Here is a 57,671-nt window from a genome sequence, read left to right as displayed (position 1 = left end):
CAATATCATAGTAATAGATACAAAAAATGGGATTTTAGTTGTAAAAGATAATAGAATAAATGAGATACGCGAAATAGTAAGCAGGTTAAAAGAAAAAGGTGAGTTTTAAAACTCACCTTTTTTATATATTCAAAAAATATTTAAGTTTCTTAACTTTTCTTTTTAGCATATTTAAAAAATAAGTGCTATATGATAAAATAAAGAAGATATATAAAAGTGGGAGGTGTTAAAATGAGTATAAAATGGAAAATATGGAGTTTGGTTTTATTATTGTTACTATTACAATTTGTTTTATTTATTATATCTAACAATGCTTTTTTAAACATTTACAACAATGAAAAGTTATTAGATGAAAAGTATATATTTAATATGAAAAATATAGGGTTTTATTCAACAAAATTTATGGAAGCCAGAAAAAATGTAGCAGAATATTTGGCCTTTAATGATGAAAGTTTAAAAATATCAGCTGAAAATAAAATGCAGGAAGTAATAGATAATATTTTAAAATTAAATTTAGATGAAGATTTAAGGTCTTTGAAATTAAAAGCTATTGATGATATTTCAAATTACTTAAATTTATTAAAAAATTATAAATCTATAGATGCTATAAAAAATGATGCAGATAATTTTAGAACTATAGGTTCAAAAGCTATACAGTCATTTAATGAACTTCAAAAGGCTATTGAAGATAGTGAAGAAAAAATAATGAAAGAAAACCTTGATTTAATAAATAAATCGCGAAATTTTGGTGTTATAATAATAATAGCTTCTCTTATATTCAGCATTATTATATCTATAATAATTATAAAAGTTATTTTAAAAACATTAAATATCTTAATGAATTATGCTAAACATTTATCTGAAAAAGATTATTCCGTAAATATTCCAGAAATAAAAACTAAAGATGAATTTGGGAGATTGATACAAGTATTTAAAAACATGCATTTACAACTGATAAATGATATGGCGAAAATAAAGGAAGAAAGTTTGACATTAACAACATCTATGGAAGAAATCACACAGGCTATGAATGAATCTGCCGTATCCCTTGAAAAAGTTTCGGATTCTGTTAATTCCATATCTTCCGAAGTAGAAAATATAACAGCAGCCGTCCAGCAAACAACAGCCTCTGTTCAAGAAATTTCATCTGCAACAAAGTTAATTGCAGATAACGCAACAGAAGCTGCTGAATTCGGACATCTTTCAACAGAGGATGCTGAGAAAGCTGGACATACAGTAAAAAAATCTATTGATAAAATGAAAGAAATTAAAGAAATAACCATTGATATAGAAAAAGTTGTAAAAAGCTTTAATGAAAGTTCTATTAAAATAAGTGATTTTGTTGATACAGTTGCAAATATAGCAGAACAAACCAATTTACTGGCTTTAAATGCTGCAATAGAAGCAGCAAGAGCAGGAGAGGCGGGAAAAGGTTTTGCTGTTGTTGCTGATGAAATTAGGGTTTTAGCTGAAGAAAGCAGAAAAGCTGCAGATGAAATCAGAGAAGTAGTTGAGGGTATACAAACAGTTTCAAATGAAGCTATAAATGTTTCTAATATAATTAACGAAAAAGTAAAAGAGGGCTCTATGCTTTCATCTGAAGCTGGGGAAAACCTCGAGAAAATATTAAAAGCAATAAAAGATATTACAGCAAGATTGGAAAGTATTGCTGCAAGTGTTGAAGAACAAACAGCTGCTGTTGATGAAATAGCTACTGCTATGACCGAATTATCTCAGAATACTATGAGTATAAATGAATTTATTCAGGAAATAAACGCATCAACTGAAGAACAAACTGCAAATGTAGAGAACGTTACTGCTGAAGTCAACAGTATGTTAGATCTTGCTAAGAGATTAAAAAATATTGTAAATCAATTTAAATTAAAGGATTGAATTGTATAACATTTATAAATTAAATTTTCTTATACGGTGTCCAAAAAGTCAAATTCACTCAGGCAGCTTGATTGCTTATCCTTAAAATTATTCATTCTCAGCCGTCGCTCAGATTTTTCATCCATGAAAAAGCTTCACTCAAAAAAACGTCCTGTTTTTTTGACGGCTTACATTTACGCTTAGATTTTTTAGGTATAAAAAATCTAAGGGAAAAGGATTTATAATTATATAATAAAAATTATTTTTTCCAATTACCCACTGTAAGAGAGCGATAGCTCAAAAGTTTTTTTATTAAAATCCAATTTTTTAATCCAATAACCCACCGTAGGTGTGTTAAGGGCAATCTTCGAGCCTTCGTTTCATTTGAGACTTTTTAGACAGCCTATTTTCTTAGACAAAATGATTGGTGGTGGAATTTTGAAAAGAATTACAACAATTATTGTTATATTATTTGCAGTAATCGTTTTTCCAATAAAAATAGGTTTATATTATAATCCACCTAAAATAATAGACGAAAAAAACGGAATTTTTCCTGAACTTTTAAATTATATTTTCGAAAAAGAAAATATTAAACCAGATTATATTTTTGATACATTTCCAGATTTGATAAAAAAATTGGAAAGTGGAGAAATAGATGCTCTTGCATGTTTGGGATATTCAAAAGAGCGGGCGGAAAATTTTGATTTTAATAAAGAGTTTATTTTATCAGACTGGGCTGTTGTGTATATAAATCATAAATCAAATATAGTTAATATCTTTGACCTTGAAAATAAAAGAATAGGTGTTTTAAAAGACGATATATATTATACAGATGAATATAAAGGGATAAAAAAAATATTGGAAAATTTCGATATTAAAGTGCGTTTTTATGAATTTGATTCATATGAAGATATATTTAAAGCTTTATCAAAAAATAAAATTGATGCAGCTGTTGTTAACAGGACATTTGGTTTGGCTAATTCAGATGAATATAATTTAATACCAACAGATATAGTTTTTTCTCCATTAAAAATATACATTGCTTTTAATAAAAATTATCCAGAAAAAAATAAGATAATAAAAATATTAGACGAAAATATACGTTTATTGAAATATGATTATAATTCAATATATTATGAAATATTAAATAAATACCTTTATGTTCAAAAAGAAAAAATTATACCTAAATGGGTTAAGTTATTTGTTTTCATTTCTTTTTTTCTTATTATAACCTTAATTATTAACCATTATGTTTTGGTAAAATTAGTTGAAAAAAGAACAAAACAGTTAAGAAAACTGAATATGGAATTAAGGAAAAAGAATGAAGAATTAGAATCATTTAATGAAGAAATAACCTCGCAAAATGAAGAATTAGAAACATTATATATTCATAATGAAAAATTACAAAATTCATTGAAAATACTTATTAAAACAATATCAAACATAGAAAAAGAAAAATATCTATCAGAAGATCTTTATTTAATTGAATTGTTTGATGCGGTTACTTTTATTTTAGAAGGAATTGAATATGCTGAATTAATCAAATATGAAAACTCAAAGAAGATATTTTTAAAAAGATTTGGAAAGAAAGCTTTAAGAGAAAATTTAAAAGACAGACATATTATTTTATCAATGGATAATACAATAAAATATTCTGCGTTTTTCAAATTTGCTGAATCACTAAACAATCTCGAAATAACCAATGAAACATTAGAATCTTTTAAAACCCTGGCATATGCATTCTTAAAAATAAAAGAAGAAGCAAAGTTAGAAGAAAAATTTAGAGAAGATATTATCAAATCATTAATATCTTTTCTTGAACAACATGACGAATATACAAAAAACCATTCTAAAATGGTAGCAGAATGTTCCAGGAAAATAGCTCAAAAGTTGAATTTGAGCGAGGAATTACAAAGGAAAATATTTTGGTCTGCATTACTGCATGATATTGGAAAAATACTTATACCCAATAATATTCTGAATAAAAATGGTGGGTTAACAGAAGAGGAATACAATCAAATAAAAATGCATCCAGTTTATGCATATAATGCTTTGATTAATTCAGAAGGATTAAAAGAAATTGCAATTGGAGTCAGACATCATCACGAAAGATGGGATGGTAAAGGCTATCCTGATGGGTTAAAAGGAAAAGAAATTCCTTTGATTTCACAAATAATAGGAGTAGCTGATGCATGGGATGCTATGACATCAAGCAGAGCATATAGAAAAGCAATGGATAAAGAAAAATCTATCGAAGAAATAGAAAAAAATTCTGGAAAACAATTTTCTCCAGAAATTGTAGAAGTTTTTTTGGCAATTATTAGAGATGAAAATAATTGAAGTTTATTATATTAGATTGTCTAATTTATTATATAATAGCTTTTTTCCAATTTCCAAAATGAACAAAAAGCCAGGCTATAATCATAGCAAGGATATTGCTTATAATCATTGCATAAAAAATACCTAAAAATCCCCATGTATTAGCCATAATAGCGATTAAAGGTATTCTTATACCCCATAATCTTGTAACATTTATAATCATAGACTGTCCAGTTCTTCCAGCACCTACCAGAGTATTTACAAATACACTCATAGATGAGAAAAATGGCAATGAAAAAGACACATACTTAAAGAAAATTTTTCCTATTTCTATTACTTCTGGTTCATTAATAAAAAAACGTGTTAGATGCGCACCGAAGAAAAAAGTCAATGTGCTTAAAAAGGCTATGATTGTAAAATTAGTTATAAAAGCAATTTTAACAGTTTTTATGGCGTTTTTTATATCATTTGCACCTAAAAACTGTCCAATCATTGTTGTTACCGCAGCACCAATACCAAAAGATATCATTGTAATAAGATTAATTATTCTATTTCCGATTCCGTATGCACTAACAACAGCAGGGCCAAAACTTGATACAAATTTCATTATCACAACAAACCCAAAAGATGTAAAAGTATAACTCATAGATCCCGGAAACCCAATTGAAAGAATCTTTTTTACTATATATGAATCGAATTTCAAATCTGATAAATTAACCTTAAATCCTCTTTCGCCCTTAAAAACAAGATATGAAGATATTAATCCTGTAAATATTCTTGCAGTTGTAGTTGCCCATGCAGCGCCAGCTACCCCTAATGCTGGAAAAGGTCCAAAGCCAAAAATTAACAGAGGATCAAGAAGTATATTTATGACAGTGGAATAAAACATCATATGCATGGAAAATTTCGAATCTCCCCATCCTCTTAAAATAGCTCCAGAAATATTAAATAAAAAAGCAAATGGCATACCAATCATTATAATATTAAAATATTTAATTGCATAAGGAGCTACCTCCTTGCTGTTTTCTCCCGTGATAAGGTTAATTACCGGATTAGATACTAAAACACCTATAAACGCCAGGGTTATTCCTAAAATTATAGCAATAATATAAGCCTGTCCAGCAGTTTTTTGTGACATTTTTTTATTATTCGCACCAGTATATTGAGATACAAGAGAAACTGTAGCATTTGAAAAACCTATTGTAAATGAAATAAAAACAAAAATAACCGGCCACGTTACTGTAGTGGCTGAAAATTCAATCTTACCCAATTTCCCTAAAAAATATGCATCCACTATATTATACATAGTTTGCATCAAATTCGAAATTATTATAGGCCAGCTTAGCAAAAATAGCGACATGATAATGGAATTATTAAAAATATCTACTTTAGTATTTTTTAAAACTTTCTGTGACATAATCTCCTCCTAAAATTCGCTTTGCTAACTATTATAACATATAATAGATTAATTGTCAATAATTGCCATGATTGCAGCCATTCTTCCTGTATTTTTTTCTTTTCTATATGAAAACAACAAATCTGTATTTTTATATGTATCAATATTTGAATTTAAGATATGTTCTTTCCTTATACCGGTATTAATAAGCGTATATTCTATTGTCTTCCATATATCTATTAAATATTTTTCATTTTTACCTGGTTTTATAATCTCATTTGAAAAACTAAAATTTTTTTCATTAAAAATTTTTTCAAAAAAATTTTTCACATCTTCTTTGACCTCAAAACTTTCCGGTCCTATAGATGGTCCCAGTGCAACTAAAATATCCTTTGGGTTACAACCAAATTCTTTAATCATTTTTAATACAGTTTTTTCACCAATTTTTTTAACCGTTCCTTTCCAGCCTGAATGTGCCAGAGCAATAACCTCCTTTACTGGATCAAAGAAATAAATAGGTGTACAATCTGCATATAATGTCACTAAAAATAGATTCTTCTTGTTTGTAATTAAACCATCCGCATTTTTAACCTTCCTTTTAAAAAGAAAATTATTTGATTTGAATGATTCATCTATAATTAAAATATTATCTTTATGTACCTGATCAGAAAGTATTATACTATCTTGTTTTATATTAAAAGTTTCGCATAATTTTAAATAATTCATATAAACATCATTTAAAGCTGTTTGTGTATTAACTCCCAGGTCTAATTCTTTATCATTATATCCTGTTTTTCTTGTAGTAAATATATGAAATAAATTCCCATAATTCTCAAATATGGGAATAGTAAAATAATAAATATCATCTTTTTTCTTTAAAGTGAAATTACCAATTTTCATATTTTCCTCCTTTAGATTTTCAAGACTGTCTAAAAAGTCAAATTCACTCAGACAGCTCGATTGCTTATCCTTAAAATTATTCATTCTCAGCCGTCGCTCAAACAATACATCGTGTATTGTTTCGCTCAAAATTACATCCATGTAATTTTGACGGCTTTCATTCATAATTTTAAGGGCAATCTTCGAGTCTTCGTTTCATTTGAGACTTTTTAGACATTGTAGATTTTCTAATAATCAATATATTATATCATTTAAATATAATATTTTTAACTTTTATTAACATAACGAACCTTTTTTTGATGTATAATATAGTTTGTAAAACTAACAATTGGAGTGATTAGATGAGAAAATTATTATATTACACATTTTTAAGCAGTCTTGCACAATCTATATATAGAATAGTCTTTAACTTGTTTTTAAGGGATTTAGGTTTTAATAATACGTTTATAAGTCATATAACATCACTTGAAATGATAGGTTCCGCTTTTTTAGGATTATTAATTGGAATAATGGGGGATAAATTTGAAAAAAAAATAATGTTAATATTTTCATCGGTAACATTTGCTGCCATTACATTTTTAAGAATTTCAATACCCTCAGAAACAATGTTAATATATACAGCTTTAATTAATGGTGGAGTGTTAACTTCAAGGATGATTTTGCTTAATTCATTAATTGTGGATATTACAACACATGAAAATAGAGGGAAATATTTTGGATACAATTTTGGATTATTCATGGGAAGTGGTTTAATAGGTAACTTAATAGGTGGGTCAATTGGAGAAGTCTTTGGCTTTAGTGCGGCGCTATTGATTACAGGAATTACACATTTATTTTCCAATTTTTTCTTACTACTGGTACATGAAGACAAAAAACACCATTCGGAAGTTTCTATAAAAGAAATCTTCAGTCTAAAAGATTTTGATGAATTGCAGAGTCATATTGTAAAAATACATTTAATAAGAACATTTTTAATAGGTTTTGGTGCAGGATTATTTGTTAATTTTGGAAATGTCATATTCAAAGATTTGTTTAATATGCAACCAACTATTATAGGCGTGGCCCTTGCTTTTGCGCAACTTGGAGCTTCGTTGGGTTCTATATTTTCATCCAAACTTTCAAAAAAGTTTGGAGCATATCAATTTACACTTTTCTTAAATATACTTGTTATACCTTTAATAATATCCTTTGCCTATATACGAGACCCATATTTATTTACTGTATTGTATGCTTTGAGATTTTCGTTTATGAATATGACTAATCCCGTATCTACAACAATTATTATGAGTTATATACCTCAAAATAAGATAACAACAATAAGCAGTTTCAGAAATTTTTTAAATTTTATATCTCGTTCTCTTGCAGCTTTAATATTTGGATATATAACATCTTTTACAAATGGATATACATATCTATTTTTAATTAGTGCATTATTTTATTTTATTTCTTTAATATTATTAAAATTTCTGTTTAAACCCATTCTGAACGATAAAATATTTATGAGCTTATATAAAAAGAATATATAATACTATTTTTTCTCGTTTTTAAGAATTTCAATAAATGAAATAACAACCTTTTCATCAAATTGACTACCAGCTAATCTTTTTAATTCATCTATTGCCTGTTCTTTTGTTAAAGGTTTTTTATATGGTCTTTCACTAATCATTGCATCAAAACTATCAACAACTGTTAAAATTCTTGATTCCAGCGGAATATTTTCTCCTGAAAGATTATCTGGATATCCTTTTCCATCCCATCTTTCATGATGATGTCTTATTATTTTAGATATATCTTTCATATCTTCGACTTTGCGTATTAATTCTTCACCTTTTATAGGGTGAAGTTTTATTTTTTCATATTCTTCTGATGTTAATTTATTGGCTTTATTTAATATAGACTGAGGAACAAAAATTTTACCAATATCGTGTAGAATACCAGCCCAATATATTCTCTCTATTCTTTGTTTGTCAATATTCATTTTTTCAGCAATTAATGAAGCCCATGTTGCTACCCTTTCTGAATGACCTCTGGTGTAATCATCATAATATTCCAGGGCTTTTACAAGCGTTAAAGCTATATCTTTATGGAATTTTCCTTCTTGTTTTATAAAGTTTAGCATCTTTAAAAAACCGGCAAATGTCTTACCAAAATAATTCATTATTTTTGTATGATAATTTTCAAATGTATTTATATGATCATTTTTTAAAATGTCAAGTGTAATAAGGCCAAAAATCTCATTATTAAACATTATTGGTGTAATAAGCGTTTCTTTTAAATCTCCTCCCAATTTTTTAAACTCTTTGTATTTTCGTTTTGACATCTGTTTTTTATTGCTTTCATGAATGTCTTTTATTATTGTTGCATTTTCTGGAATTATTAAATCATCTTTTTTTAATTTAAGAGCATTAATTTTTTCATAATTATAACCCTTTGCAAATACCATTTTCGCATTATTATCATCAAATAAAAAAATTGAGCCATATTTTGCCGGTTCAATTATTTCAAGAGCCAGCTCTAAAACCTTTTTTTCAAAATCCTTTTCCATTAATTTTGGAGCTGCAAAAAAAGAAGATAATTCTAATGTTTTTATTACAGAATTATTTAATTTTTCTATTTTTTTATATGATGCCTCTAACTCTTTGTTAGTTTCTTCTAGTTCCATATTCAGTTTTTTTAATTCTTTAGTTTTATTATCATATTTTTTCTGCAATATCTTTCTGTCTATAATAAGAATGATAATTGATGTTATAATAATAAATGCTATAATAACAAAAAACACAGCACTATGAAATACAATGCCGTTATTAGAAATATTATTTCCAAATATCATTACGCTTGAAAATATTAGTAAAACCCAGAGCATGAACTTTTTCATTAATTCACCAACCTTTATAAAACTTTATAAAAAAGGGGAGAAAATCCCCTTATTGATTGATAGTACTATTTAGTGTAAAAGATGTTGAACTTTGTGTAATGTTTAAAGGATCTGTTCCGTCTAAAGGATCAGCAAATGTAATAGAAGAGAATAATATAACAAATAAGAAAGTTAAAATAATGATTATTTTTGTAATTTTTTTCATAGTTTCACACTCCTTATTTTTTATTTTCAACTATATTATACACTATATCATATGACTGTCAAATTATGCTATATTCAGAAGTTTGATTACTACCCGATTTACATATAAAAAATATATGCTATATTGTAACATTAATATTTTTGACATTATAACTTCCCATATGTTATTAAATATTATATAATAGTAAAAAAGTGAGGTTAAACGGTGAGAAGAAAAAATCAGGAGATTTTTAATATTTTATCAAATTATGGTTCGTTTGCAAAACCATTTCTAAACTTTATGATAATAAAAACAAAACACGATGGATGGAAACATTTATTTAAAAGTTTAGAATACGATTGGTTAGGAAGTAGATATAAAGCGTTAGAAGAAATTGAAAAGGGGTTAAAGCATAAAAATTCGAAAACATTGTACTATATATTACTGGCAAAAAAATTATCTTATCTTTTTTTAATACGCGATTATACAGAGTCCAGAAAATTATATATATTTTTAAGGGAAAATTATTCAAAAATCCCCAAAAAAGCAAGAAAAATCGTTTCATCTATCTTGATAAATATAGAAAATATTATGAACTGGAATAAAAATACTCGTTTATGGGGTAAATTATATGAAATGGATCCTTCAACAGAAGCTTTTATTAATCTGGGAAAAGCGAGAAGAAATATAAAAGAAAAAAAATTTAAAACTGCCTGGAAATTTTTAAAAAAAACATTTGAATTATCAAAATTAATTCCTCATAGGGTTGGTATAATTAATTCATTAAATGACTGGTCATGGTATTTAAAAGATTTTGATTTAAAAAAATCAATATCACTTTCAAAAGAATTGATGTATTATGCAGGATATTATTTTGAAGATAATGAAAAGCATTTCGGAATCTTCGACACATTTTTTGAAATAAATAAAGAAAATATAGATACATTGTATTTATATTCAAACATAATTAGTTTCTATTGGAATAGATTACCAGAAAAGGGAAAAAGAAATTCGAAAGAGAATTATGCAAATATGTTTAATTATTTAAATAAATTCGTTATAGAGGATAGGTCCATTTATAAAAATACCAAAAATTTAAGGATATATTTAAAAAAATATGTGTCAAATATTTCTGAAGTCTCTAAAAAAACAGGAATTTCAAGAAAAAGTTTATCATCGATATTAAATGGGAAGGTTAAAGAAATAAAAGGAGATACTATTAAAAAACTAATTTCAGGATTAAACATTATTCCTGATATATATTCGCCCAAAGCTATTATAAACGAATACGGCAAATTATATATAGAAGGATTATATAGAGAAAGTTTCAGCAAATTAAAATCAATGCCACCTGAACAACAAAAAAGACTATTTTTTATTACATATATTTCATGTGTAAAAAAAATTGATTTTAATAATAAAGAAAATATATTTTTTGAAAACGATTTTCATAAAAAATGGTTTATAATAGAAATGTTATACGGTAATGAATATATAAATTCAAGGAAAATTTTGGCAAAGCATTTTTTTGAAAGGATGAAAAAATCACGTTTTGAAGAATTTGTGTTCAAATACTTTAAATTAAGTAAAAAGGAAAAAGAAATTCTTGATGTGTTTATTAGAAATTATTCAAGATACGATATTAAATGGAATGTCAGAATAGAATTGCCGGAATTTTTGAATAAATTTGCAGACAAATATTCTTTAAAAAAAATGCCATTATCATTAGCTTATTGGTATTATGAAAATGGTGCAGATAGGAGAAAATTAGTAAATATCTTAGATTTTTTTGACTAATACTATTTAGATTTCAATTGATATTTAACAGACATTATGAATCTACTGGAAAATAGAAAAATGAAAAATCATTATAGAAAAATATATTCTCAATTTATAATAAAAGTGAGGTGTGAAAATGAATGAAGTTTTGATATCAAAACCCATATTTGTAGAAAAAATATGGGGAAACAGAAGATTAAATGACCTTTTCAACAAAAAAAATATGGGTAAAATAGGGGAAGTGTGGTTATTTTCAGGTGTTGAAAATTATGAAACATCGCTTATAGGTATTGATAGCGGTAAAAATTATGGAACGCCATCAAAATTGATAAAAGAATTGATAGGACTTGATTTTGAAAGATTTCCTTTACTTTTAAAATTAATATCTGCAACACAATGGCTTTCTATTCAGGTTCATCCTGATGACAAATTTGCAAAAGAAATAGAGAATGAACCATGGGGAAAAACAGAAGCATGGTATTTCTTAAACGAAAAAAATGAAGTTTTCATTTCTAATGATATTGAAGAAAATAAAAAAGCTATATTAGAACAAAATTGGGATGGAATATTCAAACCAAAGATTTTAAATAAAAAAGATTTGTTATTTATACCAGCCGGAGTTGTTCACACCCTTGGACCTAATTCTATGATGTTGGAAATACAACAAACATCGAGTTTAACATATAGATTATATGATTGGGGACGCCCCAGGGAGATTCATGTTGAAAAAGGATTGCGCGTATTAAAAGATAGTCCTTATATTATTGCAAACAATTTTAACGAATTTAAAACACAGTATTTTAATATAAAAAGAATAAAAAATAAAAATGCCAAAATAAAAGGATTTGGTGTATATGTATCTTTAAATGGCTTTAAAACTGTGGTTATTCCATATAATGTTGAATATAAAACTGATGAAGAAGGATTATTATTTTTTCTTTAAATTTAAAAAATATTGACTACCTGCGATTAGATATAAAGTAAGGCGGTAAAGCCTTGCTTTTTTTACTTTACTTTAATATAATTAGTTAAAATGTTGCTTGAATTATTTTTAAGAAAGTTTTATAATTACTGTGAAATAACTTGCAAGGAGGATAAAATATGGATTTTTCAAATTTTTTGGCTTTTTTTACAAATAGCGGATTTGCATACTTTACATGGCAACATATTCTTATGCTTTTTATAGGTTCTATCTTGATTTATATAGCAATAGTAAAACACGCTGAACCTTTACTTTTAATTCCAATAGGATTTGGAATAATACTTGCAAATATACCACCGGAAGTTACGGGTTTATTAAACCCTCCAACCTCGAATCAGGTAGGCGGATTATTGTGGTATATTCAACGTGGAATGTTTTTGGGTATATATCCTCCGTTAATATTTTTAGGAATAGGAGCATTGACTGATTTTTCATATTTAATAGCCGATCCGAGATTAATCTTTTTAGGTGCAGCAGCCCAGGTAGGTATTTTTGGCACATTTGTTGTGGCAAATTTAATGGGTTTTGGCATAAAAAGCGCAGCATCGATAGCTATTATTGGTGGTGCAGATGGTCCGACATCAATTTATCTGGCATCAAGATTTTCTCCTGAATTACTGGCAGTTATAGCCATAGCTGCTTATTCGTATATAGCGTTAATTCCTATTTTACAACCTCCAGTTTCTAAATTACTAACCTCAAAAGATGAAAGAAAGATAAGAATGAAAAAAATGAGACATGTTAGCAGAAAAGAAAAAATAATATTTCCTATAGCAACAACCATAGTTGTAGCATTGCTTGTTCCAAAAGCTTTATCATTAGTGGGGTTATTAATGCTTGGGAATTTATTAAAAGAATCAGGTGTAACAAAAAGATTGGCAGAAGCAGCATCGAGATTTATTCTTGATTCAGTAACCATTTTATTAATGCTGTCAGTTGGTAGCACTGCAAGGGCAGATTTGTTCTTAAAACCTACAAGTTTAAAGATTTTCTTATTAGGAGCTGTTGCGTTTATTATTGCAATGACATCAGGGATTTTATTTGCAAAATTAATGAATGTATTTTCAAAAAATAAAATAAATCCTTTAATTGGTGCAGCTGGTGTATCTGCCGTGCCGGATTCAGCAAGGGTTGCACAAACAGTTGCTCAAAGTGAAGATCCAAGCAACTTTATATTAATGCATGCTATGGGGCCAAATGTAGCGGGAGTTATTGGTTCTGCTGTTGCAGCTGGTGTATTCCTGTCAATACTTTCATAATGAGGTGGCGAATATATGGCTAAAAAAAGTTACAAAATAGAGATTAATTACTATTTCTGTAAAAACTGTGGTATATGTTACTCTGTATGTCCAACAAAAGCTTTAGGCTCTGCCGAATTAGGTAAACCGATAGTTTCTGATGCAGAAAAGTGTATAGGATGTTTAATGTGTGAAAGATTATGTCCTGATATTGCAATAAACGTGGTTGAGAATGTAAAGGTGGTTGAGAACAATGGGTAAAATTGTTTTTATGCAAGGAAATGAAGCTGTTGCAAAAGCTGCGATTAAAGCTGGATGTAGGTTTTTTGCCGGATATCCAATTACCCCATCAACTGAAGTAGCAGAAACTATGGCAAGAGAGTTGCCAAAGGTTGGCGGAAAATTTATTCAGATGGAAGATGAAATTGCAAGTGCTGCGGCAATAATAGGCGCATCATTAGCAGGTATAAAATCTATGACTGCTACCAGTGGCCCAGGATTTAGTTTAATGCAGGAAGCGCTTGGATATGCAACAATGACAGAAACTCCATGCGTATTTGTTGATGTAATGAGAGGAGGACCAAGTACTGGATTACCCACAAAACCTTCACAAAGTGATATTATGCAAATAAGATGGGGGCGTCATGGAGATCAGCAAATAATAGCATTATACCCTTCAACAGTAGAAGAGGCATATAAGTGTACAATAAAAGCATTTAATTATGCAGAAACATATAGAACTCCAGTTGTTCTAGTTATGGATGAAACATTAGGTCATATGAGAGAAAGTTTTTATTTAAGCGATGAAGATGAAAATCCAGAGATTATCCAGAGACTTTCAGAATCTGAGATTGAAGAAGAAGATTTATTCCATCCATTTGGTTTTCAGGATGAAAATTATCCTGTAAATCCTTTAATTGAGATGGGTAAAGCAAGATTTCATGTATCGGGTTTGGTACATGATGAGACAGGATTCCCTGTTGGTTCAAGCCATATTGCGGATAAAGTTATTAAACATCTTGATTCAAAAATAAGGTTATATGCAGAAGAAATTGCTATATATGATGAATATATGACGGATGATGCTGAAATAATAGTAGTAGCTTACGGTACTGTAGCAAGAAGTGCTATGAAAGCTGTAAAAATGGCAAGAGAAGATAGAATTCCAGTTGGTTTATTTAAACCAATTTCCATATGGCCATTTCCTGTTTCAAAAATGAAAAATATTTTGAAAAAGTCGCAGGCTATAATTATTGCTGAAATGAATTTAGGTCAAATGGCTTTAGAGATTTCAAGAATCAATAAGTTTGGGAAACATCTGGAATTAGTTAATAAAGTTGATGGAGATTTAATAAGCCCAAGAGAAATATTAAATTCAATAACAAATGTTTGGCGAAGAATAATAGAGTTTTAAAAAATCCTGCGTCCGCAGGATTTTTTTTAATAAGAACAATCATTTTCAAGCGAATATTTTCAAGCGAAGCTTGAAAAGAGAAATTTGGAGTAAAAGAAAAAAATAAAAATAATATTGTCAATCATTTTCAAGCGAAGCTTGAAAATGATTGTGTTTTATGGTAAAATTAAACTTAGAAAACAAATAAAGGGGGCTGAACTATCCATGGAAGTTTTAAAAGTTGGTCATTCTTCGTCACCAAACAAAGTAGCTGGAGCTATAGCAGGGGTTTTAAGTAAAACAGATGAAGTTGAAATTCAGGCAATTGGGGCGGGAGCTGTTAATCAAGCGGTTAAAGCTATTGCCATTGCAAGAAGATTTGTTGAAACAAGAGGGAAAAAGATTTTTGTGGTTCCTGGTTTTGTTGAGGTAACTGTTGGGGAAGAAAAAAGAACAGGAATTAAATTTAGGGTATTTGCAGAAATTACCGAAGAAGAAACAGAAGCTTAATTTAAGGAGTATCATAAGTGATAGATAACAAAATTATTAATGAAATAGTTACCGCGTGCAAAAAAGACGCGCGGCTTTTTTCTATAGTAAAGGAAATTTCTCAATTGAATAAAGAAGAAAGATTAAAGATAAGACGAAAAGCTTCTATTGTTTTAAAAAAAGAAAAAAGCGTGGACAAAGAGGCTCTGACTTTTTATTTTGTTATAACAGAAGGAGATATTGTAGAGGAAATACTGAGGAGGATAAATAATGGAGAAAAAGAAAATGCCTAAGTATGTTGGTGGTCAGGCTGTTATAGAAGGTGTAATGATGAAGGGAATAAACACCGTTGTTGCTGTAAGGAGACCCGATGGTAGAATACAGGTGAAAAAATTAAAAGAGGGTTCTTTTGGTGTATGGGAAAAAATACCCTTTATCAGAGGTTTTTTTGTTCTTTTAAAAGCCATGATTATTGGAATGGAAGCGCTATCTTATTCTGCAAATGTATCTGGCGAAGAAGAGATAACGAAAAAAGATATGATTATTTCAATTATACTTGCTTTTTTATTTGCTATTGGTGGTTTTGGTGTTGGACCGATGTTTGTAACCAAGTTGTTTAATATACAAAATGAATTCTGGTTTTCTTTTATAGAAGGGTTTGTTAGAGCTGTATTTGTAATATTATATATATGGGTAATATCGTTATTTAAAGATGTCAAAAGAGTGTTTGAATACCATGGTGCAGAACATAAAACAGTGTATAATTATGAAGATGGTAAAGATTTAAATGTTAATAATGCAAAAAATTATACAACATTGCATCCAAGATGTGGAACCAGTTTTTTGATTATAACAGTTTTTGCTTCAATTATAGTTTTTTCTATAACTGGCGCATTAGGATATACGACATTATGGGAAAAAGTTATAACAAGAATTATACTACTTCCGTTAGTAGCGGGATTTGCATATGAATTTCAGAGATTTACAGCTAAAATTATAGATACGTGGATAGGAAAGATTCTGGCCTGGCCAGGATTAGCATTACAAAAAATCACAACATCTGAGCCAGATGAAAATCAGCTTGAAGTTGCTATTATTTCATTAAAATATGCATTAAAAGATGATTTTGATGGTGAAGAAATTGTTGAAGTTTAAAATAATATCAATTGATTTTTAACATAATATGTAATATAATATTATTACCTTAGCTCAGATAACGGCAAAGACCTTATCTTGGCTAATGGAATATGAATACGGAGGTAGAGAAATATGTCAAGAGGATTAGATCCAGAAATTAAAAACAAGGTAATTGAAGAATTCAAAATCAATGAAAAAGACACAGGTTCAGTGGAAGTTCAAATTGCGTTATTAACAGCAAGAATCAGACATTTAACAGAACACTTAAAGATTCACTCAAAAGATTTTCATTCCAGAAGAGGATTAATGAAAATGGTTGGTAAAAGAAGAAAGATGCTAAAATATTTAAAGAAAGAAAGGCCAGAAGTTTATAAAGAATTAATTTCAAAGTTAGGAATTAGAGGATAAACAGCTTCCGCATGGAAGCTGTTTTTTTTTTAACGAAACGAAATTGTAATTATTATAAAATTGTGCTATAATTAATTTAAATATAATTTTTAATTTTTTACATTGTCGATTGGGGGTGGTGTGGTGAAAAAACCGTTTTTTCTTAAGCAGGTAATGATGAGACGTGTTCTGTATTCTTTAATTCCCATATATTTATTTGCTCTTTACTTCTACGGGATAAGACTTATTTTTTTAAGTATAGTAGTTTTTGCGGGTGGGATTTTAACAGAATACATTATGGAAAAAAGAGTTAAAAAAAACGTTTCTGAAGCAGTTTTGGTAACTTCGCTATTGTTTGTCCTGTCTTTACCTCCGTTAACACCATGGTGGGTTGCTTTAATAGGAATAATCTTTGGTGTTTTATTTGGTAAGGAAGTATTTGGAGGGTTTGGGAGAAATCCATTCAATCCTGCTATTGTAGGAAGGTTATTTATATATATAACCTTTCCTAATATTATGACTTTAAGCTGGATGGTTCCGGGGAAATTTGGTATTGATGTTATAACAACAGCAACACCTTTAAAATTAATGCGAGAATCAAATGAAGCCTTTGATATTGTAAAAATGTTTTTTGGATTTAGAGCAGGGTCAATGGGAGAAAGTTTCATATTCTTAATTTTATTGGGTGCAATTTATCTTATCTACACCAAAACTGCTAGTTGGAGAATAATGCTTTCTACCTTTTTAACTTCATTTATACTAATATATGCATTCTATTTTTCAGGAATAGTTAATTATCCACTTCAGTATTTGATGTCTGGAAGCCTTATTTTTGTTATAGTATTTATGGCTACCGATCCAATTAGTGCGCCAAAAAAGCAAATATCCCATTGGTATTATGGGATAATAATTGGAGTAGTGGCGGTACTTATAAGGACTTTTTCTCTCTTTCCAGAAGGTACAAGTTTTGCTGTATTATTTGCCAATACTTTTGCGCCTTTAATTGATGAACTTGTATCTTTAAAAAAGAAGGTGAAAATATGAAAGACAACAAATTATATGTTGTTATTTTCACATTTTTAATTTCATTTATCCTTGTTTTCATACTTGCTCTTGCAAATGAAATGACAAAAGAAAAAGTAAAAATCAATGAAGAGCTTTATTTGAGGAAAGCTGTGTTATCAGCGATGGGAATAGAATATAAAAATGATATCGAAGCGTATAAGTTGTTTGACGAAAAAATAAAAATAGAAAAAATTAAAGATATAGATGTATATAAAAGTAATGTAAATGGTGAAGATGTATATGCTGTAATTTTTGTTGGAAATGGATTATGGAGTACAATAAGGGGGGTATTGGCAGTTGACAAAAACATTTCTAAAATTGTCGGTATTGATTTTATTACTCAGAGTGAAACTCCTGGACTCGGAGGAAGAATAGAAGAGAGTTGGTTTAAAGAACAGTTTAAATTCGAAAAAATTATAGATGGAAAAATAGAAATGATTGTTGGCGGTTCAGGTAAAGGAGATTTTAATCATGATAATGGCGAAGTTGAAGCTATCACAGGTGCAACAAGAACTTCTGAATCTGTACTTAATATGATAAATTCATATTTAAACATATTAAAAAACCTCTTAGGAGGTGAGTTGGGATGAGTGAATACAAAAAAATAATGAAGGATAATATCTGGTATAATAATCCTGTTTTTATTCAGATTTTAGGCATCTGTTCTGCTCTGGCGGTTACAAATAATTTAATAAATACATTAATTATGACGATAGCAGTAAGTCTGGTTACAGCATTTTCAAGTTTTACCGTTTCAACAATTAAAAGTTTAATCCCAAGAAAGGTTAGAATGATAATTCAAACACTTATAATTTCTTTCTATGTTATTATAGTGGATATCATATTAAGAGCATATATGCCAGGTATTAGTAAAGCGCTTGGGCCCTATGTGGGATTGATTATTACAAATTGTATAATTATGGGTCGTGCAGAGGGATTTGCTCAATCAAATAAACCAATTATTTCATTCTGGGATGGTTTTACATCAGGAATAGGATATCTTGTTGTATTGATAGCAGTGGCTTTTTTCAGAGAATTACTGGGATTTGGAACATTATTTGGTTACAGAGTTTTACCTGAAGGCTTTGTTTCATGGACAATAATGTTAATGGCACCAAGTGCATTCTTTATGCTTGCGATATTTATATGGATAGCAAAAGGTTATATGTTGAGAAAGGAGGCTAAATAATGGCTCCACAAATCAGCCCGTTCATATTATTTTTCGCTTCAATATTTACCAGTAATATTCTTCTTGCAAATTTTTTAGGAATGTGCTCATTTATATCTGTTTCAAAAGATATAACTTCATCAAATGGATTAGGCATGGCTGTAACTCTTGTTATGACCATAACCACAGCATTAAATTGGATAGTATATAATAAAATAATAATACCTTTTGGACTGGAATATTTAAGATATATTGTCTTTATAATAGTTATTGCTGCAGTTGTTCAAATTCTAGAAATGTTGATAGATAGAATTTCTCCAAATTTATATATGAGTCTTGGCATATTTTTGCCTTTAATAACGGTGAATTGTGCAATATTAGGAGTTTCATTATTTATGCAATTAAGATATTACACATTAATCCAATCTGTATTTTATGGTCTTGGTTCCGGGCTTGGATGGTGGCTTGCTATTATGGCGTTAGCAGCTATTAGAAAAAAAGTTGATAAAAGTCCAAATATACCGCCAGCATTAAAAGGGCCTGGAATAACTTTAATTATTATAGGTATTATGGCAATGGCATTTATAGGTTTTTCAGGAATGCTCAATGTACAGTGAGGTGATACAATGAATATATTATTAGCACCTTTAATAGTTTCTATTATCAGTGGAGTGTTGGCGGCTGTTATAACTATTGTAGATGGAATTGTAAACAATTATGGCGATATAAAAATAAATATTAATGGGAAGAAAGATGTTATAGTAAAAGGCGGTGCGTCATTATTAACAACTCTATCAGAAACAGGTATTTTTGTTCCTTCAGCCTGTGGTGGAAGAGGAAGTTGTGGAGCATGTAAGGTAAAAGTGTTATCTGATATTGGACCTCATTTGCCTACTGAAACACCATTGCTTACACCCGAAGAAATAAAGGAAAACATAAGATTATCCTGTCAGGTAAAATTAAAAAAAGATATAGAAATATGGCTTCCAGAAGAACTGTTCAATGTAAAAAAATATAAAACAACTGTAGAAAAAATAAAAGATGTCACACACGATATCAAGGAAGTGAAATTCAAATTGTTAGAACCTGCAGAAATAAACTTTAAAGCAGGACAATATATGCAAATAGTAATTCCACCTTATGAAAAAATAAAAGAGGATACACAGAGAGCATATTCTATATCATCTGTTCCTTCAGAAAAAGATAGTGTTGAATTTCTAATCAGACTTGTTCCTGGAGGAATTGCAACAACATATGTACATAACTATTTAAAAGAAGGAGACAAACTCGAGCTAATTGGTCCTTTTGGGGAATTTTATTTACGGGATACTAATGCCGATGTAATAGGGGTGGCTGGCGGATCTGGTATGGCGCCATTAAAATCCATAATACTTGACATGTTTGAAAAAAATATAACAGACAGAAATGTATGGTTCTTCTTTGGGGCTCGTTCTTTAAGAGATTTATACTATGTTGAAATATTTAAAGAACTTGAAAAAAAATGGCCAAAATTTCACTTTGTTCCGGCATTATCAGAGCCATTACCTGAAGATAATTGGAAAGGAGAAACTGGTTTTATTACTGATGTTTTAGATAAATACATAAAAGAAAAAATGGATCCATCAACTCCAAAAGAAGGATATTTGTGTGGTAGCCCGGGGATGATAAACGCATGTGTTAATATATTGACAAAAAATGGAATTTCTGAAGAAAAAATTTATTATGACAAATTTGCATAATTTGTAAGGTATCCAAGTTTCATTCGAACTTTTTTATAATTAGTACGATGTCTGAAAAGTCAAAACGCTCAAACCTTGATTGTTAATCTTCAAAAATAGCTCATCTCGCTTGCTTGACTTTTTGGACATGTTAATAATTAAAAGAGTGTCCAAAAAGTCAAATTCACTCAGACAGCTTGATTGCTAATCCTTAAAATTATTCATTCTCAGCCGTCGCTCAAACAATACATCGTGTATTGTTTCGCTCAAAATTACGTCCATGTAATTTTGACGGCTTTCATTCATAATTTTAAGTGCAATCTTCGAGTCTTCGTTTCATTTGAGACTTTTTAGACAATAATCTAATAATTAAAAGTAAGGGGGGAAAATTATGAAAATGACACCTGAGTTTCAAAAAGCTCAGGAAAATATGAAACCAGGAATAATAACAGCTGAAGGTTTTCTTGGAAACGATGATAGAAATATATTGGATATAATTATAGATGATGAAGAAATGATTTCTAATCTAAATTGTTCAATTGAAAAAATTGTAGAAAGGTTAAAATATTTAAAAAAACAGGGTGAAAAAGGTATGGGAGAGCCTATAACTGTAGATAAAAAATGGGAAGTTCAGGTAGGTGAAGCAAGAGGACATTTGCCCTGCCCATTTGAGGATGGTTTTTTTAGAAAAGTCGTAACTAAAGTTATAAACTTAAATACAAAAGAAAGTATAATATTCAGTGATCTTTCAATACATTTAATCGAGAAACACCATTTTTTTCAGGGGAAAGGATCACCATTTAGGTTGGAACCTGCCAAATTGATAAAAATATTGGAAATTTGTCCATTTGAGGGGATATAATGTATGATGTCACAATTATTGGTGCTGGTGTTGTTGGTGCAGCAATAGCCAGAGAATTATCAAGATATAATCTTAAAATTTTAATTCTTGAAAAATCTGATGATGTAAGTAATGGAGCATCAAAGGCTAACAGTGGTATTGTTCACGGAGGATATGCTTCTAAATATGGAACGCTAAAAGCAAGATTATGTTTTGAAGGCAATAGAATGTATAAACAATTAAATGACGAATTAAATTTTGGTTATAAAAAAACTGGAGCATTGGTGCTTGGTTTCAATAAAGAAGACGAGTTTAACATAAATAACTTATATGAAAACGCACTAAAAAACGGTGTAAAAGAAGAAGAGATTGAGATAATATATAAAGAAAAAATTTTAGAATTAGAACCAAATGTAAGTACAAACGTAAAAGTTGCGTTATATGCGAAAGATGTAGGAATAACTTCACCATATGAAATGACTATAGCATTGGTAGAAAGTGCTATAAAAAATGGTGTAGAATTAAAACTTGAAAATGAAGTTATAAGTATAGGAGAATTCGGTGATTACTATAATATAATAACAAACAACTCATCATATAAAACAAAATATATAATTAACGCTGCAGGCGTATATAGCGATAAAATTTCATATATGATGGGAATACTAAATTTTTATATAAAACCAAGGAAAGGACAATATATTATATTTCATAAAGGTTATGGTAATATAATTAATAGAGTAATATTTCAAACTCCAACAAAAAAAGGTAAAGGTATTTTAGTTACGCCTACTTTTCATGGTAATTTAATGATAGGACCAAATGCAGATGAAAATAGCGATAAAGATGACACATCTACAGATATAGAAACATTAAAATATATAATAAAAACTGCAAAAAAATCTGTTCCTGATATTGATTTAAGAAAGGTATTAACTTCTTTCTCTGGAATACGACCAACACCATCAACAGGAGATTTTATAATTGAAGAATCAAAAGAACGATTTATTAATGTTGCTGGTATAGAGTCGCCGGGATTAACCTCATCACCGGCAATTGCAAAAATGGTTGTAAATATACTAAAAAAATCCGGCTTAAAATTGATTAAAAAAAGCGATTTCGACCCTTACAGACCGCCAATAATCATTAAAAAAAATTTGACCTATAAAGAAGTAAATAAAATGCTAAACTTAAATAATAATGATCAAATAATATGCAGATGTGAAATGGTTAGTAAAAAAGAAATTATAGACGCTCTAACAAGAGAAATTCCTATAAAGTCTATAGATGCTGTAAAAAAACGAACAAGAGCAACTATGGGATTTTGCCAGGGTGAATTTTGCATACCAAGAATAAAAAAGGTTATTTCAGAAGTACTGAATATTCCGGAAAATAAAATACCAGAAAAAAGCAAAGGTTCTGGAATCATACCAAAAAAAGTAAATTTAAATTACTTCAAGAATCTTGGAATTAAAGAAAATTAAAAAACAACAACTCCCTGGTGGGAGTTGTTGTTAGTCTATATTGATTTGTTTGAATTTTTTAACCTTTTCTGCAAGTTTGGGTATCTCTATCTTTAAAACGCCATCTTTAAATTTAGCTTTAATCTTTTCAAAGTCTATATAATCCGGTAATCTAATAGACCTTTCGAATTTCCCAAAATATCTTTCTCGCTTTATATAATTCCTACCTTTTTCTTCTTTATTATCTTTTTTCTCGGCTGATATAGTCAATATGTCATCATCTAATCTAATATTTATATCTTTTTTATCATAACCTGGAACATCTGCTTCAATTACTATCTCTTTTTCTGTTTCATAAATATCAAGAGATGGCATTGCAAAAGCTTTTGAATTTTCAAACATATCTAAAGTACCAAAATCATCGAATAATCTTTCTATTTCCCTTTTCAATGTTTCAAATGGTTCGAAAAAGTTTCCTCTTTCATATCTTTTGATTTCGCTCATATTTTATCCCCTCCTTTTTCAAAATTTTTCTTTTTTATCGACTTCCATTTTTTATGACGAAAAAAAATTTTTCAGGTTCAAAAATTTTTTCTTTCTTAAAAAATCTTTATATATCTTATAATAAAAATATTATAATTTATTTAAATTTAATATTTACTAAATTGTATAGCACTTTTTACTTTTAATTGATAATACTTAATCAAAAAAATAACTGCGATTTAAATCGCAGTTATTCAAATAATTTTAGATTTAATAATTTAATATGATTTTTATCTATTTCTTCAATTACGCCTTCATTTATCAGTTCTTTTATTTTTTTTGAAACTACTTCTCTAACGCTCCCAATATCACTTGCTATTTTCTGCTTTGATTTAAAGTAAATAATTTCCGTTTTTTGTTGTTTATATAATAATGAAAAATATTTTATAATTCTTTCTTTAATAGATTTTATTATGAGGATATCTATTATGTTGGATAAATTCATTAATTTTCTTGAAATCTCATTTAAATATAAAACAAGGAAATCTTCGTTTTTTTTAAATAGGTTTAAAACACCTTTGCTTGAGATTTCGAAAACCTTAGAATCCTGTTCAGCAATAATAAATGATGGATAATTTTCTTCTGAAAATATTAAGCCTTCACCAAAGCTTTCGCTTTTTTTTATATATTTCAGAACCTGTTCATTTCCTTCTGAGGTGAATTTTACCACTTTTAAGAGCCCTTCCAATACTATACTCATCTGTTGTAGTTTTTCATGTGGTGAATGCAGGATTTCATTTTTTTTAATATTTAATATTTTGCTATATTTATTTATATCTTCATCGAATGATGCGATCTTTTCTATTATAAATTTATTCACAGTTTCCCTCCGTTAAACTTTAGAGTCTAATATTTTCCCCCATGTTACTCCGCCAGTATACACAAGCCTTCCTTCTGAATCATATGATGTAAAATATCTTACATAAACTTGTGACATTTTACCTTTAAACATAGCTTCTTTTATTATTTCTCTCGCATGTTCTCCTTCATGGGAATTTATGAAAAGAAAAGACGCACTTTCTGGTATAGCAGTTGGATATTGAAAAGAAACTGCAGAATCAGGAGAATTATCTTGTAGATAAATGTTATTTTCTTTAGAGTCATATATTTTTTCTTTCTTTTTATCATTTGTAGTTTTTTGAACTATATTAATAACATTTTTATTAATAACGCTTTTTTTGTTTATATCTTTAAAAGATATGGTTTTTTCTGCATTTTTTATTTCTCTTTCCGCTGCATCCAGATTGCCAGATTTTATTAAATTATTTATATTACCGAGTTTTAAAAGCAAGTTGTTATTCTTGCTTTTAATAGCTTCTAATAATAATTTTCTTAATTTTGATTCTAAGTATATACTTTTACTATCAAGTTGAGGTAATGAATTGTCAATTCTCATAATAACACCCTCTACTACTATTCTACTACTATATATTTCTTTTTCAAAATGAAATATCCTTTTTAGCAATGTTATTTTTTTGACAGAGGGTTATAAATATGATAAAATAATTAGTAATACGAAATATTGGGGGGATGTATGTGTTTAAAGCATACTTTTTGTTGATTATAGTAACATTTATATGGGGAAGTACATTTCCTTTAGTGAAGATGACAGTTGGGAGTGATGATGTATATATATATCTAACTTTGAGATTTGCTATAGCCTCTTTTTTATCATTTTTAATATGGAAAAAACAAAATTTTAAATATGGAATAATTATAGGACTATTTATCGCATTAGGTTTTATAACCCAGACAATAGGATTAACTTTGACAACGGCATCTAAAAGTGGATTTATAACATCATTATATATAATAATGGTTCCTTTTTTTTCGTATTTAGTAGAAAGAGAAAAAGCGCATATAAATCATATAATAGCTTTGCCTATTGCAGTTGTAGGATCTTATTTGTTATCGGGAGGAATAAAAGGATTTAATCTTGGAGATTTTTTAACAGTAGTTTGTGCAGTAGCTTTTGCATTGTCCATGGTATATATAACAAAGTTTTCTAAAATTGAAAAAGAAACATCATTATTAGGATATCAATTTTTGACCGTAGCATTATTAAATGGAATGCTATCATTTACTAAGCCGATAAATATTACTTTACCTATGATTGGAGTTGCTTTGTTTACTGCTGTTTTAGCTACAATTTTTGCAACATTAATTCAATTAAAATATCAAAAGGTTGTTTCAACCAATACTACAGCATTTATCTTTGTGGGAGAGCCTATATTTGCTATGTTATCAGCATATATATTTTTAAGTGAAAGAATGACAACTCAACAAATAATAGGAGCGATTATATTGTTATCTGCGTTGATAATAGCATCTGTTAGATTTGGTATTAAAGAAATAAGGGAAATGTAGAAGTTGAATTTGTTCAATGTTTAGTATTTTAGCCTTTTTGTTATTATCGTAATTTATTTCGATAAAAAATATCCCGTGCTTTTCGTATAAGTATGGGATAATTTTTTTATCGATTTCAGTAAGGTTTTCTTTTAGTAAATTATCAACATTTACCCATTTTAAAATCCCTTCATTACACTTTTTCAATTCTTTTTTTTCGGAATTTTCTAATTTAATATTTGCTAAAAAAACAAATAAAATCCAGTTATAATATTCTGGTCCTTCTTCTGATGTGAATACTTTTAATTTCAAATTATTTAATTCAAATCCAGTTTCTTCAAAAAATTCTCTTTTCATTGCATCTGTTATTGGTTCATTATTTTTAACCTTTCCACCAGGTGGAACAAGTTTTCCTGAAAAAGGTTCTTTGAATCTTTCGAGCATTAAAATTTCATTAAATTGATTTTTTGCATAACACATTACAGCTATTTTTTGTTTTTCGTTTTTTAAAAGTCTTTTGGTATCAAAATTTAAGTTGAGAGAATTGAAAAATTCTTTAATATTATTCATAAATCGGCTCCTTTCTGAAGAAATGTTTTTAAAAGAAATGTTTTTAAAAGAAATGCTTTTAAAATTATATCATATTTCTATTAGTTTTTTGAACGCCTTAATATATCTTTTAAATTTTTAGTTGTTTCAATTGAGTAATAACTTCTTAATCATTAAGTAATTGACAGTATGGTATTTATCTGGTATAATAATCCCCGGATGAGTTGCCGACGTAGCTCAATTGGCAGAGCGGCTGACTTGTAATCAGCAGGTTGGGGGTTCAAGTCCCTTCGTCGGCTCCATAATTTTTTTCTATAGGTGGTGAGGTGCCCGAGTGGCCAAAGGGGGCGGACTGTAAATCCGCTGGCGGATTGCCTTCGAAGGTTCGAATCCTTCCCTCACCACCATTTCATTAATTACAATGTTATGTGAGGTGAAATAAAATGGCAGCAAAAAGTCCTGTTTTAACCGTATCATTAAAATGCACCGAATGTAATAGAAGAAATTATTACAAACAAAGAAAAAGAACCTCTAAGAAAAAATTAGAATTTAGGAAATATTGTCCTCATTGTAATAAACATACTTTACATGTTGAATCAAAAATATAAATTGTAAGACTTCTTCTAAAAAGAAATCAACCCCCTGATATAGGGGGTTATGATTAAATTCTGGGGGTGTTTTAATGTCAAAATTTTGGTTATTTTTAAGTTCAGTTATGCAAGAAGCTAAAAAGGTTAAATGGCCAAATAGGAAAGAAGCTGTAAATTCGACGTTAATAGTACTGGCAATATTGATTTTTGTATCATTATATTTATTTATAGCTGATTATGGCTTGTTAAATCTATTTTCCAAAGTTGTTTATCCTTTAATAGGTATTAAAAGTGGATTGGGAACTGGCGCTACTCAATGAAAATAAAGCAGGTGAATAAACATGCGTAAGAAATGGTATATTTTACAAACTTTCTCTGGCATGGAATATAAGGTTAAAGAATTAATTGAAGAAAAGGCTAAATTATATGAAAAAGAGAAGATGTTTGGAAAGATATTAATACCAGAGGAAAGTGAAATCGATTTAACTAATAAAAGAATTGAGAGAATGGTTGTATCAGAAGAAGCGACTGTTTTTGTAAAAAATGGAGAAAATGTAAAAAAAGGAGATTTACTGGCAGAAGAACCACCGATAATTGTGAAAAATTCAGGAACAATTATTGAAGTGAAAAATTTCAGAAAGATAATAGTGGAAACAAAGGATAAAAAATTCACAAAAACATTTTTAATTCCTGAAAGTGCAAAGATAATAGGAGGATTAAAGGTAAATTCCAGAATACATGTTGGAATACCTCTTGCGAGAGAAGAAGGATATGAGGCTGATTTAGACGGGATTATAATTTCTATTGATAAGTTGAAAAGGGTTACTATACAAACCGATTCTAATGCAAAAGATGTATATTTTGTGTTTAAGGATAATTTTGATTCTAATGCATTTAGAAAAGGAACGTACGTGGAAAAGGGTCAGATTCTGGGAAATAAGAGACAATATAAAGCGAAATCTTCAGGAAAAGTGGAAATAAGGGATTTTGCAAGTAGGAAGGAAATTATAATCTTAAAAACCAGAGTGTCAAGATTATTTCCGGGATATATGTTTATTGAAATGATATTAAATAAAGAAACACAGGAAATGGTAAAAAAAATCCCTTATATTATTAATTTTATTAATATAGGCGGAACACCTGTTCAATTAAAAACAAAAGAAGTCAAAGCGCTGTTGAGGCTTACAGGTGAAGAAAATTATGAAGTTAAAGAAAGTAAGTTAAGAGTGGATTATCAGGTTGGAGAACATGTGCGTATTATAAGTGGACCGTTTGAATTTTTTACTGGAAAAATTACTCATATAGATTTACATAAGCAAAGTGTAAAAGTTACAATAAATATGTTTGGTAGAGAAACAGAAGTAGAATTAGGTTTAACAGAAATAGAAAAGATAGATTAATAACGGTGGGAGGGAAACCCCGCTAATACCACAAAGGAGGGAATTGTATGGCAAAAAAAGTAGCAAGAATGGTGAAGTTACAGTTGCCAGCAGGTAAAGCAACACCTGCGCCACCAGTTGGTCCTGCATTAGGTCAGCATGGTGTAAATTTAATGGAATTTTGTAAAAAGTTTAATGCGGCAACAGCTGATAAGGCAGGAATGATTATTCCTGTTGAAATTACTGTGTATGAAGACAGATCATTTACATTTACATTAAAAACCCCCCCAGCTTCCTTTTTAATTTTACAGGCAGCTGGATTAAAAAAAGGTGCTTCGAATCCTGGTAGAGAGATTGTCGGAAAAATAACATTATCTCAGGTAAAAGAAATTGCAGAAATCAAAATGCCCGATTTAAACGCAAAAACAATTGAAGCAGCTATGGAAATAATAAAAGGTACTGCAAGAAATATGGGCATAGAAGTAGTCGAAGGTTAAGGGGGTGTGTGTGAATGCCAAGACATGGTAAGAGATATTTAGAAGCAAAAAAAACAATTGATAGAGAAAAATTTTATACATTGGATGAAGCATTAGAAATACTTCCAAAAATAGCAACAGCAAAGTTTGATGAAAGTATAGAATTACATATGGTTTTAGGTATAGATCCAAGAAAAAATGATCAACAGGTTAGAGGAAATATATCTTTACCTCATGGAACAGGAAAAAAGGTTAGAATTTTAGTATTTGCTAAAGGTGATAAAGTAAAAGAGGCTTTAGATGCAGGAGCAGATTATGCAGGTTCTGAGGAATTTATTCAGAAAATACAGGGTGGCTGGACAGATTTTGATATAGCTATAGCGACGCCTGATATGATGAGAGAAATTGGAAGGTTAGGTAAAATATTAGGTCCAAGGGGATTGATGCCTTCTCCAAAATCAGGTACAGTTACAAATGATGTTGCTGATGCAGTAAAGGAATTCAAAGCAGGTAAAATAGAAGTAAGAAATGATAAAACAGGAAATTTACATATAGCAGTAGGTAAAAAATCATTTGATGCTGTAAAATTAAGAGAAAATATAGTAGAAGCTTTACAACAAATAGAAAAAATGAGACCATCTGGAGCAAAAGGAAAGTTTATAAGGAAAGTTTCATTAGCTCCAACAATGGGTCCTGGATTGAAATTAAACGTTTCTGAATTTTTAACTGAAAAGTAACGGTACTTGTGTTATAATACTCACGTAAATATGTACTGAAGACAGCAGGTAATATATAATGTGGTGGAAACCCGCCTGCCGAGGTACGCTGAAGATAAAACAATAATGTTTTAGTCTTTCTGCGGTCCTCGGGACCGCAGATTTTTTTAGAGGAGGTGTGAGTCGGTGTTGACAAGAGCGCAAAAGGCTGAGTTGTTAAAAGAATTAGAAACTGTATTCAAAGAATCTTCAATTATTACCTTTGTTGATTTTAAAGGTATGACAGTTGCTCAATCAAATGCATTTAGAGGTGAATTATACAAAAAGTTCGAAGATAAAGTCATATTTAAAATCACAAGAAATGCTTTGATAAAAACTGCAATAAAAAACGCAGGGTTAAACTTAGAAGATTTTGAGAAATATTTAGAAGGAAACACAGCTTTACTTTACACTAAAGAAGCTGATCCAATTGAGACATTAAAAGTTTTAGTGGAATTTAAAAAGAAAAATAAGTTAGATGTTCCAGTTATTAAAGCTGGAATTTTAGAAGGTAAAATCTTTTCTTCAGAAGAAGCAGAAGAATTGGCAAAATTACCATCAAAAGAACAGTTGTTGGCTATGTTGGTGGGCGGCTTAAATGCTCCTATATCTGGTTTGGTTGGTGCATTAGGCGGAATATTAAGAAAATTCTTATATGCGTTGAATGCTATAAAAGAAGAGAAAGAAAAACAATAATACTTAAATAATTTCAGGAGGTGTATTTAAATGACAAGAGAAGAATTAATTCAAGCAATTAAAGAAATGACAGTAGCAGAATTAGCAGAATTAGTAAAAGCTTTAGAAGATGAATTTGGAGTATCAGCAGCAGCACCAGTTGCAGTTGCAGCAGCACCAGTTGCCGGAGCAGCTCCAGCAGCAGAAGAAAAAGATTCATTTGATGTTGTATTAAAGAGCTTTGGTGCAAAGAAAATAAATGTAATTAAAGTTGTTAGAGAAATAACAGGATTAGGATTAAAAGAAGCTAAAGACTTAGTGGAAAAAGCAGGTACTCCAGATGCTGTTATAAAAGAAGGAGCAGCAAAAGATGAAGCAGAAGAATTAAAGAAAAAATTAGAAGCAGCTGGCGCAGAAGTAGAATTGAAGTAATTTCTTAAAGAAATATAAACTTTTATATGATATAATTTACCCGCATCAGACTATAGTCTGATGCGGTATTGTTTTGCTAATAAAAAATTAGGAAGACGAGGTGATTCTTTGTGAACACCCGAGTGTTAAAGGTGGGAAAAAGAGAAAGGCATTTTTTTGGCAAAGTTAAAGAAAATTTGACGCTTTTTCATGATTTATTGGAAATTCAGCTTAATTCGTTTGAATGGTTTGTAAAAGAGGGAGTAAAAGAAGTATTAGACAAGTATTCGCCAATTACGGTGGAATTAAAAGGTAAAAGGAAAAGTAAGATTTCGCTTGAGTTTACTGAAGTTTGGACAGAAGATCCGCTTTTTGAGGAAATGGAATGTAAAGAAAAAGGTCTTTCTTATACAGTTCCATTGAAGGCTAAAATCAGAATAACAGATCATAGTACTGGGGAGATAATAGAACCCAGTGATTCGTTATTTTTTGGAAATATACCAAAAATAACTGATAGAAGTACATTTATAATAAATGGTGCAGAAAGAGTTGTTGTTAACCAGCTTGTCAGGTCACCGGGTGTATATTTTGTAAGTGAAGAACAAAAAAGTGTTAAACAAACAAGACCTTATTTTGTTGCCCACTTTTTACCTGTTAAGGGTGCATGGTTAGAAATAATATATAATCCCAATCCGGGTAAGGATTTCTTACAAATAAGAATAGATAGAAAAAGAAAATTCAATTTCTTCTTATTTTTGAGAGCGCTTGGATATGATTCGGATTTAGCAATATTAGATTTATATCCGCAAAAAATTAATTTAAATTATGATTTAACAGAATACCTTGAAAAAAATATAACAATACTTTCTGATATTGCTGTACCTGAAAGTTCTGAATTGTATAAAGAAAATAAAACATACAGAGGTATTCGTTTAACAGATAAAATCGTTGATGAATTGATTGATTTAGGAATTTCAGAAATTACTGTCGCTCATATTGTTGCGCAGAATACCTTAGACCTGTTCAAAAAATCATATGAAACAGAAGATTCAATATTGGCTCCAGAAGAGGCTTATAAAGAATTATTTAAAAAATTAAGACCTGGTGAAATTCCAAGAGTAAACATTGCTACTGATTATATAAATAATTTATACTTTAATCCTAATACGTTTGATTTTTCGATGATTGGAAGAAAGAAAATAGTTAATAGAATGGAAGATGTTTATAAAAAATATTTGATAGATGTTGAAAAGAAAAATGTCGAAAAAGGTGAAGATGTAGAATATCCTCATAAAGATGAAAAGACTTTAACAAAACTCGATTTAATATTAGCTTCAAGACATTTGTTAGAAATGAAAGAGAATCCGGAATTACTCGATACCAGAGATCATCTTGGGAATAAAAGAGTTAGATCTGTTGGGGAATTAATGCAAATAGAATTTGAAAGATCATTTTCTAAAATGCTCCCAATACTAAATGAAAAATTAAGCGTTATACCAAATATTCAAAAATTGACACCTAATTCTTTAATAAATTCCAGAGCTATAATGACAACCATAAATCAATTTTTTGCAACCAGTCAATTATCACAGTTTATGGATCAGGTAAATCCATTATCTGAATTAACTCATAAAAGAAGATTATCAGCTATTGGGCCAGGCGGATTAAAAAGGGAACATGCAAAATTTGAGGTTCGTGATGTTCATCATTCGCATTATGGAAGGATGTGTCCTATCGAAACACCAGAAGGAGCTAATATAGGTTTGATTACCTCATTAGCAATACTTGCCAGAGTTGATGAGTTTGGTTTTCTGGAAACTCCTTATTATAGGGTAAAAGAAGGTAAGGTTTTATATGATAAAGGTGTTTATTGGTTAACTGCAGATCAAGAAGAAGAAAAGATTATTGCACCAGCATCTGTAGAAATAGATGAAAATGGAATAATAAAATCAGAATATGTTGAAATCCGACATGCGGGAAAGGTTACATATGTTCATAGAGAAGATGTTGAATTTATTGCTGTTACCCCAAAACAAATTGTTTCAGTTTCAACATCATTGATACCGTTCCTTGAACACGATGATGCTAACCGTGCTTTAATGGGGTCAAACATGCAAAGGCAAGCAGTTCCTTTGATGATTACAGAAGCTCCATATGTAGGTACTGGAGTGGAATGGCTTGCAGCAAGAGATTCGGGTTATGTAATCAAGGCGAAACATAGAGGAAAGGTATCATATATTGATGGTAAAACAATAATTATAGATAGAATAGATGAAAATGGAAAAGAAATAGTTGATAATTATGGGAATCCTGTTCAAGATAAATATACATTATGGAAATTTATCAGATCAAATCAGGATACGACAATAAATCAAAGGCCTATAGTTGAAATGAATGAAATAGTGGAAAAAGGCGCCCCAATTGCCGATGGGCCAGCGATTGATATGGGAGAGTTAGCTTTAGGTAAAAATATTTTAGTAGCATTTATGCCATGGGAAGGATATAATTTTGAAGATGCTATACTTGTAAATGAAGAACTACTTGAAAGGGATACATTTACTTCTTTACACATAGAAGTTTATGAAACAAAAGCTATGGATACACAGCTTGGACCGGAAGAAATTACAGCAGATATTCCAAATGTAAAAAAAGAATCTTTAAGAAATCTAGATGAACATGGTATTGTTAGAGTAGGAGCATATGTTACCTCAGGAGATATTTTAGTAGGTAAGGTTACTCCAAGAGGAGAATCAGAAACATCGCCAGAAGAAAAATTAATAAGATCAGTATTTGGAGATAGAGGTAAAGATGTTAAAGATACTTCATTAACAGTTCCACATGGTATTGAAGGAAGAGTTATAGATGTAAAAGTATATACAAGAAAAGATATTCCAGATCTTGAAACAGGTGTAAATCAATATGTAAAAGTATATATTGCTTCGAAGAAAACATTGAATGTTGGAGATAAATTAGCAGGAAGGCATGGAAATAAGGGAGTTATTTCAAATATTTTAAGGAAAGAAGATATGCCGTTTTTGCCAAATGGAAAACCAATTGAAATGATACTGAGTCCGTTAGGTGTTCCATCACGTATGAATCTTGGACAGGTATTGGAAATGCATCTTGGATGGCTGGCAAAACTCACAGGGAGACATTTTGCAACTCCTATTTTTGATGGTGCAAAAGAAAAAGAAATAATGAAAGCATTATATGAAGCAAGGAAAAATAATAGAATGGATGAGCTGGATGAAGTGCGTAAAGAATATGGACTTGACCTTGGAGATGCTCCAGAGATAGAAAGTGGAAAAATAGTATTAAGAGATGGAAGAACAGGAGAACCTTTCGACTATCCAATTGCTATTGGATATATGTATATGCTTAGATTGGTTCATATTGCAAAGGATAAAATGCATGCTCGTTCAACGGGTCCGTATTCATTAATTCACCAACAACCACTTGGAGGTAAAGCTCATTTTGGTGGTCAAAGATTTGGTGAAATGGAAGTTTGGGCTTTAGAAGCTTATGGTGCTGCTCATACATTAACAGAAATGCTAACATATAAATCTGATGATATAAAAGGTAGAAATGAAGTTTATAAAGCAATATTAAATGGTAAAAATCTTCCAGATCCTGGAATTCCAGAGAGTTTTAAGGTTTTAGTTAAGGAATTACAGGGATTAATGTTAGATGTTCGTTTGTTTGATGAGGACGGTAACGAATTAGATGTTGATAAATTATAAATTCCCCTCAAGGAGGGTAAAGCATGGGTAAAATGACATCATCATTTAAAAGGAAAATTGCAAAGATTAAAGTGGGAATAGCTTCTCCAGAAAGAATTAGAGAATGGTCAAGTGGAGAAGTAAAAAAACCGGAAACTATTAATCACAGAACATTTAAACCAGAAAGAGACGGCCTTTTCTGTGAAAAGATTTTTGGTCCTGTAAAGGATTATGAATGTACCTGTGGAAGATACAAAGGAAAAAAATATGAAGGAACAGTATGTGAAAGATGTGGGGTAAAAGTAGAATCAAAAGAGTCAAGAAGAAGAAAAATGGGGCATATTGAATTAGCTGCTCCTGTAGTACATATATGGTTTTTAAAATCATCACCTTCTATTTTATCCATACTTTTGAATATATCTGTAAAAGAACTCGAAAACATCATATATTATGGTTCAAAAAGGGTTGTAGAAAAAATCTGGTTAATAACAGATCCAAAAGATTCTGATATGTTCGATTATGGAGATATGCTCCATAATACAGAATATGAAATATTTAAAGAAAAAATGGATTTTGAAGTTGAACAGGCTGTTAAAGTGCTTCATATTAAGGAAAAACCTATTGCCAGAAGAAGTGGTGTTGTAAGTATAGAAACAGAAATGACGCAGGCAAAACATGAAGTAACCTGGATAAAAATTAAAGATGAAAATGGCGTAGAAGAAAAATGGCCTATTTTTGAAGGTTCTACATTATTTGTAGAAGATGGTGATGAAATAGAAGAAGGAACACAATTGGCCGATACATTTTTATATGAGGAAGAAATATTAACTGCAAGTGAATATTTAATTTTTGAACAATTCTATCCATCATCAATAGAAATTGAAAGGGATATAGAAAGAGATACACCAATATTGGTTATTACAGAAATAGATCCTGAAATTGAAAAAGAAATTGGAAAAGGTGTTGGAAATACATTATTACAGGAAGAATATGAAGCATATAAGGAATTATATGATGATAAAATTATTGCTGATTATGGTGGAGAAGCAATAAAAAAATTATTAAGAAATATAGATTTACATTCTTTAAAAATACAATTAGAAGCTGAATTAGCTAAATTAGATAAAAAAAGTGCTAAAGCATTGAAATTAATTAAGAGGTTAAAAGTAGTAAAAGATTTTCTGAAATCAGGGAATAAACCAGAATGGATGATTATTGAAGCATTACCAGTTGTTCCTCCAGATATCAGACCATTAATTCAGATAGATGGTGGAAGATTTGCAGCAACAGATTTAAATGATTTATATAGAAGAGTAATCAACAGAAATAATAGACTTCAAAAATTATTTGAAATTGAAGCACCGGAAATTATTATAAGAAATGAAAAAAGAATCTTACAGCAGGCTGTGGATTCGTTAATATATAACGGTCGTGTTGGAAAGGCCATGACAGATAGAAGTGGAAGGCCATTAAGATCATTAACAGATTTGATTAAAGGTAAAAAAGGAAGATTTAGAAGAAATCTGCTTGGAAAACGTGTTGACTATTCTGGAAGGGCTGTTATTGTAGTTGGTCCAGAACTTAAAATCCATGAATGTGGTCTTCCGAAAAAAATGGCAATGGAATTATTTAAACCATTTGTATTGAATAAATTATTAAAAGATTCAAATGCATCAAGTAAAAATGCCAGAAAATTAAAGAAAACAATTATAGAAAAAGAAATGCCAGAAGCATGGGAAATGCTTGAAGAGGTTATAAAAGGGCATCCCGTAATGTTAAACAGGGCACCAACATTGCATAGAATATCAATTCAAGCATTTATTCCAAAATTAATTGAAGGTAATTCAATACAATTACACCCACTGGTATGTCCTCCATTTAATGCAGACTTTGATGGAGACCAGATGGCTGTGCATGTTCCATTATCCAATATAGCTCAGGCAGAAGCAAAATTCTTAATGTTATCAAGATATAACATAATATCTCCAGCAAATGGAAAGCCAATATCAATGCCTGGTAAAGACATGATAGCAGGAGTATATTATTTAACAACAGTTGATAAAAAGTATTTTGATTCAAAGAAGATTCCTTCAACTCCAAAGGAAATATCAAATAAAAATACCATAAAATATATTTTTGCTGATGAGTTTCAGGCATTTTATGTTCATGAATATGAAAAAATAACAAAACATGAAATAATTGTTGAAAATAATGAATTAAAATGGTCAAAACCGACATTAATACTTCATGAACCTATTGGATTATATTATAATGATAAACTAATAAAAACTACAGTGGGAAGATTAATATTTAAAGAAATACTTCCAGAAAAAATAGGAAGATTTAATCCAGATTTCAATAAAATATACAAAAAGAAAGAAATAAAAAATCTAATATTCGACACATTTAAATATCATGGAATAGATAGAACAGCCGATCTATTAGACGATATCAAATTTTTAGGATTTCATTATGCAACAATATCGGGATTAACTATATCTGTTAGAGATATTGTTGAACCTAAAGAAAGAATAGAAATAATAAAGAAATCAGAAGAAACTGTTATGGAAATAGAAAAATATTATGAAGAAGGATATTTAACAGATGAGCAAAGATATAAAGAAGTTGTTAGAGTGTGGGAAAAGACTATAGCAGCAGTTACAGAAGTTACAAGTAAGGAATTCAAAAAATATCCATTTAATCCTGTATGGATGATGGTTGACTCTGGAGCAAGAGGTAATATAGACCAATTAAAACAACTTGCAGGTATGAGAGGACTTATGGCAGATCCATCAGGTAAGGTTATTGAGTTACCAATTAAGTCAAACTTTAGAAATGGTTTATCTGAGCTGGAATTCTTTATCTCAACACATGGTGCCAGAAAAGGTTCTGCCGACACAGCGCTAAGAACATCAACAGCGGGATACTTAACTCGAAGACTTGTAGATGTTGCTCAATCTATTACAGTAACAGAGCCAGACTGTGGTACGGAAAAAGGCATAGAAGCAAGAGAATTAATAGCAGATGGTTTAAGAATAGAAAAATTAGCTGACTATTTATTCGGTAGAGTTTTGGCATCAGATGTGCTTGATCCAAAAACAGATGAAATCATAATTAATCCAGCAACAGGTAAGAAATATGTAAAAGACGTAATGCTCGATGAAGAAGATGCTGAATTTTTAGCAACATATAAGACAAATATACCTGTTGTAGAGACAAAAGAAAAAGTAAAATTAAACAATATAAATATGTATTTATACAATGTATTAAATGAGGATGTATTAGTTGATGGAGAATTATTATTCTCAAAAGGAACAGAAATAGATACAGATGTAATTAAATCCCTAAAACAACATAATATAAAAGTAGTAAATATAAAAGAATATAAAGCTGTAAATTTTGTTTTTGTTGGAGAAAATTTAAAAATTGAAGATGAAAATGGGAAATTAATAACGCTTGCGAATTATCAAGAAAAAATTGATTCAGATACTGCAAAGAAATTAGAAAAATATAATGTTGAAAAAATTGAAGTTAGGCCTTCAATATATGTAAGATCAATATTAACCTGTGAATCTGAACATGGTGTATGTGCGAAATGTTATGGTATGGATTTATCAAATCATAAAATAGTAAACATTGGAGAATCAGTAGGTATAATTGCAGCACAATCAATTGGAGAGCCTGGAACCCAATTAACCATGAGAACTTTCCATACAGGTGGTATTGCTACAGCAGGAGATATTACTCAGGGTCTTCCAAGAGCAGAGGAATTATTTGAAGCAAGAAAGAATTTAAAAGGTCCAGAAGCAGAATTTTCAACAGTAAAAGGTATAGTTAGAAAAATTGACAGGGATGAAAAAGGAAGATTAGTATTTATCGTTGAAGATTTTAAAGGTGAATTATATACATATATAGCAGATCCAAAGGTTAAACCTACTGTATCCGTTGGCGATAAGGTTGAACCAGGATATAGATTGACATCTGGTAATATAAAACCAAGAAGATTACTTGAAGAACTTGGCGCTGAAGTAACCTTTGATTACTTATTAAAAGAAATTAAAAAGATTTATGCCGAACAAGGTGTTGAAATTCATGACAAACATTTTGAAATAATTATAAAACAAATGTTCAATAAAGTTGAAATAACATATGCTGGAGATACAGAATTTATGCCGAAAGATCTTGTAAATATCAAATCAGTAGAAAGAATAAATAGAAAAATTTATGAAGAAAATAAAAAGATTGAAGAAAATAGACAGGAAGTATTGGGTAAAAAATTATCAGAAAAGATTTCTGTGAAAATAGATGAAGGAAATGAAATAATTGGTGATGTTGGTGATGAAATAAATGAAGAATTATTAAACAGAATTGTTGATATGGGAATAAAAGAAATTGAAGTATTTAAAACAGAACCACAATTGCTTGAAACTGAAGATGGGGAAATTAAATTGGTTGGAGAAAAGAAAGTATACTTAATCAATCCAAAAGAGCCAGCAAGATATGAAAGAAAATTATTGAGAATTACAAAATCATCACTTGAAAGAGAAGGATGGCTGGGAGCAGCATCATTCCAACAAACAGTTCAGGTATTAACAGAAGCGGCTTTAGAAGGAAAAGAAGATTATCTATTAGGATTAAAAGAAAATGTTATTGTTGGTCAGCCAATACCAGCTGGAACAGGATTAAAAGCCTTCTTAGAATCAGAAATATCGATATTTGAATTACCTACATATCCAACAGAAGATACGCAGGAAAGTGCTGCATCATAAATAAATATATATATATATAAATAACCCCCTTGAAGGGGGTTATTATTTTTTTGATTTCAACTATAACAATGTATATTTTAGCGATGATTAAATTAAAATTAAAAATCTGGTATAATTAAATATATAGACCGTCTAAAAAGTTTCAAATGAAACGAAGACTCGAAGATTGCCCTTACACGCTTACAGCGGGTAATTGGAAAAAATAATTTTTATTATATAATTATAAATCCTTTTCCCTTAGATTTTTTATATCTAAAAAATCTAAGCGTAAATGAAAGCCGTCAAAATTACATGGATGTAATGCGCGAAACAATACACGATGTATTGTTTGAGCGACGGCTGAGAATGAATAATTTTAAGGATTAGCAATCAAGCTGTCTGAGTGAATTTGACTTTTTAGACATTCTAAAAATATATAAATATGTATATTTAGGGGGAAGGTTATGAAAGATGGATATATAAAACAAGTTTTAGCTAAGTATGGTCTTGAATATAAAAAAGGGGATATAGTTGAGAAAAAGGATTATGATAGAACAAGCCTCTCAGAGGATAAAATATTGGAAAAATATACAATAGGAGAATCGTTTTTTTTTAGAGATAAAGAGTTGTGGAACTTTTTAAAAGGGTATTTTGAAAAAAAAGAATTATGGAAAATTTTAAGCCTTGGATGTTCGAGAGGAGAAGAAGTATATAATTTTTCTTTTATATTAAATGAAAAAGGGAAAAAATATCAAATTATAGGGATAGACGCTTCAAAAAAAAGAATTGCCGAGGCAAGGCAAGGTATTTATAAATTTTGGAGTGTTAGATTTATGAATGAAAAAGATAAAATAAAATTTTTTAATAAAGAAAAAGAAATTTATTATGTAAAACCAGAATTCAAAAAAAATGTTGAATTTAAAAAGGAGAATATTTTAGAATATTTAAATTCAACGAAAGAGAAATATGACATAATAACTATAAGACGTGTTTTAATATATTTTTCAAATGAAAAAATAAAATATATATTAAATAGAATATATGAATTTTTGGATAATGAAGGAATTCTCATTTTGGGTAATGGAGAGTTTTATCCAGAAATGATGGAATTATATAAAATTTTTTATAATAAAAATTTTACTGTATGGATGAAAAAGACAGATAAAAATTTAGCAGATAATAAAAAAAATTTTCTTGATTATTATGAAAAAAAGGGAAAAAAACTTTTAAAAAAGAATAATAAAGAAAGGTTTTATAAAAAAAGTTTTTATAAAAATAATTCAAAGAAATTTACTGAGAATATAGATAAAGAAAATTATATTGAAATAATTAAAGATTTAATAAATAAAAAAGAATATATGTATGCATATCAATTAATATCAAATATATCAGAAGAATCTATTGATCCTTTAATATTTAAGTATAAAGTTATATTGGAAATAGAACTTAATCTCAATGCAAAAAACACTATTGAAAAAGCATTATTTTTAAATCCGAATGATGAAGAATTATGGAATATAAAAAAGATAATAGATGGGTGAATGATATGGAATTTTATATATGTGAGTTAGAAACTAAAGACAAAGATAAATTTTACATTGCTTTGGAAGATAATATAAAAGGAATATCAAATGAATATATAAAGAAAAATTTAAACAGTAATTTTTTGGGATATGCAAAATATAATAATTACTTGTATCCAGTAGTTACAATTCCGCTGGATATGGAATTTTATTTGAATTATTTTCTAATTTACGATACATATGCATTTGGTGTTACGGCCGTTCTGAACAAAATAAAGATTGAAAACTTCGAAAAATTTAATGATAAGATGTTTGAGTTATATCCAGAATTAAATATATACACAGGATATATAACATATGAAGATAGTACAATATTTATATTTAATATGGAAAATATAAAAAAAAAGATGCCTAATCGTATAATCGTAAAGGAAAAAAAAGAAAAGAAAAAAATAAAACAGAAAAAAACCATTTATTTTTTAATAGACAATAAATTTGTTATAAAGAATGAAGATGTTATAACTATAATAAATAAAAATAATTTTTGTTATTTTAGATTTGATGATTATATAGGATTTATAGAATATAAAAATCAAGTTTATCCTGTTAAAGAAATTGATGATAAAGGTGATTGGATCTTATTGATAAAAGATAAAGGATATTTATTTAAAAGAATAAATCAAATTTATGGAAAAGTAATAGAAGATACAGAGAAACAATTTTTTAAATCAAATAATTTAATTTTACCTATTTTGGAGTGAAAATATGGAATTTTTGAATATATTTTTAGATGAAATGAATGAAAACTTGAATAAAGCAATCGACTTATTAAAGGAATATCTTGAGACAAGAAACCCTTTGATAATAAAAAAATTACATAGAATTTATCATACTTTAAAAGGGTCTGCAGGGTTAGTAGGAATGCATAATTTTGGTAAATTTATGCATGAGCTTGAGTCTGCTTTCAAAGAAAAATTAAATGATGTTTTAGATGAAAAATTTGTGGCTAGAGTTATAAAAATATCAAATGAATTAATGAATAAAAGAAGCGATTTAACGGAAAAGGAAATATCTTATTATAAAAATATATTATTAAATGAAGAATTAATAGAAGGAACAATGGCTTATTTAAATCAAGAAAATATATCAATTGAAGAAATGGAAAAGTTTTATAGTATTTTATTGAAAGCAGAAAACGATATTTTGAATAATAGAGTAAATTCTGCCCTTAAAAATATAAAAAATTTAAGAATTCAATTACAAAAAACAATAGAAAACGAACAATTTGTATTATTAAAGGATATTATAAAAAGTTTTGAAAACTTAATATTTCAAGAAGCAATTTTTAATAATAAGAAGGTTAATTTTATTATTGATGTAGAGAATATAAAAATTGAAAAAGAAGATGCTAATCTAATAAAAAATATTTTGATTCATATTGTAAAAAATAGTATTGCTCATGGGATTGAAGATCCAGAATACAGAAAAAAAGTTGGTAAAGATGAAAAAGGAAATTTAAAAATAAAAAGTTATATAAAGAATAATATGATATATCTTGAGGTTTCCGATGATGGATACGGTTTAAACATTGAAGCAATAAAAAATAAAGCTAAACAATTGGGATATGATTCTGTGAACCCTCTTGATGTAATTTTTTATCCGGGTTTTTCTATTAAAGAGAAAGTTGATCAATCTTCTGGTAGAGGAGTTGGATTGGATGCAGTTAAAGCCTTTGCAGAATTTAAGGGTGGCGATGTAAAAGTTGAAACAGAAAAAGGAAAAGGAACAAAATTTATTGTTAAATTTAAAGCCAAAGCCACTTCAAAAAAAGTTTTGGTTTTAAATCGAGATAACAATATATTCTCAATTAGTTCAGATGACATTATTAAATTAATTAATAAACCGGAAGTTATTGATAATAAAATAAATTATAACAATCAGCTTTTTGAAATAATTGATTTTGGAAAAAATAATATAAATTTTTGTGTTATATGCAAAAATAATGTAGCCGTAATTTATGATGAAATAAAGGGATATTTTGAAACGCGTATAGTTCCATCTGAAGATAAAAGATTTTTGGGATTTGCAAAAAGTATATTTACATATCCAATTCCTATAATATCTATAAAAAATATCCCTAAAAATAACAACATAAAAGGAAAAAAAAAGAAAAGAGTGTTGATATTAGATGATTCAATAGTTTCCAGATATGTTATTTCAAAACTTATAAAAAGTTCAGGATATGACATTATTGAATCATCTTGTGGTAAAGAAGCACTTGATAAGAAGGATTATGATGCCGCCATAGTTGATGTTGAGTTGCCTGATATAAGTGGGTATGAAGTTGTAAAATTTATAAAGGAAAAAAATCCAGATATACCAGTTATTATTTTAAGCACTAAATCAGATCCAGAAGAAATTAAAAAAGGTTTAAGTTATGGTGCAAATGCTTATGTTTTAAAAGGAGATAAAATAGAAAAAATTATAATATTATTAAAAAAATTTTTGGGGGATGATAACAATTAAAGTTATAATAGGTGCATCTGCTGGGGGGCCAGCTGCATTAAAGACGCTTTTTTCATTTGAAGAAAAATTGAAATATCCTATTATATTAGCAATGCATAATCTTGATAATCAAACATCTAATTTTAAAGATTATCTTGAAAATATTTCAAAGCAGAAAGTTAATATTGTTAAAGGTTTTACAGAATTAAAAAGTGGAATTTATATTCCCGAAGGAGGCAAAGATATAATTTTTTCTTCCAAAAGGGTAGTTTCAGTTATTAAAAATACCGGTCCAGTGTCTCCATCGATAAATAAATTATTTGATTCATTATATCCATATATTGATAAAAATACATATATATTTTTATTAGGTGGGTTAGGAAATGATGGGGTAAAAGGACTAAAAAAAATTGAAAATAGCAAAGCAAAAATTTATATTCAAAACGATGCTCAATTTCCATATATGACAGAAAGAGCAATTCAAAGCTTAACAAAATATTTTGAAAGAAGTATAAAAGAATTAAATAGAATTTTAATTGATTTGAATAGAGGCGATTTTATATGAGAAAGATATTAGTTATAGACGATAGTAAATCTTGGAGAGAATATCTCAAGGACAATTTAACTAAAATGGGATATGATGTTTCTGTTGCAGAAAATGGTTTTGAAGGAATTAACCTCTTTTTTAAAATACTTCCTGATGTTGTGATTTCAGATTATATTATGCCTCAAATGAATGGTATTCATTTTTGTAGATTTATACGAAGTTATGATGCTTTTTCAAGGGTGGGGATAATAATATTAACGGGTGCTGAAGATTCAATAAATGAATTTTGGGCTAAAAAAAGTGGAGCTGATTTATTTATAAAAAAAGACAAATCACCAGAAAATATATTGGAAAGTATAGTCAAATTTTTAGAAAGTAATAAATTTACAATTGAATGGAGCAGAGAATTTTATAAGTTTAGAAAAAATCCTTTTAGTGAATTAGTTGATATATTAGAAGAAACATTGAAAATAGAAATTATAAAATCTTCAATACTTGATCTTATAAGTAACATATACGATGAAGAATATATTATGATTAAATTAAAGGATTTGCTTAAAGAATTTTTTAAATTTGAAAATTTAAATATAATGATATTGTCTCATGTTATTGGAAGAGTCTATGCTTTTTCTAACAATAAGAAATTTCAGTGTAAAAAAATTAAAAAATTATTATATGAAAAACTGTTAAATCCTACCACACCTTCAGAATGGATTTTTAAAGGAGATTTTTGTGATAAAGGTAAAAATGAAACAATATTATTAGAAAATTCTATATTTTTTAACCTAAAAAGCGGAAATACAGATCTTGGGGTAATATCTTTTAGCAATTTTGAAAATAAAAACACCATAGCATATTATATGAATTTTATGTTAGAACCACTAACTACCTTATTTAAAGCATTAAATAATTATATGGATTATAAAGTATCCTCTGAGAGGGATAGTCTTACAGGATTATATAATAAACGAAAAATTACAGAAAAATTAAGAGAATTAATTATATTATTCAAAAGAAAAAAGTATGATCTTTCAGTTGCAATTCTTGATATTGATGGATTTAAACAAATAAATGATGAATTTGGACATATCACAGGAGATAAAGTCTTGATAAAATTATCTCAAATAATGCAGGATGAATTGAGAGAAAATGATTTTATAGGGAGATTTGGAGGGGAAGAGTTTTTGATTTTATTACCTGAAACTGAGTGTATTAAAGCTAAAAAAGTATTGGAAAGACTTTTGAAAAAAGTATCTGAATATAATTGGGAAATGTTAGGAATAAATAAGAAAATAACTTTTAGTGCGGGAGTGTTTTGTGACTATAAAAAAAGAAATGTTACCTATATTATTAATAAAGCTGATGAATTAATGTATATGGCAAAAAAATTGGGAAAAAATAGAATAATTAGTAAGGAGGATTTATTATGAAGGTTAATTTAAAATATTCACTTATAATTACATTAGTATTTGGATTATCTTTTATCTCTTTCTTTTTTATTGTTTATGAATATTATAAAAACCTTACAGTTGATTTTATTATGAAATCATATGAAAATAATGTTATTAAATTATCTGAGCTTCTTTCAAAATCAATGGCTTCTTTAGAGTCTGATTTTTTTTCTAAAAAATTTATAGATGAAAAAAATGGATATTATTATATCTTGGATGAAAATGGAAATGTTATATATCATACAGATCTAAGTAAAATAGGAATAAACGCAGTTGAAGATACTAAACTTCCAGAATTATATAAATATATAAAAGAAAATAAAAGCGGAATATATAAATATGTTTATGAAAATGAAAAAAGATTTGTGGCGTTTTCATCGTTTGAATTTAATAATTCAACATATTATCTTGCAAACGCTATAACAGAAAAACAACTTTTTTATGATATTAACAAAGTTAAAATGTTTTCTGTTATTCTATTGGTAATTATGATGGTATTTTTGTTTTTTATCTCATATGTAATAGGAAAATTAATTGAAAAGGAATTTAAAAAACAAATTGGTACTATAAAAGAATTTTCAACAAATGTATCTTCTTATATAGCTGAAAATAGTTCTGCTTCCAGTGAAATAGGTGCTGTTGCCCAAAATACACAAAAAAACGTTCAAAAATTGGATGAATTAATACAAAATTTTTCTTCCTCCATAGAGGAAGGAAGAAGTGAATTGGATTTGACCTTATCAAATATGAAGGAATTTTTTTATGATATTCAAAATATGAATGAAAAAACTTTAGAGATATCTAATTTTATAAATAAACTATCAGATCTTAATGATAAAATAAAGGATATTTCAGATACTGTTTCTATTCTATCAATAAATTCTTCCATTGAAACCAGTAAAGAAAATTTGGATCGTGAAGGTATTTCTAAAATTGCAGAATTGATAAATGAATTAGCTTCAGAATCAAGAGAAACATCAAAAAATTCAGAAAAAATTTTAAAAGAGATAGAAAAAAATATTACCACAAACGTTCTTTTATCTGAAAAAACGTCTAAAGAATTGAACAAAATTGAGAAATCTCTTGACTCTGTTTCGGAAATAGTACGAGACTTTGAACATACCGTCCAATCTTTATCGAATTTTTCACACTCAACAAAAATTTCTATGAATGAAGTTTTATCTGGAATAAATCAAATGTCAGAAGCTCTTATTGAAATAAAAAATAGCATGGATAAATTGCTTGAAATTGCAAAAAAATTCGAAAAATAATATAACCCGGGGATATCCCGGGTTATATTATAAATATTTTCTGGGAGAGGTGATTTTATGAAAATAGGAATTATAGGATTAGGAAGAATGGGGAAAAATATGGCAAAAAGATTATTGGAGGGTGGACATGAAGTTGTCGTATATAACAGGACAAAAGAAAAAGTAGATGAAATGAAAAAGGAAGGAGCGATAGGTTCATATTCATTAAAAGAATTTATCAACAAACTTGAAAAGCCAAGAATAATATGGTTAATGTTACCAGCAGGAAAGGTTACAGATGAGAATATTAAAGCTTTAATTCCATTATTATCAAAGAATGATATTATTATTGATGGCGCCAATACATATTATAAAGATGATTTGAAAAGAGAAAAAAAATTAAAAGAATATGGAATACATTATATAGATGCTGGAGTATCCGGAGGAATATGGGGGCTTAAAGAAGGATATTGTACTATGATAGGTGGAGAAAAAGAAATTTTTGAATATATCGAACCTATTTTAAAAACTTTGTCACCAGAAGAAGGATATTTGTATTGTGGGCCAACAGGTGCTGGACACTTTGTGAAAATGGTTCATAATGGTGTTGAATATGGATTAATGGAAGCTTATGGTGAAGGATTTGAATTGTTAAAAGCCTCAGAATATGGAGAAAATTTAAACTTACATGATATAGCTCATTTGTGGAATCAGGGAAGTGTGATAAGATCGTGGTTATTAGAGTTATTAGAGAATGCATTTAAAGAAGATAATAGTTTATCAGAAATACAGGGATATGTTGAAGATTCTGGTGAGGCAAGGTGGACAGTTTTAGAAGCTGTGGAAAAGGGAGTTTCAATCCCTGTTATATCAAATTCATTATTTAAAAGATTTCAATCAAGGCAAAAGGATGTTTTTTCTGATAAAGTTGTAGCTGCGCTCAGAAGAGAATTTGGTGGTCATGCAGTTTATAAAAAAAATGAAGAAATAAAGAAGTCTGTTGCCGGTGCAGGAGAAGTAAAAGCTGCTAATCCTGATGAAAAATTTAGAAGGTGATATTATGAGTTTTATAGAAAATAAAATAGAATCATATGTTGAAATATGTGAAGATCCAACTCCTGAACCCGCTGGCATTATAATTTTTGGCGCTTCTGGAGATCTGACATTTAGAAAGTTAATACCATCAATTTTTAATCTTTTCAAAAAAAGGAAATTAAAAAACTTTTATTTATTAGGAGTTGGAAGAAGTAAGTTAACAGATGAGGAATTTAGGGATAAAATTTTAAAAAGATTAAATAATTTAAAATCAGATAAAAATATTATAGAAAAATTTATATTACATACCTATTTTTTATCTGGTAATTATAGCCAGGATAAAATGTATAAAGATTTAAGATCGAAACTTTTAGAATTGGATAGAAAGCATAATACAACAGGTAATCATCTGTTTTATTTTGCAACGCCACCTAATATATATATGCCTATCATTAATTATTTGGGAGAAAATAAACTCACAGTAGAAACACAAGAAAAATATTCCCGTATAATAATTGAAAAGCCATTTGGACATAATCTTGAATCATCTAAAAAACTTGATTATCAATTACATAATTATTTAAATGAAAAACAAATATATAGAATTGATCATTATCTTGGAAAAGAAACGGTTCAAAATATAATGATGTTGAGATTTGCAAATATTATCTTTGAACCATTATGGAATTATAAATATATAGATAATATTCAGATTACCGTTGCTGAACAAATTGGCGTTGAAAATAGAGTAGGATATTTTGATCAAACAGGTTTATTAAGAGATATGTTTCAAAATCATATATTACAGTTATTAACGCTTATCACAATGGAACCACCTGCATCTTTGAGTGCAGATATGGTACATGATGAAAAAATAAAGGTTTTGAAATCCATAAGGCCATTTCCAAAAGAAAAATTAAATAATTTTATAATCAGAGGGCAATATATAGAAGGAAAAATAAATAATGAAATGAAAAAATCTTATATTGAAGATATAAAAAAAGAATCTAAAACTGAGACATTTATCGCTGCAAAATTGTATATAGATAACTGGCGCTGGAGTGGTGTCCCATTTTACCTGAGGACAGGAAAAAGGTTAAAAAAGAAAATTACGGAAGTAGCAATTATTTTTAAAGATGTACCTCATTCCATATTTTCTGATTTTTATCCGATAAAAATAGAACCAAATGCATTAATATTGAGAATTCAGCCGGATGAAGGGTTTTCACTTGTAATCCAAGCTAAACAGCCTGGATCTAAAATATGTATTAATACATTAAATATGGAATTTAAATATAAAAATTTTTTTGAATATGAAAAACAGGATGCATACGAAAGATTAATAATAGATGCCCTGCTTGGAGATCAAACATTATATGTTAGAAGTGATGTGATGGAAGAGTCATGGAAGGTTGTCACTCCAATTTTGGATGTCTGGGAAAAAGACAATGCTACATTATTTTATTATCCTTCTGGAACATGGGGGCCAGAAGAAGCAAATTATTTAATTGAAAAAGATGGGAGGAAATGGAGAAAATTATGATATTTGAGTATAATAATTTAAATGATATGAGCTTTGATGCAGCTAAAACTGTATATAATTTTTATACCTATTATATAAAAAAGCAGAATTTTTTTACCTTTGTTTTATCTGGTGGAAATACACCAAAAATTTTATACAAGATATTAGCTTCACAATATTCAGAAAGTATTAATTGGAATAAAGTATATATATTTTTTGGTGATGAAAGATATATTGATATAGATAGTGAATATAGTAATTATAAAATGGTATATAACAATATTCTTTCAATGATTAATATACCTGATGAAAACATTTATAGGATAAAAACTGAAATTACACCTATTGAAAGATGCGCTGATGAGTATGAAAATAGTATAAAAAAATTTTTTATGGATAAAAATAAAGATATATCTTTTGATTTAATATTATTAGGGTTAGGGGCAGATGGACATATAGCGTCAATATTTCCAGATATTAAGATTTCAGACGATAAATATATTGATTATGTATTTCCTGAAAAAGCAAACCCAAATATACCAAGAATTACTTTCACTTATAAAAGTATAAACAACAGCAAAAATGTGTTGTTTTTATTATCAGGGGATAGGAAAATAAAAGTATTAAAAGAAGTTTTTAAAGGAAAAGAATATCCTGCTAAGTATATAAAGCCAAAAGAAAATTTATTATATTTTATTTCAAAATAAAATTAAGAAATAGAAGACCTCGCATAGAATAATAAATTGAGGTGATGGAATGAAAAAAAATCTGATATATATCTTTGTGATTTTGATTATTTTTGTTTTAAATTCTTGTATTTTTAAGGCTCCTCCCCCAAAACCCATTTTAGATTACCCAAAGGAAGATGTGTTAAATAATCTTCCTTTGAGTTTTGATATTAGTTGGAATTTAGATTCCAATAATAATTTTGATAATATTAATTTTGAAGTTTATTATGGAAAAGCTAAAACATTGCTAAATAACAAAATATCAACATCAAAAACTTTTGCTAAAATTTCAAATTTAGAACCTGACACAACATATTACTTAAAAATTAGGAGTATAATTGGCAATTCATATGCGGATTCGAAAATATATGAAATAAAAACAACAGATATTCCAAAAATATTTTTCAATATTAATAAAACAACCATTAATCAAAATTATATTAATCTTTCCTGGAGTGCAGAAGATAGAGATGGAATAAAGAAATATTTATTGTATATGTCAGATAATCCTGAATTTAATCCTGAAAATAAAATATTTGAAGGTTTAAATGAAGGCTTTAGAGTAGATGAGTTAAATTATGGGAAAACATATTATTTTAAGTTAATAGCATACGATACAATTGGAGTTAGCAATAAAGAAGTAATTAATATCGAAGTCTCGGATCTTGCTTTTTATGACTTTTATCCTTCAGATAATTCTTCAAGTATTCCTGTAAATACAATAGAATTAAAATGGAATTATTCAATTGATTCCAAAGAGTTTTTGCTGATTTTTTCTCCAAATAATGATTTATCAGATGATGGAAAATATTACGTTGAGAAGAATATTACAGGAAATACATTTACTTTGAAAAATCTGCCTTCTGGAAGCACATTTTACTGGAAAATTAAGGATGTTAAGAATAATTTTGAAAGCCCAATATTAAAATTCACCACTTCGTATAAACCAGAAATTGAAATAACATATCCTAAAAAGACTCTGGAAACAGAAAATTATGCTGTTGGTGTTCCTGAAAATGCTAAAATAACCTGGGAGTCAACTGATATTGATAATGATCAGCTAACATATCATTTCTTATTAAAAGAAATAGATGAAAATGATGAGTTTATAGATTTTTCAAATGATTTGAAATATGATAAAAAAATTGTAGATAATTATTTCAATGTCAATTTAGAAAAAGGTAAATATTACGCATTAAGAGTGGATGCTGATGATGGTAAAGGAAACTACGTTAAAGGAAAAATAGTAAAATTCAGAACAAATTTAGATCCAATAAAACCATATAATCTATCTCCAAATAATGAAATAAATATTCCAACAAATATAGCAACATTGACATGGGAAAGTTATGATCCGGATGATGGAATATCTTATAATATTTATTTTGGAGAAAATCCAACAATATTGGAAAAATTGGCATCAACAGAAAAAGAGGAATATACTATTCATAATCTTGATTATGGGAAGATATATTATTGGAAGGTTGAGGCAATTGATACCAATAATGCAACATCTATAAGTGATATAGCAACATTTATTACTAATAAAAAACCAATTTTTAACTCAAGCAGTCCAAGTCTAAATGCTGAAAATATAAGTTTAAAACCGACAATAACCTGGAATTTTGAAGATGATAATATCTCTTATTACGAAATATATTTTTCAAAATATTCTGAAAATTTGACTTTACTATCAACAACTTTGGAAAATTCATATACATTTTCTGGATTATTATTTCCAGAAACAAAATACCAATATGAAATAGTTGCTTATGATACAGAAAATGCTTCGAGTAGTAGTGGAATTATAACTTTTTCAACGACTAATAAACCTCAAGTAATTTTAAAAAGTCCAGATGGGAATAACGAGTCATTAAAACCTATATTTAAATGGGATGGAAACGATCCTGATAACGATAAATTAAGTTATATATTAAATATAAAATTATCAGATGATGAAGTCGTTTCATATACTCTTAATTCAACGGAATTTACTTATAATAAATATTTAAAACCAGATACTGAATATTCATGGAGTGTTTTTGTTGAAGACAGTAATTTTGCAACAACAATTTCAGCAACGCAGACATTTAAAACAACCAATTATCCTCAGATAACATTAATTAGCCCTGTTTCTCAAATAGATATGAATTCAACTGTAATATTAAACTGGAGTGCGACAGATCCAGATAATGATGATATTGAATACACAGTTTACCTAAATGATGAACAGGTAGCAACCACGACCAATAATTCTTATGAATTGACGGATTTACTTCCAAAAACAGAATATTTCTGGAAAATATTGGCGAAAGATAGCAATATGGCTACTTCAGTAACATCTCCTGCAACATTTATTACAGGGGATGCTCCAATAGTTGCGCCGAACATAACAAATATTTATGATTATTATGATCCTTCTAAAGAATATACGTTTAATGAACAGAAATATCCAAACAAATTAAAAATAAAATGGAAAAATAGTTTAGATGTATCATACTATAATATATATAAAAAAAGTAAAAATGGTGAAGAAACTATAATAGCAACAAACGTAACAAATAATATTTATGTAATAGAAATTCCAGAAGGTGGGAAATACAATATATACATTAAAGCTTTTAATGATAAGGGCTTTTATTTAAAAGGCCAGGAACTTTTATTAAATATAAATCAACCACCCATTTTACAGGATTATTCTCCGGGCGATAATGCAGAAGGTATTTCATTAAATCCAAAGATAATATGGTATGCAGACGATCCAGATTCTTCAACATATAGTTTATATGTATACTTTGGGAAAAATATTGATAATTTACAAAGTGAATATATTTCAAATGCTCAGGGAACAAATGAATACAATATGAATGCAACACTTGAACCAGGAACTACATATTACTGGAAAATCCGTCTTGAAGATGAAATGAAAGGTTATACAGAAACAAAATTGAGAAAATTTATAACGACATATCAGCCCAAAATAACTCATATAAACATTTCAAATAATGCAACAAATGTTCAGCTTAATCTAAATATTGAATGGGACGCAGAAGATAAAGATGTAAATGATATCTTAAATTATACACTGAAATTATTTAAAGAAAATACTATTATCAAAACAGTTCAAACGTCAAATAATAATTATAATTTTACATTAGATGCAGATTCTAATTATAAAATAAAGATTCAAGTTTCTGATGATAAATTATCATATAGCTCAACAGAAATAATTTTTTCAACCACTAAAAACCCTGTTATATATAATGATTCATTAAGGACTGACCAACAAACTTATGCAAAAAATGGGGATAAGATTTATTGGAATGCATATGATCCAGATGGTGATGAATTAACATATGAAGTATATATTGGTGAATCTTTAAATTCTATGGATCTAATTGAAACAACAACAGAAAAAGAATATGAATTAAGTAATCTCAAAAATAATACTACGTATTATTGGAAAATAGTAGCATATGATAATAAAGGAGGTAAAGCTGAATCTGAGGTTAAACAATTTAAATCAAATGCGTATCCCACATTTGATAATGATAAATTTTATCCATCAAATAATTCTATGGGCGTAGAAAAAAACGTTACTTTAAGCTGGCTGGCAAGCGATAAAGATAATGATACATTAAAATACGATATTTACACTGGAAATAGTCCGGAGAATTTAAATAGGATAATATCAGATTATACATACAACAGTTATAATATAAAGGGACTTGAAAATGGGAAAATTTATTATTGGAAAGTTATTGCAAAAGATTCTTATGGTGGAATAGCAGAATCTAATATAATGAATTTTAAGGTTAATACAAAACCGAAAAAACCCAATATAGAATATACTATATATAATGGACTTGAAGCTTTAATAAACTGGAATTCTGTTGATCCTGAAGGTCAAAATGTTACTTTTGATTTATTGAAATCTAATGATGATAGTAATTATAGTACTGTAGTATATAATACAACTGAAAAAGAATATTTTTCATCAAGACTTATTCCGGATAATACATATTATTGGAAGGTTAGAGCAATAGATGAAAAAGAAGATTATAGCGAATCAACAATTACATTTAGAACATCAAGCATAGACACAAATATTTTTACAATTGAAAAAGGGACCAATTCAACTTTAGATGAAATTATAGATATAAAAGAATTAGGTACAGGAGATTTTACTTTTATTCAGAAAGAAGATAATACATATTATTTATCAAAAATGGATAAAGACGGAACAGAAACAACAAAAGATTCATCTGTAACAATAGATTTCACTCCATACTTTATAGACACTTCTTCGAATATAACATTGTTGGGTATAAATTCTGGAAAAATAGAATTCAGAGAATATGATAATAATTTGAATTTATTAAATTCCACTCCAACAAATGTTGCAGGAGATATTATAAATGATTATATAAAATTATCTGACAATTCTTATATTATTGTTGGGAGCAGTTCTACAGGTGATTTCATAGCAAAGATTGACCCATCAAATGGTTCTACACTGTTGAATACATTAATTTATAGTAAAGCTAAATTAAATTCCGTTATAAATATAATTGATGAAGATGGAAAAGGAAAATATATACTTTCTGGTAGCAAAAATGGATCGGGATATTTAATAAAGCTAGATGAAAATTTCAATGTAGAATCAGAGAAATTGTTATCGGATATAGAGGCTATTTATGATATAAACGATAGTGGAAATGATATAGTACTTGCCGGATTTATAACTAATGATTTAGTTGTAAAAACATATAGTTATAGATTAAATGAAATATTCTCGCCAATATATGAAAATGATTTTATCAATACATTTGTAAAGATATTAAAAACAGAAGATGGATATTTAATAGTATTAAATAGCAATAATGGAAATATTGAAATATTAAGAACAGATTTCAGCTTAAATGTTATAGAAAAACATATCTATGGAAAGGGTAATGATATTGCAAATGGTATAATAAAAACATCAGATGGTGGATATATAATGTTTGGCCAAACAAAATCATTTAATGACAGCGAATATGGTAATTCATATATTATAAAAACAGATTCCAATTTATTAGGTTGGAGTACACCGGAATAGGGGGATAATATGGCAAAAAAAATTTTAATATTATTATCCGTATTATTTATGTCTATTTTTGTTTTTGGAAAATTACATAATATATATATTGGTTATAATTATGATTTTCTATATTATAACCAATCTTTTAAAAGTATAAACGGACATTATTTATATATAGGATATAATTCTGGTAATATACCTTTGAAGATTCAGCTCGGCACGCAGAATAACTTACAATTTAGCGGTTTAATATCAACATTTGCAAAATTAGGGAAATTTTCTTTAGAACCATATTTGAAGTATAATAATGATTTTTCTATAGGGATAATGATAAATTATTCTAATTTTTATTTTAATTACACTCTTAATAAGAATAATAATCAGATTTTTGGTGTGGGGTTAAACATACCAGTTATAAAATTTGGAAAGGATATTGTTTCATATATAGAAAGTCCTGATTATATATATAATATTGCTGGAGAAAAAGTAAATATAAGATTAACAGCAAAAGCTCAAAATGATGTGGCAGAAAATGTAGATATATTTTATTCTATAAATAATAAAGATATCGTATATATTGGAAAAACGAATCAATTTGGTGAAATATATTTAAAATTACCGAAAATTTATGAATCGGGAAAATATAAAATTAATATCTATGCAGGCAATAAAGCGAAAAAAATGAAGACAATTATATTGAAAGTTCAACCATCAAAGGTAACCAATATATCTTTTGATTTTGATAAAAAAAGTATTTTTACAGATAATCAGAATATTCTACATATAAGAAATATTAAAGTATATGACAAATTTTCAAATGAGATAAAAAATTATAAAATAAAATTTATAAAATTTAAGGTTTTAGGAGATTATAAGGAAGTAAAATATTCATATTTGGATAATACGGTAATATTAGAACCTTTTGGCGAAAGTGGATCTTATGATTTATATTATGAGGTAAATGTTAATGGGAAGTATATTAATGGAATAAAAAAAATAGTTGTAAAAAACAATCCTAAAAATATCAGTAATATAAAAATAGATATTGAATATCTTGGAAGAGAAAAAAGTTCAGGACTATTTAAAATAAAAATACCAGAAATATATTTTTTGAATTCGGAAAAGGAGTATATTAATAGCTTTTTTGTCTATTATAATAATAAAAAAGTGGATATAAAAAATAATATATTTAAAGTACCATTAAATGAAAATTTTCCTCAAAATATAATATTTAAAGTAGATATAAACTATTATAATTATAGCAAAACAATAAAAAAGGTTTTAACTATAACCAATTAAAACTTTTTGGAAAATTTTTTCGTCTAAAAGGTTGAAAATGTTACTTAATTATGTTATAATGAATATCGCCTGGGGACGAAACGGTTTCGACGGGGGTAGAGTAAGTCGGAAAGCGAGCCGTGGAAGACTGTTACCACGTAAAATAATCGGTCAAAAAAGAGAATTGCCGAAGAAAATTACGCTTTAGCTGCTTAATATAAAATAGCAGCCGTCCTTTCAGCTGTTCTGGGTCAAATAGCTGAATAGGGCGTCATAAGCAATGACCCTTACCCAAAAATCTTTCTCCCGGATTTTTGGGGAAATTTTAGGGAGATAGCTTAATCTTATTCTGCCTGTGGGAGAAGATTAAGTAAAAATCAAAACACAGGCTGCGCTCGGAGAAGTCCGGCTTACTCTGCTTTCGGACGCGGGTTCGACTCCCGCCGTCTCCACCAACACATATGAGCGATGGCTTTCTAAGCCTGAAGCTCCGAGGAGCCCCTAAAGGGCTCCTCTTTTTTATTTTTACACAGCTTATATTATACTACCTCAATTTTAGCATTGGTTAATCCTGTTTTTAAATGCATAAGAATACCTTTTATATGTTTATATAAACTCTTAGCAGCTTTTTTCATTTCTGGTATATTTGATTTTAACGCTTTGTCATACCATTTTTTAAAGAATTTTGATGCATATGCTGGCTTTTTATAATCAAATATTTTTTTTAATTCCAGAATTAATGAATATGCTTTTACTGTATCAAGATATTTGTATTCCATTAATTGCTCAAGTTTTTCATTTTGTTTATTTGTTAGATTTTTTGGATTTTTAAGGAACTTCTATTATTTTTATCCTATTTTCTGTTTTTATCCTTGGTACTCTCGCATGTATATATGTTTCATATGGTTCATTTATATTTAGTATTTTTTCAAAAAATATTGGCAATTCATTTATCATTCTGGTTCTCCTCCTTTTTTCTTCCACTACTATAATATCATTTTTTCTTTTTTACCCACTGCTTTTGGAAGATGACCATGTTTTTTCTAAAATAAAAAACCGCTTTTCATCAATGTTTTAGAATTCGATTTTTGTTACATTTTAATTAATTTTCCTTTTTTAAATTTTTGTTATTTTTTTGTAATGATTTTATATTACGCTTATTTCCACTTTTTTAGATATTCCGTATATCCATTAATACTATTATCCTTTCTGTTTTTCTATTTCGCTTACGTCATGACTGGCTAATATTATCGTTTTCCCTTTTTGCGACAATTCTTCCATTATTTCATATATTTTTATTAAGGTTTAGTCTATTTTTCATCCAAATTAAGAATTAAATCCACATTTTTTAC

At 28.4% G+C, this 57,671-nt stretch carries 51 protein-coding genes, 2 tRNA genes, 1 other RNA gene and 1 other annotated feature (1 of these 55 running past the window's edge); of the genes, 44 read left to right on the top strand and 10 right to left on the bottom strand.

Annotated elements, in window-relative coordinates; genetic code table 11:
* The 3 genes from XO12_RS05395 to XO12_RS05385 form a co-directional block, all read left to right on the top strand.
* Positions 1–109: the end of a mannose-1-phosphate guanylyltransferase gene (locus XO12_RS05395; protein ID WP_047266337.1), read on the top strand. 902 nt of this gene lie to the left of the window's left edge; only the last 109 of its 1,011 coding nucleotides appear in the window; its start codon lies off the left edge, out of view; the stop codon is at positions 107–109.
* Positions 110–231: 122 nt separating this feature from the next.
* Positions 232–1,893, top strand: a complete 1,662-nt coding sequence (locus XO12_RS05390; protein ID WP_175419816.1) for a methyl-accepting chemotaxis protein — start codon at positions 232–234, stop codon at positions 1,891–1,893.
* A 417-nt stretch (positions 1,894–2,310) separates the two neighbouring features.
* Positions 2,311–4,212: an HD domain-containing phosphohydrolase gene (locus XO12_RS05385; protein ID WP_175419815.1), complete on the top strand. Its 1,902-nt coding sequence runs from the start codon at positions 2,311–2,313 to the stop codon at positions 4,210–4,212.
* A gap of 28 nt (positions 4,213–4,240) precedes the next feature.
* Here the strand turns inward: XO12_RS05385 and XO12_RS05380 are convergent, their stop codons facing one another.
* Positions 4,241–5,608: an MATE family efflux transporter gene (locus tag XO12_RS05380; protein ID WP_175419814.1), complete on the bottom strand. Its 1,368-nt coding sequence runs from the start codon at positions 5,606–5,608 to the stop codon at positions 4,241–4,243.
* 48 nt (positions 5,609–5,656) lie between these two features.
* The gene (pgeF, locus tag XO12_RS05375; RefSeq protein WP_175419813.1) at positions 5,657–6,652 is read right to left on the bottom strand and encodes a peptidoglycan editing factor PgeF; all 996 of its coding nucleotides are present in this window, start codon (positions 6,650–6,652) and stop codon (positions 5,657–5,659) included.
* Positions 6,653–6,828: 176 nt separating this feature from the next.
* On the opposite strand from pgeF, the gene XO12_RS05370 reads away from it, so the two are divergent.
* Complete coding sequence (locus tag XO12_RS05370; RefSeq protein ID WP_175419812.1) at positions 6,829–8,013, top strand: MFS transporter; 1,185 nt, start codon at positions 6,829–6,831, stop codon at positions 8,011–8,013.
* Between the two features lie 2 nt (positions 8,014–8,015).
* On the opposite strand, the gene XO12_RS05365 is transcribed toward XO12_RS05370, so the two are convergent.
* Both XO12_RS05365 and XO12_RS05360 read right to left on the bottom strand, forming a co-directional pair.
* Entirely contained in the window at positions 8,016–9,362 is a 1,347-nt protein-coding gene (locus XO12_RS05365; protein ID WP_052913259.1) for an HD-GYP domain-containing protein, read from the bottom strand.
* 49 nt (positions 9,363–9,411) lie between these two features.
* Entirely contained in the window at positions 9,412–9,567 is a 156-nt protein-coding gene (locus tag XO12_RS05360) for a hypothetical protein (RefSeq protein ID WP_156166177.1), read from the bottom strand.
* A 204-nt stretch (positions 9,568–9,771) separates the two neighbouring features.
* Here XO12_RS05360 and XO12_RS11625 point away from each other — a divergent pair, with 204 nt between their 5' ends.
* The 16 genes from XO12_RS11625 to XO12_RS05280 all read left to right on the top strand — a co-directional run bounded on the left by XO12_RS11625 (position 9,772) and on the right by XO12_RS05280 (position 23,227).
* Complete coding sequence (locus XO12_RS11625) at positions 9,772–11,343, top strand: helix-turn-helix transcriptional regulator (protein WP_175419811.1); 1,572 nt, start codon at positions 9,772–9,774, stop codon at positions 11,341–11,343.
* A 118-nt stretch (positions 11,344–11,461) separates the two neighbouring features.
* Positions 11,462–12,268: a type I phosphomannose isomerase catalytic subunit gene (locus tag XO12_RS05350; RefSeq protein WP_175419810.1), complete on the top strand. Its 807-nt coding sequence runs from the start codon at positions 11,462–11,464 to the stop codon at positions 12,266–12,268.
* A gap of 158 nt (positions 12,269–12,426) precedes the next feature.
* Positions 12,427–13,566: a sodium ion-translocating decarboxylase subunit beta gene (locus XO12_RS05345; RefSeq protein ID WP_175419809.1), complete on the top strand. Its 1,140-nt coding sequence runs from the start codon at positions 12,427–12,429 to the stop codon at positions 13,564–13,566.
* A 15-nt stretch (positions 13,567–13,581) separates the two neighbouring features.
* Complete coding sequence (locus XO12_RS05340) at positions 13,582–13,806, top strand: ferredoxin family protein (RefSeq protein WP_047266344.1); 225 nt, start codon at positions 13,582–13,584, stop codon at positions 13,804–13,806.
* Positions 13,799–14,959: a 2-oxoacid:acceptor oxidoreductase subunit alpha gene (locus tag XO12_RS05335; protein ID WP_047266345.1), complete on the top strand. Its 1,161-nt coding sequence runs from the start codon at positions 13,799–13,801 to the stop codon at positions 14,957–14,959. Before XO12_RS05340 ends, XO12_RS05335 begins: the two co-directional genes overlap by 8 nt.
* 204 nt (positions 14,960–15,163) lie before the next feature.
* The gene (locus XO12_RS05330; RefSeq protein ID WP_047266383.1) at positions 15,164–15,448 is read left to right on the top strand and encodes a stage V sporulation protein S; all 285 of its coding nucleotides are present in this window, start codon (positions 15,164–15,166) and stop codon (positions 15,446–15,448) included.
* Positions 15,449–15,465: 17 nt separating this feature from the next.
* Positions 15,466–15,720: a hypothetical protein gene (locus tag XO12_RS05325; RefSeq protein ID WP_047266346.1), complete on the top strand. Its 255-nt coding sequence runs from the start codon at positions 15,466–15,468 to the stop codon at positions 15,718–15,720.
* Positions 15,698–16,582: a DUF1385 domain-containing protein gene (locus tag XO12_RS05320; RefSeq protein ID WP_047266347.1), complete on the top strand. Its 885-nt coding sequence runs from the start codon at positions 15,698–15,700 to the stop codon at positions 16,580–16,582. The genes XO12_RS05325 and XO12_RS05320 overlap by 23 nt, the downstream gene beginning before the upstream one ends.
* A 114-nt stretch (positions 16,583–16,696) precedes the next feature.
* Positions 16,697–16,972 (top strand): 30S ribosomal protein S15, encoded by a 276-nt coding sequence (gene rpsO, locus XO12_RS05315; protein ID WP_047266348.1) that lies wholly within the window; start codon positions 16,697–16,699, stop codon positions 16,970–16,972.
* A gap of 153 nt (positions 16,973–17,125) precedes the next feature.
* On the top strand, positions 17,126–17,995 hold the full coding sequence (locus tag XO12_RS05310; protein WP_175419834.1) for an RnfABCDGE type electron transport complex subunit D: 870 nt from the start codon (positions 17,126–17,128) through the stop codon (positions 17,993–17,995).
* Complete coding sequence (locus XO12_RS05305) at positions 17,992–18,606, top strand: FMN-binding protein (RefSeq protein ID WP_047266349.1); 615 nt, start codon at positions 17,992–17,994, stop codon at positions 18,604–18,606. Before XO12_RS05310 ends, XO12_RS05305 begins: the two co-directional genes overlap by 4 nt.
* Positions 18,603–19,205, top strand: coding sequence for an NADH:ubiquinone reductase (Na(+)-transporting) subunit D (locus tag XO12_RS05300; RefSeq protein WP_047266350.1), 603 nt, complete (start codon positions 18,603–18,605; stop codon positions 19,203–19,205). The genes XO12_RS05305 and XO12_RS05300 overlap by 4 nt, the downstream gene beginning before the upstream one ends.
* Positions 19,205–19,801, top strand: a complete 597-nt coding sequence (locus tag XO12_RS05295; RefSeq protein ID WP_047266351.1) for an NADH:ubiquinone reductase (Na(+)-transporting) subunit E — start codon at positions 19,205–19,207, stop codon at positions 19,799–19,801. Before XO12_RS05300 ends, XO12_RS05295 begins: the two co-directional genes overlap by 1 nt.
* Before the next feature lie 9 nt (positions 19,802–19,810).
* Positions 19,811–20,923, top strand: coding sequence for an NADH:ubiquinone reductase (Na(+)-transporting) subunit F (locus XO12_RS05290; RefSeq protein ID WP_047266352.1), 1,113 nt, complete (start codon positions 19,811–19,813; stop codon positions 20,921–20,923).
* A gap of 370 nt (positions 20,924–21,293) precedes the next feature.
* Entirely contained in the window at positions 21,294–21,764 is a 471-nt protein-coding gene (locus tag XO12_RS05285; protein ID WP_047266353.1) for a hypothetical protein, read from the top strand.
* On the top strand, positions 21,764–23,227 hold the full coding sequence (locus XO12_RS05280) for an NAD(P)/FAD-dependent oxidoreductase (RefSeq protein WP_175419808.1): 1,464 nt from the start codon (positions 21,764–21,766) through the stop codon (positions 23,225–23,227). The genes XO12_RS05285 and XO12_RS05280 overlap by 1 nt, the downstream gene beginning before the upstream one ends.
* 30 nt (positions 23,228–23,257) lie before the next feature.
* Here the strand turns inward: XO12_RS05280 and XO12_RS05275 are convergent, their stop codons facing one another.
* The 3 genes from XO12_RS05275 to XO12_RS05265 form a co-directional block, all read right to left on the bottom strand.
* The gene (locus XO12_RS05275; RefSeq protein WP_047266355.1) at positions 23,258–23,710 is read right to left on the bottom strand and encodes an Hsp20/alpha crystallin family protein; all 453 of its coding nucleotides are present in this window, start codon (positions 23,708–23,710) and stop codon (positions 23,258–23,260) included.
* 229 nt (positions 23,711–23,939) lie between these two features.
* Positions 23,940–24,569: a Crp/Fnr family transcriptional regulator gene (locus XO12_RS11620; protein ID WP_047266356.1), complete on the bottom strand. Its 630-nt coding sequence runs from the start codon at positions 24,567–24,569 to the stop codon at positions 23,940–23,942.
* Positions 24,570–24,581: 12 nt separating this feature from the next.
* On the bottom strand, positions 24,582–25,145 hold the full coding sequence (locus XO12_RS05265; RefSeq protein WP_175419807.1) for a hypothetical protein: 564 nt from the start codon (positions 25,143–25,145) through the stop codon (positions 24,582–24,584).
* A 140-nt stretch (positions 25,146–25,285) separates the two neighbouring features.
* Here XO12_RS05265 and XO12_RS05260 point away from each other — a divergent pair, with 140 nt between their 5' ends.
* On the top strand, positions 25,286–26,116 hold the full coding sequence (locus XO12_RS05260) for a DMT family transporter (RefSeq protein ID WP_047266358.1): 831 nt from the start codon (positions 25,286–25,288) through the stop codon (positions 26,114–26,116).
* On the opposite strand, the gene XO12_RS05255 is transcribed toward XO12_RS05260, so the two are convergent.
* On the bottom strand, positions 26,057–26,665 hold the full coding sequence (locus XO12_RS05255; RefSeq protein WP_175419806.1) for an NUDIX domain-containing protein: 609 nt from the start codon (positions 26,663–26,665) through the stop codon (positions 26,057–26,059). The two genes, XO12_RS05260 and XO12_RS05255, sit on opposite strands and share 60 nt — an antisense overlap.
* A gap of 205 nt (positions 26,666–26,870) precedes the next feature.
* On the opposite strand from XO12_RS05255, the gene XO12_RS05250 reads away from it, so the two are divergent.
* The 23 genes from XO12_RS05250 (at position 26,871) to ssrA (ending at position 56,774) form a co-directional block, all read left to right on the top strand.
* Positions 26,871–26,946, top strand: a tRNA-Thr gene (locus XO12_RS05250).
* An 18-nt stretch (positions 26,947–26,964) separates the two neighbouring features.
* A tRNA-Tyr gene (locus XO12_RS05245) sits at positions 26,965–27,051 on the top strand.
* A 36-nt stretch (positions 27,052–27,087) separates the two neighbouring features.
* Positions 27,088–27,252 (top strand): 50S ribosomal protein L33, encoded by a 165-nt coding sequence (gene rpmG / locus XO12_RS05240; RefSeq protein ID WP_047267463.1) that lies wholly within the window; start codon positions 27,088–27,090, stop codon positions 27,250–27,252.
* A gap of 74 nt (positions 27,253–27,326) precedes the next feature.
* The gene (gene secE / locus XO12_RS05235; protein WP_047266360.1) at positions 27,327–27,554 is read left to right on the top strand and encodes a preprotein translocase subunit SecE; all 228 of its coding nucleotides are present in this window, start codon (positions 27,327–27,329) and stop codon (positions 27,552–27,554) included.
* Positions 27,555–27,575: 21 nt separating this feature from the next.
* Positions 27,576–28,634, top strand: coding sequence for a transcription termination/antitermination NusG family protein (locus XO12_RS05230; RefSeq protein WP_175419805.1), 1,059 nt, complete (start codon positions 27,576–27,578; stop codon positions 28,632–28,634).
* Positions 28,635–28,681: 47 nt separating this feature from the next.
* Positions 28,682–29,110, top strand: a complete 429-nt coding sequence (rplK, locus tag XO12_RS05225) for a 50S ribosomal protein L11 (protein ID WP_175419804.1) — start codon at positions 28,682–28,684, stop codon at positions 29,108–29,110.
* Positions 29,111–29,124: 14 nt separating this feature from the next.
* On the top strand, positions 29,125–29,826 hold the full coding sequence (gene rplA, locus XO12_RS05220; RefSeq protein ID WP_175419803.1) for a 50S ribosomal protein L1: 702 nt from the start codon (positions 29,125–29,127) through the stop codon (positions 29,824–29,826).
* Between the two features lie 17 nt (positions 29,827–29,843).
* Positions 29,844–29,982: a sequence feature (ribosomal protein L10 leader region), on the top strand.
* Positions 29,983–29,991: 9 nt separating this feature from the next.
* Positions 29,992–30,540: a 50S ribosomal protein L10 gene (rplJ, locus tag XO12_RS05215; protein WP_047266364.1), complete on the top strand. Its 549-nt coding sequence runs from the start codon at positions 29,992–29,994 to the stop codon at positions 30,538–30,540.
* Positions 30,541–30,570: 30 nt separating this feature from the next.
* Positions 30,571–30,951, top strand: coding sequence for a 50S ribosomal protein L7/L12 (gene rplL, locus XO12_RS05210; RefSeq protein ID WP_047266365.1), 381 nt, complete (start codon positions 30,571–30,573; stop codon positions 30,949–30,951).
* 110 nt (positions 30,952–31,061) lie between these two features.
* A complete protein-coding gene (locus XO12_RS05205; protein WP_175419802.1) occupies positions 31,062–34,670 on the top strand; it encodes a DNA-directed RNA polymerase subunit beta in 3,609 nt (1,202 codons plus the stop codon).
* A 32-nt stretch (positions 34,671–34,702) separates the two neighbouring features.
* Positions 34,703–39,418 (top strand): DNA-directed RNA polymerase subunit beta', encoded by a 4,716-nt coding sequence (locus XO12_RS05200; protein WP_368493428.1) that lies wholly within the window; start codon positions 34,703–34,705, stop codon positions 39,416–39,418.
* Positions 39,419–39,861: 443 nt separating this feature from the next.
* Positions 39,862–40,938, top strand: coding sequence for a CheR family methyltransferase (locus XO12_RS05195; protein WP_175419800.1), 1,077 nt, complete (start codon positions 39,862–39,864; stop codon positions 40,936–40,938).
* The gene (locus XO12_RS05190) at positions 40,908–41,681 is read left to right on the top strand and encodes a hypothetical protein (protein ID WP_175419799.1); all 774 of its coding nucleotides are present in this window, start codon (positions 40,908–40,910) and stop codon (positions 41,679–41,681) included. Before XO12_RS05195 ends, XO12_RS05190 begins: the two co-directional genes overlap by 31 nt.
* Before the next feature lie 4 nt (positions 41,682–41,685).
* A complete protein-coding gene (locus tag XO12_RS05185) occupies positions 41,686–43,446 on the top strand; it encodes a response regulator (RefSeq protein WP_175419798.1) in 1,761 nt (586 codons plus the stop codon).
* Complete coding sequence (locus tag XO12_RS05180; protein ID WP_047266370.1) at positions 43,433–43,990, top strand: chemotaxis protein CheB; 558 nt, start codon at positions 43,433–43,435, stop codon at positions 43,988–43,990. Before XO12_RS05185 ends, XO12_RS05180 begins: the two co-directional genes overlap by 14 nt.
* A complete protein-coding gene (locus XO12_RS05175) occupies positions 43,987–45,402 on the top strand; it encodes a diguanylate cyclase (protein ID WP_175419797.1) in 1,416 nt (471 codons plus the stop codon). Before XO12_RS05180 ends, XO12_RS05175 begins: the two co-directional genes overlap by 4 nt.
* Positions 45,399–46,694: a methyl-accepting chemotaxis protein gene (locus XO12_RS05170; RefSeq protein ID WP_175419796.1), complete on the top strand. Its 1,296-nt coding sequence runs from the start codon at positions 45,399–45,401 to the stop codon at positions 46,692–46,694. Before XO12_RS05175 ends, XO12_RS05170 begins: the two co-directional genes overlap by 4 nt.
* A gap of 57 nt (positions 46,695–46,751) precedes the next feature.
* Entirely contained in the window at positions 46,752–47,729 is a 978-nt protein-coding gene (gnd, locus tag XO12_RS05165) for a phosphogluconate dehydrogenase (NAD(+)-dependent, decarboxylating) (RefSeq protein WP_175419795.1), read from the top strand.
* A complete protein-coding gene (zwf, locus tag XO12_RS05160) occupies positions 47,710–49,251 on the top strand; it encodes a glucose-6-phosphate dehydrogenase (RefSeq protein ID WP_254867684.1) in 1,542 nt (513 codons plus the stop codon). The genes gnd and zwf overlap by 20 nt, the downstream gene beginning before the upstream one ends.
* Entirely contained in the window at positions 49,236–49,937 is a 702-nt protein-coding gene (gene pgl, locus XO12_RS05155; RefSeq protein ID WP_175419794.1) for a 6-phosphogluconolactonase, read from the top strand. Before zwf ends, pgl begins: the two co-directional genes overlap by 16 nt.
* Before the next feature lie 49 nt (positions 49,938–49,986).
* Positions 49,987–55,059 (top strand): fibronectin type III domain-containing protein, encoded by a 5,073-nt coding sequence (locus XO12_RS05150; protein ID WP_175419793.1) that lies wholly within the window; start codon positions 49,987–49,989, stop codon positions 55,057–55,059.
* Between the two features lie 9 nt (positions 55,060–55,068).
* Positions 55,069–56,340, top strand: coding sequence for a hypothetical protein (locus tag XO12_RS05145; RefSeq protein WP_175419792.1), 1,272 nt, complete (start codon positions 55,069–55,071; stop codon positions 56,338–56,340).
* Between the two features lie 71 nt (positions 56,341–56,411).
* Positions 56,412–56,774: a transfer-messenger RNA gene (gene ssrA / locus XO12_RS05140) on the top strand.
* An 84-nt stretch (positions 56,775–56,858) separates the two neighbouring features.
* Here the strand turns inward: ssrA and XO12_RS05135 are convergent.
* Together XO12_RS05135 and XO12_RS11465 are read right to left on the bottom strand one after the other, a co-directional pair.
* Positions 56,859–57,098, bottom strand: a complete 240-nt coding sequence (locus XO12_RS05135) for a transposase (RefSeq protein WP_047266375.1) — start codon at positions 57,096–57,098, stop codon at positions 56,859–56,861.
* Positions 57,099–57,147: 49 nt separating this feature from the next.
* Positions 57,148–57,276, bottom strand: coding sequence for a hypothetical protein (locus XO12_RS11465; RefSeq protein WP_255350152.1), 129 nt, complete (start codon positions 57,274–57,276; stop codon positions 57,148–57,150).
* Positions 57,277–57,671: the final 395 nt, after the last annotated feature.

It is taken from the genome of Marinitoga sp. 1154 (assembly GCF_013363285.1).
Lineage (GTDB): Bacteria > Thermotogota > Thermotogae > Petrotogales > Petrotogaceae > Marinitoga.
The sequence above is the reverse complement of the archived record's forward strand: the minus strand, read 5'-3'. Positions and strand labels throughout refer to the sequence as shown.

Bases quoted from the DNA above. Each gene is read 5' to 3' on its own strand.
- XO12_RS05170 (WP_175419796.1), top strand. From the start codon at position 45,399: ATGAAGGTTAATTTAAAATATTCACTTATAATTACATTAGTATTTGGA.
- XO12_RS05365 (WP_052913259.1), bottom strand. From the start codon at position 9,362: ATGAAAAAGTTCATGCTCTGGGTTTTACTAATATTTTCAAGCGTAATG.
- XO12_RS05340 (WP_047266344.1), top strand. From the start codon at position 13,582: ATGGCTAAAAAAAGTTACAAAATAGAGATTAATTACTATTTCTGTAAA.
- XO12_RS05255 (WP_175419806.1), bottom strand. From the start codon at position 26,665: ATGAATAATATTAAAGAATTTTTCAATTCTCTCAACTTAAATTTTGAT.
- XO12_RS05335 (WP_047266345.1), top strand. From the start codon at position 13,799: ATGGGTAAAATTGTTTTTATGCAAGGAAATGAAGCTGTTGCAAAAGCT.
- XO12_RS05390 (WP_175419816.1), top strand. From the start codon at position 232: ATGAGTATAAAATGGAAAATATGGAGTTTGGTTTTATTATTGTTACTA.
- XO12_RS05320 (WP_047266347.1), top strand. From the start codon at position 15,698: ATGGAGAAAAAGAAAATGCCTAAGTATGTTGGTGGTCAGGCTGTTATA.
- XO12_RS05310 (WP_175419834.1), top strand. From the start codon at position 17,126: ATGATGAGACGTGTTCTGTATTCTTTAATTCCCATATATTTATTTGCT.
- XO12_RS05295 (WP_047266351.1), top strand. From the start codon at position 19,205: ATGGCTCCACAAATCAGCCCGTTCATATTATTTTTCGCTTCAATATTT.
- gnd (WP_175419795.1), top strand. From the start codon at position 46,752: ATGAAAATAGGAATTATAGGATTAGGAAGAATGGGGAAAAATATGGCA.
- XO12_RS05345 (WP_175419809.1), top strand. From the start codon at position 12,427: ATGGATTTTTCAAATTTTTTGGCTTTTTTTACAAATAGCGGATTTGCA.
- secE (WP_047266360.1), top strand. From the start codon at position 27,327: ATGTCAAAATTTTGGTTATTTTTAAGTTCAGTTATGCAAGAAGCTAAA.
- pgl (WP_175419794.1), top strand. From the start codon at position 49,236: ATGGAGAAAATTATGATATTTGAGTATAATAATTTAAATGATATGAGC.
- XO12_RS05380 (WP_175419814.1), bottom strand. From the start codon at position 5,608: ATGTCACAGAAAGTTTTAAAAAATACTAAAGTAGATATTTTTAATAAT.
- XO12_RS05180 (WP_047266370.1), top strand. From the start codon at position 43,433: ATGATAACAATTAAAGTTATAATAGGTGCATCTGCTGGGGGGCCAGCT.
- rplL (WP_047266365.1), top strand. From the start codon at position 30,571: ATGACAAGAGAAGAATTAATTCAAGCAATTAAAGAAATGACAGTAGCA.
- XO12_RS05185 (WP_175419798.1), top strand. From the start codon at position 41,686: ATGGAATTTTTGAATATATTTTTAGATGAAATGAATGAAAACTTGAAT.
- XO12_RS11465 (WP_255350152.1), bottom strand. From the start codon at position 57,276: ATGATAAATGAATTGCCAATATTTTTTGAAAAAATACTAAATATAAAT.
- XO12_RS05230 (WP_175419805.1), top strand. From the start codon at position 27,576: ATGCGTAAGAAATGGTATATTTTACAAACTTTCTCTGGCATGGAATAT.
- XO12_RS05360 (WP_156166177.1), bottom strand. From the start codon at position 9,567: ATGAAAAAAATTACAAAAATAATCATTATTTTAACTTTCTTATTTGTT.
- XO12_RS05200 (WP_368493428.1), top strand. From the start codon at position 34,703: ATGACATCATCATTTAAAAGGAAAATTGCAAAGATTAAAGTGGGAATA.
- XO12_RS05150 (WP_175419793.1), top strand. From the start codon at position 49,987: ATGAAAAAAAATCTGATATATATCTTTGTGATTTTGATTATTTTTGTT.
- XO12_RS05280 (WP_175419808.1), top strand. From the start codon at position 21,764: ATGTATGATGTCACAATTATTGGTGCTGGTGTTGTTGGTGCAGCAATA.
- XO12_RS05350 (WP_175419810.1), top strand. From the start codon at position 11,462: ATGAATGAAGTTTTGATATCAAAACCCATATTTGTAGAAAAAATATGG.
- XO12_RS05145 (WP_175419792.1), top strand. From the start codon at position 55,069: ATGGCAAAAAAAATTTTAATATTATTATCCGTATTATTTATGTCTATT.
- XO12_RS05265 (WP_175419807.1), bottom strand. From the start codon at position 25,145: ATGAGAATTGACAATTCATTACCTCAACTTGATAGTAAAAGTATATAC.
- XO12_RS05290 (WP_047266352.1), top strand. From the start codon at position 19,811: ATGAATATATTATTAGCACCTTTAATAGTTTCTATTATCAGTGGAGTG.
- XO12_RS05195 (WP_175419800.1), top strand. From the start codon at position 39,862: ATGAAAGATGGATATATAAAACAAGTTTTAGCTAAGTATGGTCTTGAA.
- rpsO (WP_047266348.1), top strand. From the start codon at position 16,697: ATGTCAAGAGGATTAGATCCAGAAATTAAAAACAAGGTAATTGAAGAA.
- XO12_RS05135 (WP_047266375.1), bottom strand. From the start codon at position 57,098: ATGGAATACAAATATCTTGATACAGTAAAAGCATATTCATTAATTCTG.
- XO12_RS05190 (WP_175419799.1), top strand. From the start codon at position 40,908: ATGGAATATAAAAAAGATAATAGATGGGTGAATGATATGGAATTTTAT.
- XO12_RS05330 (WP_047266383.1), top strand. From the start codon at position 15,164: ATGGAAGTTTTAAAAGTTGGTCATTCTTCGTCACCAAACAAAGTAGCT.
- XO12_RS05370 (WP_175419812.1), top strand. From the start codon at position 6,829: ATGAGAAAATTATTATATTACACATTTTTAAGCAGTCTTGCACAATCT.
- XO12_RS05305 (WP_047266349.1), top strand. From the start codon at position 17,992: ATGAAAGACAACAAATTATATGTTGTTATTTTCACATTTTTAATTTCA.
- rplA (WP_175419803.1), top strand. From the start codon at position 29,125: ATGCCAAGACATGGTAAGAGATATTTAGAAGCAAAAAAAACAATTGAT.
- XO12_RS05175 (WP_175419797.1), top strand. From the start codon at position 43,987: ATGAGAAAGATATTAGTTATAGACGATAGTAAATCTTGGAGAGAATAT.
- XO12_RS05285 (WP_047266353.1), top strand. From the start codon at position 21,294: ATGAAAATGACACCTGAGTTTCAAAAAGCTCAGGAAAATATGAAACCA.
- XO12_RS05300 (WP_047266350.1), top strand. From the start codon at position 18,603: ATGAGTGAATACAAAAAAATAATGAAGGATAATATCTGGTATAATAAT.
- zwf (WP_254867684.1), top strand. From the start codon at position 47,710: ATGAAAAATTTAGAAGGTGATATTATGAGTTTTATAGAAAATAAAATA.
- pgeF (WP_175419813.1), bottom strand. From the start codon at position 6,652: ATGAATGAAAGCCGTCAAAATTACATGGATGTAATTTTGAGCGAAACA.
- rplK (WP_175419804.1), top strand. From the start codon at position 28,682: ATGGCAAAAAAAGTAGCAAGAATGGTGAAGTTACAGTTGCCAGCAGGT.
- rpmG (WP_047267463.1), top strand. From the start codon at position 27,088: ATGGCAGCAAAAAGTCCTGTTTTAACCGTATCATTAAAATGCACCGAA.
- XO12_RS05275 (WP_047266355.1), bottom strand. From the start codon at position 23,710: ATGAGCGAAATCAAAAGATATGAAAGAGGAAACTTTTTCGAACCATTT.